The sequence below is a fragment of the Pseudomonas sp. F8002 genome (assembly GCF_013385495.1).
Lineage (GTDB): Bacteria > Pseudomonadota > Gammaproteobacteria > Pseudomonadales > Pseudomonadaceae > Aquipseudomonas.
In genome coordinates this window covers 1-57,671 of the sequence record NZ_JACAPW010000038.1, presented here as the reverse complement: position 1 = coordinate 57,671, position 57,671 = coordinate 1, and the positions used below count along the sequence as shown (strand labels likewise).

The window sequence follows — 57,671 nt, the reverse complement described above, 5'->3', positions numbered from 1 at the left end:
CCGGCACCAGCTCAATTGCTGGTAGACATCCCGCGACTGGTAACGGCCTATTACACCGGCCAGCCTGATGCAGCGATCTCCACCCAGCGCGTCGCCTTTGGTACCTCCGGGCACCGCGGCAGCTCGTTCGACCTCAGCTTCAATGAATGGCACGTGCTTGCCATCAGCCAGGCCATTTGCCTGTACCGTGAAGCCCAGGGCATCAACGGCCCGCTGTTTGTCGGCCTCGACACCCACGCGTTGTCCACCCCGGCCGGCGCCAGTGCGCTGGAAGTGCTGGCCGCCAATGGCGTGCACGTGATGCTCGCCGAAGGCGATGAGTACACCCCGACACCGGCGATTTCCCACGCCATCATTTGCTACAACCGCGGCCGCACCAGTGGTTTGGCCGACGGCATCGTGATCACGCCGTCCCACAACCCGCCACAAAGCGGCGGCTACAAGTACAACCCGCCCAACGGCGGCCCGGCCGACACCCACATCACCAAGTGGATCGAAGCCAAGGCTAACGAACTGCTGGCCAATAAGCTGGCCGGGGTCAAGCGCATCACCCATGCCCAGGCGCTGAAGGCCGACACCACTCATCGCCACGACTACCTCAACACCTACGTGGCCGATCTGGTCAACGTCATCGACTTCGATGCCATCCGCAACGCTGGCTTGCGCCTGGGCGTCGATCCGCTGGGCGGAGCAGGGGTGCGCTACTGGTCGGCCATCGCCGAGCATCACCGCCTGAACCTCGACGTGGTGAACACCGAAGTGGATTCGACCTTCCGCTTCATGAGCGTCGACTGGGACGGCCAGATCCGCATGGACCCGTCCTCCAGCTACGCCATGCAGGGGTTGATCGGCCTCAAGGACCGTTATGACGTGGCCTTCGCCTGCGACCCGGACCACGACCGCCATGGCATCGTGACGCCGTCCGGTGGCTTGCTGGCGCCGAACAACTACCTGGCCGTGTCCATCGACTACCTGTTCCAGAACCGCCCCGAATGGCGCGCTGATGCTGCGGTGGGCAAGACCGTGGTCAGCAGCGGCTTGATTGATCGCGTGGCCAAGCGCATTGGCCGTCGCCTGTACGAAGTGCCGGTGGGCTTCAAGTGGTTTGCCGATGGCCTGTTTGACGGTTCGCTGGGTTTTGGTGGCGAAGAAAGTGCCGGCGCCTCGTTCCTGCGCAAGGACGGCAGCGTGTGGAGCACTGACAAGGACGGTTTGATCCCGGCGCTGCTGGCGGCGGAAATGACCTCGCGCAAACGCCAGGACCCAAGCCAGATTTATCGCGGGCTGACCGATGCACTGGGTGAGCCGTTCGCCATTCGGGTGGATGCCAAGGCGACTCCGGCGCAGAAGGCCTTGTTGGGCAAGCTGTCGCCAGACCAGGTGACGTCCACGCAGTTGGCGGGGGAAAGCATCCAGCAGATCCTCAGCCACGCGCCGGGCAATGACCAGGCGATCGGCGGGCTGAAAGTCATGACTGAAAACGGCTGGTTCGCCGCACGGCCATCGGGCACCGAGGACATCTACAAGATCTACGCCGAGAGCTTTATCGGCGAAGATCATCTCAAGCAACTGGTGGAAGAGGCGCAGGTGTTGGTGGACGGAGCGATCTCGGCTAACTGATACCAAAGTGACTGATTAACCTGTGGCGAGGGAGCTTGCTCCCGCCGGACTGCGCAGCAGTCCCATTTTTGGGCGCGCTTCGCACCCCAGCGGGAGCAAGCTCCCTCGCCACATTCAACCTCGGTCAGGCGAGGTCGACCAACACGATCTCGCTGTCCTCAACCGCTGTCACCCGCAATACCTGCTCATCCTCAACCGCCACACCGTCTCGAGCTTGTGCACGCAAGCCATTGACTTCAATCACCCCGGTGGCCGGTACCAGGTACGCCCGGCGTCCGTTGTCCAGCCGATACTCGGCACTTTCACCGGCCTTCAGATTCGCTGCTACCAAGCGTGCATCGGCCCGAATCCGCAGGCTTTCGCTGTCTCCGGCCTTGCCACTGGCCAGGGTCACAAACCCTTCGCGGTCACCCTTCGGAAACGGCTTAGCGCCCCACGACGGCGGCAAACCGGCCTCATTGGGAATGATCCAGATCTGGAAAATCTTGGTCGGCGTAGCTTCCAGGTTGTACTCGCTGTGGGCAATCCCGGTGCCGGCGCTCATTACCTGGACGTCACCGGCCTCGGTGCGGCCCTGGTTGCCCAGGTTGTCGGCATGGCTGATGGCGCCTTCACGCACATAGGTGATGATTTCCATGTCCCGGTGCGGGTGCTGCGGGAAGCCGGTGCCCGGTGCGATGAGGTCATCGTTCCACACCCGCAGGTTGCCCCAGTGCATGCGCTTGGGGTCATGGTATTCGGCAAACGAGAAGTGGTGGTGAGCGTCCAGCCAACCGTGATTGGCGCCGCCCAGGGTGTTGAAAGATCGAAGTTCAAGCATGATCGTCTCCTGTGGATGGGAGCCATCATCCAGCAGCGCCAGATCGATAAAAAGCGTAAAAAATGCTGGATTCCTATCGAATGCTTCGATGCCGATGCTCAGGACTTGTCTTCACTTCATCGCCTAACTGCATGAGCGCAAAGCAATTGGCTGGAACTGTGGGGCATTTGCGGCGACCATAGGGCTCTTGTCCGAGTTAAAGCATCGCAGGAGTCCGCGTGCCGCAACACACCCCCGATCTGCCTCCCGAACTGCGGCCACTGGCCGAAATGCCCTTGTTGAAACGGCTCGCCGCCCGATTATTTGGTCACGGCCTGACGCGCCTGCGGGCACAGCACCGTTTCTCATGGCTGCATGGCCAGGCCGACGGCTTTCGCAGTGGCCACACGGCCGGCGTGGAGTATGGCTATAAGGAAGGCAAGGCGGATGGTATCGAAGAAGGCCGCCAGGTCCTGCTGATTCGTGACTTCCGGCCGGATGAGCACACTGCGCCGGGTGTTGACGACAATCTGTTCGATGATTGGCGCCTGCCGCTGACCGCCGAGTTGAAAAAACGCATCAAGGCTGATGTGGCGCGCCTGCTGCCGGCCCATGCCCAGCCGAGTGCGGCGCAATGGAAGATGATTTTCAGCGATACGCCGTCCACCTCGGTGATCGCCGGCGCCGGCGCGGGTAAATCCACCTCGCTGGTGCTGCGTATCCTGCTGCTGACCCATTACCTGGGCTTCGAGCTGAGCTCGATGACGGTGGTGACCTTCACCCGTGAGTCGCGCAAGGACTTCATCAATAAGCTCATGGAAATTCTCGCCTTGTGGGGCCAACCCCTTGGTATGAAAGACGCGCAAGCGGTGGTGCGGACCTTTCACTCACGCATCCTGCCAATGGTGCGCAGCCTGCCGGGCCTTGAGCGGCTGCAGGCGTTCGAGAACCTCAATGCGCGGACTGAAGCGGACTTTGATGAGGCCGACAGCAACCCCTTCGAATTGCGGATCAACGACGCCCAGCGCCAGCAACTGAATGCCTGCTATCACCGGCTGCATGGCCGCCATGAACGCTTCCGCGAACTGATCGCCCCGCTGGCGCGCCATGCCCTGCAACTCAAGGAGCTGGAGCGCGATCACCCGGACGTGCAAAAACGCGTGGCGGTGACCGAACTGGCGGCCAAGCGCGATGAAGAACTCTGCGATGTGATCGAAGACCTGTGGTTTCGTGCCGGCGCCTGGCCGATCAAGGGCATCGAGCCCAATCGCCAGACGTTCGATATCAACGGCGCGAAGTTTCACTGCCATGGTTACATTGCCGAACTGGATGCTTGGGTCGTACTGGGCTTCGACCCGCGGGAAAATGCCCAGGTCAGTCGACCCGGGTCCAAGCTGTCGGTACGTGCCGAATGGGCGGTAAAGCGAACCCTGTTTCAAGCTTTCTGCCGTAAACCATTGATATGGCTAGAAAGCTACGAGTCTTCCAAGCGGCTTTTAAGCAGCCTGGCAGGTGACGCAACAGCGGGCCCGGGCTTCGATTACAAGGTCAAGGGCGAGCTGGGTTCGGCACCGTTGCTGGACAGCTTTGTTGCCGCCGCCGGGTTCATCGAGAACCTCGGGCTGGATGTGCCCACCGCCGTGGGCAAGATGGGTTTTGCCAAGGATGATCCAGACCGTTTTTACTTCGAGGCACTGAGCATTTTCTGGAAGGCCCTCGAAGATCACTTGCTGGACCAGTCGCCACCGGTCATGACCTACAACCGGATGTTCTCGCTGTTTGGCGAAAACACCCCGGAGAACCTGAAGTTGCTCAGCGACCCGCTGCTACGGCCGATGTCGCACCTGATGATCGACGAATTCCAGGACGTATCGCCGCAGATCGTCTCGTGGATCCGGGCCAGCTTGCGGGAGATCCGCAGCCGCGGGCCGGCCATGCACGTGGGGCGTGGGGCCCAGCGCTCTTCGCTGTTGTGCGTGGGCGATGACTGGCAGTCGATCTATGGCTGGCGTGGCAGTTCGCCCAAGTATTTCATGGAGTTCAACAAGGAGTTCCCGTCACCCACGACCACCCGGGTGATGCTGGGCGAGAACTACCGCAGCCATCAGCACGTGATCGATGCTGCCGAGCACATTGTGCGGGCGGCCCCGGCCATCAGCGGCAAGAAAGCCAAGGCCAGTGGAACCGCGAAGGAGTTGGTGCCGGTCACGGTGCGTGATCGTGACGATGCGGCGCTGGGCCAGCAACTGCTGGCGCACTATCAAAAGGGTGATTCGGTGTTAATGCTGTATCGAAAAAGCAGCGATAAGTCATTGATGCAAGAGCATATTCAGTCGGTAGTTAATGTGGATTCTAGTTTGCCGTACGGCAGCCGCCGGCTCAAGCAACTGACTTATCACAGCGCCAAGGGCTTGCAGGCGGATGCGGTTTTCCTGCTGGGTGACTGCCAGCACTTGACCAGTTCGCCGTACAAGAACCAGGTCTACCGCATGGCAGGACTGGGCAAGGACGGCGATACCGAAGCTTACGACAGCGCGCAGAAAGACGAAGTGCTGCGCCTGGCCTACGTGGGCATTACCCGGGCGGTGAGCCATTGCTATTGGTATGTCGACGGCCAGGATGGCCAAGGGGTGAATGTGCCAAAAGCTTCGGACCGGGTTGCCGGGGACAAACCGTTTTTTGACGACCAGCGCATCAGCAAATCATAAGGGGTGACGTTGAATCCTGTGGTGAGGGAGCTTGCTGTGGCGAGGGAGCTTGCTCCCGCTGGAGTGCGCAGCGCTCCCAGGATTTTGGGGCTGCTACGCGACCCAGCGGGAGCAAGCTCCCTCGCCACAGGATACCTGCGTTGCCAGATCAAGCCCGTAGCGACAGCGGCGGCACAAACGACTCCAGTTCATCCTCAACCGCCTCGATGATCCGCTCCACGTCAGCAGCGTTCATCACCGTGGCGCAAGGGATACCGGCAATTGCAATCAGGGTTTCCCCGCTGGCGCGGTCGAACAGGCGCGCGATCATACTGCCGGGAGCATCCATGCTCGCCTCAAAGCCCATGGGATGAAAGTGCCAGCGCATCAACTGGCAGGCATTGGGGAATGTCACTTTGTTCATGTTGCCCACCTTGTTCATTGAGCGCTTCCTTTAGCTCGCTGCAGGGGCGCCATGACCGTCACTGGTCCTGGCCGTCGTGAGCATTAAAAATAGCATTCGTTCGCATCGGGCATGGGAGTTTTTTCGTCCCGTCCGGCAGTTGTTTTCAATAACGTTGATATGGGTCACGTGCTGCGTGGTATTAAGCGAAAGGCCATTAGTCGGAAATATCAAATGGCCGTTGAGCGGGTACGGGCAGTTGGGCAAGCTGCCTCTTTTTTCACCGGCGTAGAGCGCTCAATGCAAGACATCATTCCGGATGACTCCCAGAAAACCCAAGCTACGGCCAAGCTGGTACTGCGTCACCATCTGTGCTGGCGGGATCGGGACCTGGATGGAGTGATGTCGTACTACCATCCGGACATCCAGTACCACGATTTCTTCCAGAACCGCGTGGTGGGTGCCGGCGAGCTGCGCGAATACCTGCAAGCCAGCATGCCCCGTGGCGCCGACGAAGCGATCGAACACACCGACCGCATCCGCGCCGACGGCGACACCGCGTTCATCCAATACCGCATCACCTTGCGTGGCGGCCAGGGCCTGGTGTCGTTTCGCACCAGCGAAGCGATTACCGTGCGCGATGGCTTGATCTGGCGGGTCAACGAGTACGCCTCCCTGGTCCACGAGCAGTCTGCCAGCCGCCGCGAGACCACACGCCCGACCGTCAGCCGCCTGGGCCTGTCGCCGCAGCAACTGAGCTACATGGCCAACGACCTGCAACAGTACTTCGAGCGCCAGCAACCCTATCTGGACCCCGAGCTGGACCTGCAACGGGTGGCGAAGGAGTGCGGGTACAGCCGCAACCAGATTTCCTACCTGTTGAACCAGGTGCTGGGGCAAAGTTTTTATCGCTACGTCAACCAGGCACGCCTCCAGCATCTGCTGGCTGCACTGGAATTGGCCGCGCCGCCGATCCGCATCGACGAACTGGCGTTTGCCGCCGGCTTCAATTCGACGTCGGCGTTCTACAGCAGCTTTCGCCAGCACACCGGCCAGTCGCCAAAGGCCTACGTCAAACAAATTTCCCTGCGTGCACGCGCGCAAGACAGCCCCTGAGGCCAGGCTCTAGGATCACTGCCATCGAAGTGTGGTGGTGGAGCTTGGCATGCCTGCATGGCGCAATATCAGTTTATGGATGGACCAGCTGGACGAGCCGCTGCTGGCACGCGCGTCCCTGGAGCAGGACCTGGACGTCAACGTGGCCATCATCGGCGCCGGCTACACCGGGCTCTGGACCGCGTATTACCTGAAGCGCCAGGCGCCCGAGCTGAAAATCGCAATCATCGAGGCGCAAACCGCCGGGTTCGGTGCCTCGGGCCGTAACGGCGGCTGGCTGATGGGCAACCTGCTGGGAGAGGACCGCCTGTTGGCCGGCCTGACCCCGGAACAGCGCCGGGCCTCGTTCGACCTGCTGCACGCCATCCCCGACGAAGTCGCGCAAGTGATCGAGCGCGAAGGCATCGACTGCGACTACCGCAAGGGTGGTGTGCTGTATTGCGCCGCGCGCTACCCCGAACAGGAAGCCACCCTGCGTGCATACCTGGCCAAACTTCACAGCCAGGGCCTGACCGACGACGACTACCGTTGGCTTGGCCCGCAACAACTGGCCGAGCAGATCCGTATCGCCAAGCCTTATGGCGGCATCTATGCACCCCACGTTGCCACGATTCACCCGGCCAAGCTGGTGCGCGGCCTGGCGCGGTTGGTGGAGCGGATGGGCGTCAAGATCTACGAAAACAGTCCCGTCACCCATTGGCAGTCCGGCGGCCTGCGCACGGACAAAGCCTCGGTGCGCGCCTCCTGGGTGGTGCCGGCGGTGGAAGGGTATGCCACCACGCTGGCTCCGCTGGGGCGCTATCAGTTGCCGGTGCAAAGCCTGATCGTTGCCACCGAGCCGTTGCCGGCCAGCACTTGGGACGAGATCGGCCTGAATCGTGGCCAGGCGTTTGGCGAGAGCAGCCGGCAAGTGACTTACGGCCAGCGTTCGGCGGACAACCGCCTGGTGTTCGGCGCTCGCGGGGGTTATCAGTTTGCCGGCAAGTTGCGGCACAACTTCGAGCTCACCGACAGCGAAGTCGAGCTGCGTCGCTACCTGTTCGGCGAACTGTTCCCGCAGCTCAAGAAAGTCCGGATCACCCACGCCTGGGGCGGCAACCTGGGCATGTCCCGGCGCTTCAAGCCGCACATGCTCTGCGATCACACGGCAGGCATCGCCCTGGCCGGTGGTTACGGCGGCGAGGGCGTAGGCGCCAGCAACCTCGGTGGCCGCACCCTGGCGGACTTGATCCTGGGGCTCGATACGCCGTTGGTTCGCCAGCCATGGGTGATTCAGCCGGGCCGGCTGGACGGGCTCAAGGCCTGGGAACCGGAACCCTGCCGCTGGCTGGGCTACAACGCGATCATCCGCAGTTTTGTGCATGAGGACCAAGTGTTGGCCAACCCCAATACCGCCCCGTGGCGCCGCAAACTGGCCAGCGGGGTTGCCGGGTTCATGGAAGGTTTCATGCACTAAGTCGTTTCAATCACCACAGGTATGAACATGAGCATTACCCAGTTCAAAGACACACTCAGCGCCCATTTGCCGGATTCCTCGCCCGTCGCCGTGCCGCTGGGCACACCGGTCGCGGTGGCCTCGACCTTGAGCGTGGAACGTAGCGACGGCGTCGAAACCGGCATCTGGGAGTGCACGCCCGGGCGCTGGCGCCGGCAGATCAAAGCCCAGGAGTTTTGCCACTTTATCCAGGGACGCTGCACCTTCACCCCCGACAACGGGGAAATACTCCACATAGAAGCCGGTGATGCACTGATGTTGCCGGCCAACAGCACCGGTATCTGGGACATCCAGGAAACCGTGCGCAAGACCTATGTACTGATCCTCTGATTCTTTGATCTTTGATCGCCTGCCATAAAAACAGCCCTAAAACCGCCAGGAAATCGAACCATGAGACCCATTGCCCTGTTGCCGCTGGTATTCGTCGCCACCCTCAGCCAAGCCGCCGAGACGGTGAAGATCTACAACTGGTCGGACTATATCGCCCCCGACACCACCAAGAACTTCCAGAAAGAAACCGGGATCGGCTTCACCTACGACGTGTACGACAGCAACGAAACCCTCGACGGCAAGTTAATGACCGGCAAATCCGGCTATGACGTGGTGTTCCCCTCCAACCACTTCATGGCCCGGCAGATCCAGGGCGGGGCGCTGAAGAAACTCGACAAGAGCCAGTTGCCCAACTGGAAAAACCTCAACCCGGTGCTGCTCAAGGCCCTGGAAAACAACGACCCGGGCAACGCCCACGGCTTCCCGTACCTGTGGGGCAGCACCGGTATCGGCTACAACATCGACAAGGTCAAGGCGGTACTCGGCGACAACGCCCCAGTGGATTCCTGGGACCTGATCTTCAAGCCCGAGAACATGCAAAAACTGCAGAAGTGTGGCGTCGCCATCCTCGACAACGGCCCGGAACTGCTGCCGGCGGCGCTCAACTACCTGGGCCTGCCGCACCACAGCAAAAAGGCGGAAGACTACAAAAAGGCCGAGGACCTGCTGATGAAAGTGCGGCCGTACGTGGCGTATTTCCACTCCTCGAAATACACCGCCGACCTGGCCAATGGTGACATCTGCGTGGCCGTCGGCTTCTCCGGCGATATCCTCCAGGCCGAAAGCCGCGCCAAGGAAGCCAAGAATGGCGTGAACATCGGCTACAACATTCCCAAGGAAGGCGCCGCGATCTGGTTCGACATGGTCGCCATGCCCGCCGATGCCCCGGATGAAAAAGCCGGCTATGCGTTCATGAACTACCTGCTGCGCCCGGAAGTGATGGCCAGCATCACCAACTACGTGCACTACGCCAACGGCAATGCCGCGGCGGATAGCCTGGTGGACCCGGCAATCAAGAGCGACACCAAGGTGTACCCAAGTCCGGAAATGATGGGCAAGTTGTTCGCACTGGAAGCGATGCCACTGAACATCGACCGGATTCGCACGCGGGTATGGAACACCATTCGTACCGGCCGTTGATGCTCGTTCCCACGCTCCGCGTGGGAATGCATCCTGTGACGCTCCGCGTCACGACTTCAAAAGCGCATGCGGAGCGTCCAGGGCGGCGTTCCCACGCCGCGGAATCAAGGATTCTCCAAGTCATGCCCCAACGACTGGATAAACAACGAAAACAGCTCCGGCTGCGACGAGATATCCAGCTTGGCATACAGGTGCCGGCGGTGAACCTTGACCGTATCCGGCGAGATATTCAGCCGTTCGGCCATGGCTTTTGACGAAAACCCGCGCAACACCAATCGCGCTATTTCCAGCTCCCGTTCCGACAACACACCACAGCCGAAATGACTCAACGCGTCCCGTATCTGGCTGGCCATTTCCGCCGGCGCGGCCACTCGCTGGGTGCTTTGCTGCCAATGCTGCTGCATCAACGGCAACACCCAGGCCGCGAGCGTGGTCATCAACCCCGTTTCCTCGCCGGTAAACAACCGCTGCATCCCCAACGACAGCGATAACGTCCCCGCACCTGGCAATTGCAGGATGAATTGCACCTCGTCTTCCAGCACGTTGTCGTGGAAGTAATTGAGGAAGTATTCACTCTGGCGAAAATGATCCGGCGCCACTTCCTCAAGGCGGTACACACCACTGGCATACCCCTCGCGACACGCCTGGAAAAACGGGTCCAACAGGTACAAGCCATTCAGATAAACCAGCATCGACGCCGGTTTGCTGCTCGGTTGTGCGTCGTATTCTTCCAGCGCTTCGGGCGGGCCATCGGCGGGGTAGAAGATCGCCAGGGCATTGTCGAAGGGCAGGCATTGGTGCAGCAACAGCACCAGTTGCTTCCAGAAACGCCCGGTGCCGATCTGTGCGACGGTACGCCCCAGGCCTGCGTGCATGCCGACTTCCCTGAACAGGCTCATGTGCAGCTCCACGCTAAGGATTCAGGCCGCAAGGGTTCGACTTTTGCCCGGCGGCGTCAAGGGGAGTACTCCAATAGGGGAATTGGCCGATCTACACAGAGTGTTTAAGTTGGCCGTCAGTCAGCGGGGAACATACCCTGCGCCGCTTCACCTTTTCGTTTCTGCCTCAAACCAAGAACAATCAAGAGGATAACGATATGAGTGCTCCTTCCACGCCCGACGGCGTGCTGAAACCCACCCTGAGCGTATTCGATGTAGTGGCCATCACCGTCTCGGCGGTCACCCCGGCCAGTTCAGTGTTCGTGATTGCGCCGTTTGCCATCCAGCAGGCCGGCAGCGGGGTGTTCCTGGCCTTTGTGATGGCCGCCTTGCTCGCGCTGATGTTCGCCTTTTGCTACGCCGAACTCGGGCGTGCCCACAACAGCGCCGGCGGCGAATACGTATATGCCAAGCGGGTGTTCGGCGGCATGGCCGGCTACGCGACGTTCCTCACGGTACTGGTGATGCTGCTGTTTATCCCGCCGGTACTGGCCACCGGGGCGGCGACTTACCTGAATAACGCCCTCGGCACCCAATTCGATTCGCAAACCGTGGCCCTGGTGATTGTGGTGTGCAGCTACGCCCTGGGTATCCTCAATATCAAGCTGAATGCCTGGATCACCGGCACCTGCCTGCTGCTGGAAGTGGCGGCGTTGCTGGTGATCGTGTTTATCGGCTTCGGCAACCCGGTGCAGCCGGTCAGCGTGCTGTTGCAACCGCAAATCGTCGAGAACGGCGTGCTGCACCTGGCGCCCTGGGCGCTGGTCATCGGCGCGGTGGGCATCGGCCTGTTCTCGTTCAATGGCTACGGTCCCGCCGTATTGCTGGCCGAAGACATGAAATGCGGCGGCAAGGGCGTGCACAAGGCAGTGTTGTGGTCCCTGGGCCTGGTGGTGGTCATCGAGCTGGTGCCGATCACCGCCTTGCTGATCGGTGCGCCATCCCTCAGCGCGATGATCAGCAGCCCCGACCCGATCGGCTACCTGCTGACCAGCCACGGTAACGAAACCCTGTCGCGGCTGGTCAGCGCCGGGATCTTCCTGTCGGTATTCAACGCCATCGTCGCCATCGTCATCCAGATTGGCCGGGTGGTGTTCAGCAGCGGCCGCGATGCGCTGTGGACACCCACCATCAACAAACTCTTCACCCGGATTCATCCACGCTGGGATTCCCCGTGGTTGGCTACGCTGTTCCTGGCGGTCCCTTCGGCATTGCTCAGCTTCAGCTCCAACCTGGCGGACCTGACGTCTTTCAGCGTACTGCTGATCATGCTGGTGTACCTGATCGTGGCGTTGAGCGCGTTGATGAGCCGGGTGTTGCTGCGTGACCGCGAGCACCCGTATCGCATGCCGTTGTGGCCGGTGCCGGCCTTGCTGGCGGTGCTGGGCGCCGGCTACCTGTTGGTGACCCTGGCGATTGCCGCCTCGGTTCGCGACATCATGATTATCATCGGCCTGTTGGCACTGTCGGTGATCCTGTATTGCATCAGTGGCCGGTTGAGTCCGGCGTTTCAGAAACTGTAAGGAGTGGTTATGCGTGCACGTCAATTGGGCATCACCTTGGGACTGGGCACACCCGGTGAGTTGAATGCCATCACCGACGTTCCAGGGGTTCGGGTCGGCCACAGTACGATCAAGACCCGCATCGACGGCAAACAGGTACGTACCGGCGTGACGGCGATCCAGCCCCGGGCCGGTGCCGCGCGGTATCAGCCGTGTTTTGCCGGCTACCACGTGCTCAACGGCAATGGCGACGCCACGGGGCTTGAGTGGATCAGCGAATCGGGGTTGCTGACCACGCCGCTGGCGATCACCAACACCCACAGCATCGGGATTGTGCGCGACACGCTGATCGCCCTGGAGCGCGAAAGCCTCGAAGACCCCGCCGTGTACTGGTGCATGCCGGTGGTGATGGAAACCTACGACGGCTTGCTGAACGATATCTGGGGCCAGCACGTCGGCCCGGAGCATGTGCGCGAGGCGCTGGCCAACGCCGAATCCGGGCCGGTGGCGGAGGGCGCCGTGGGCGGCGGCACGGGGATGATCTGCCATGAGTTCAAGGGGGGCATCGGTACCGCGTCACGGCGCTTGCCGGCGGAGCAGGGTGGCTGGACCGTCGGTGTGCTGGTGCAGGCCAACCATGGCAAGCGCCAGGAACTGCGGGTCGACGGTTACCCGGTAGGCCGGCAATTGATGGACATCCCGTCCCCCTTTGCCGATCGCGGCACACCCGGCATGGGCTCCATCGTGGTGATCATCGCCACCGATGCGCCGTTGCTGCCCCATCAATGCCAGCGCCTGGCACAACGCGCGTCCATCGGGATTGCGCGCACGGGTGGCGGTACCGAGGACTCCAGCGGGGACCTGTTCCTGGCGTTCGCCACCGGCAATCAGGATTTGCCGGTGGCCGACTACGGGCGCAAGGGCTCGCCCCTCAGCACAGCCCTGCAAATGGTCAATAACGACCACATTTCACCGCTGTTCAGCGCGGCGGCGGAGGCCGTGGAAGAGGCGATCATTAATGCCATAGTGGCCGGCGAAGACATGACCACCGACCAGGGTGTGCGGGTGCCCGCGCTGGATGCCCACACGCTCCTGCAGGCATTGCGCCAAACCGGCTGGCGCGGCCAGTAAGTAAACTAAGTCTTGTCCCGGTAATACGGGACAAACACTTAAATAGTGGCCAATCAATACTAACAATGACACGGTGACACTTTCTTAGTGCACCTCAGTCAATACTTTGGATCCATTCGTGGCTAAATGTCTTTAGGAGTATTTAATATTTAAATAGCTGGATTTAAATAAGGCGCTATTTACCAGTGTTTGCAGGTTTTGTTCACCGGCCCAACTTTATCCTTGGATAAAAACCGCTGGACGAATGATTTCAGGTTGTGTCAGTTTTCTTTCGCCTTCAAAAGGGGCGAGTGATCGGACTTACTCGCCAGAGTGGGTCCGGTCGGACAAAAACTGTTCCACTTGCAAACAAGGAAGTACGTTTATGTCAAAAGTAAAAGACAAAGCTATTGTGTCGGCGGCTCAAGCAAGTACCGCTTACACCCAGATCGATAGCTTTAGCCATCAATACGACCGCGGTGGCAACCTCACGGTCAATGGCAAACCGTCGTTCACCGTTGACCAGGCCGCCGACCACCTGCTGCGTGAGAACGCCGCGTACCGGGACGTGGATGGCAACGGCAAGATCGATCTCACCTACACCTTCCTGACTTCGGCTTCGAACGCGACCATGAACAAGCATGGGATCACCGGGTTCAGCCAGTTCAACACCCAGCAGAAAGCACAGGCCGTACTGGCCATGCAATCCTGGGCCGATGTGGCCAATGTCACCTTCACCGAGAAAGCCTCGGGCGGTGACTTCCACATGACCTTCGGCAACTACAGCGGCGGCCAGGACGGCGCAGCGGCCTTTGCCTACCTGCCAGGCACCAACGCCAAGTACAACGAAAGCGGCCTTGACGGCACTTCCTGGTACCTGACGAACAACAGCTACACGCCGAACAAGACCCCGGACCTGAACAACTATGGCCGGCAGACCCTGACCCACGAAATCGGCCACACCCTGGGCCTGGACCACCCTGGCGACTACAACGCCGGGACCGGCAACCCTTCGTACAAAGACGCGGACTATGGACAGGACACGCGTGGCTACAGCGTCATGAGTTACTGGAGCGAGAGCAACACCAACCAGAACTTCAGCAAAGGCGGGGTAGAAGCCTACTCGTCCGGCCCGCTGATCGACGACATCGCCGCGATCCAGAAGCTCTACGGCGCCAACTACAACACCCGTGCCGGTGACACCACCTACGGCTTCAACTCCAACACCGGGCGTGATTTCCTCAGCGCCACTTCATCGGCCGACAAGCTGGTGTTCTCGGTGTGGGACGGTGGCGGCAACGACACCCTGGACTTCTCCGGTTTTACCCAGAACCAGAAGATCAACCTCAATGAAACCTCGTTCTCCGACGTTGGCGGCCTGGTGGGCAACGTTTCCATCGCCAAGGGTGTGACCGTGGAGAACGCCATCGGCGGTTCGGGCAACGACCTGCTGATCGGTAACGCAGCCGCCAACGTCCTCAAGGGCGGTGCCGGCAACGACATCATCTTCGGCGGCGGCGGTGCAGACCAGCTGTGGGGCGGCTCAGGCAACGACACCTTCGTGTTCGGTGCCAGCTCCGACTCCAAGCCGGGTGCGGCCGACAAGATCTTCGACTTCACCTCGGGTTCCGACAAGATCGACCTCACCGGCATCACCAAAGGTGCAGGCCTGACCTTCGTCAACGCGTTTACCGGTCATGCCGGCGACGCGGTGCTGTCCTACGCTTCGGGTACCAACCTGGGCACATTGGCCGTGGACTTCTCCGGGCACGGCGTGGCGGATTTCCTCGTCACCACCGTTGGCCAGGCAGCCGTCAGCGACATCGTGGCCTGATACACGCGTAAAGGAGGGTGGCGCACACGCGCCGCCCTCTGCCCTTGCATCCACCCCATGAACGGGCGAAGGTGATGACGCTATTTCGCAGTACCGTGGCCTGGAGTTTCCAGGTGTTGCTTATGTCGGCAGGAGCCACAGCAATGGCAAGCAGTCTGGTTTTACCTACTTCCGCGCAGTTGGCCGGGCACTGGGCGCTGCACCAGCAAGAGCAGGTGTGCGCACTGGACTTGATTGAGCAGGCTAACGCGTTAGGGGGCGATGTGGAGTGCGCCGGACAATGGCTGGGGGAAGCCCCCGTTAGTTGGACGCCTACTCCCGATGGTATTTGGCTGATGAATGCCGAAGGCACCGGCATAACCCATTTGAATCGCCAGAAAGAAGGCGAATATGAAGGTCGCGCAAAAACCGGCGCGGTATTGATATTGCAACGTGCACCGTAATAGTTCGTTATAACGATATAACCCGATTTAATGTTTGCCCGCCCCTTAATGGGGCGCTCGGTAAACTATTGCGCGTCATTCGGCTCAGGGAAGATCAGGCAACATGGCGAAGACCACTCCCGTTGCACCACTGTTCAAGGCACTCGGCGATTACAAAAGTATTCTGATCAGTATTGGCTGTTTCACGGCATTGATTAACGTATTGATGTTGGTGCCGTCGATTTATATGTTGCAAGTCTACGACCGCGTGCTGTCTTCACAGAACGAAACCACCCTGGTGATGTTGACGCTGATGGTGGTGGGGTTCTTCGCCTTTATCGGTGTGCTGGAGGTGATCCGCAGCTTTATCGTGATTCGCATCGGCAGCCAGCTGGAGCGGCGTTTCAACCTGCGGGTCTACAAGGCCGCTTTCGAGCGCAACCTGCAACGGGGCGAAGGCCATGGCGGGCAATCCCTGGGGGACCTGACCCACATCCGCCAATTCATCACCGGGCCTGCGCTGTTCGCGTTTTTCGACGCGCCGTGGTTTCCGATCTATCTGTTCGTGATTTTCCTGTTCAACGTGTGGCTGGGTGTCTTGGCCAGTGCCGGTGCCGTGCTGCTGATTGCCCTGGCGTGCCTTAACGAATACCTGACCAAAAAGCCTCTGGGTGAAGCCAGCGGGTATTCCCAGCAATCCACCCAATTGGCCACCAGCCACCTGCACAACGCCGAAACCATCCAGGCCATGGGCATGCTCGGTGCATTGCGCAAGCGCTGGTTCAAGGTGCATTCGCAGTTCCTGGGCCTGCAGAACAAGGCCAGCGACACCGGCTCGATCATCAGTTCCCTGAGTAAATCCCTGCGCCTGTGCCTGCAATCGTTGGTGCTGGGCCTGGGTGCGCTCCTGGTGATCAAGGGCGACATGACCGCCGGGATGATGATCGCAGGCTCCATTTTGATGGGTCGGGTGTTGAGCCCCATCGACCAGTTGATCGCCGTGTGGAAGCAATGGAGTTCGGCCAAGCTGGCCTACCAGCGCCTGGACAACCTGATGCGCGAGTTTCCGCCTCAGGGCGAGCAGATGGCCTTGCCGGCGCCCAAGGGCAATGTGAGTTTCGAGCAAGTCAGCGCAGGCCCGCCGGGGCGACGTGTGCCGACCTTGCATCAAGTCAGCTTCAACCTGACTGCGGGCGAAGTGCTCGGCGTGCTGGGTGCTTCCGGCTCCGGCAAATCGACGTTGGCCCGCGTACTGGTAGGCGTGTGGCCAACCCTGGCAGGCACCGTGCGCCTGGACGGAGCCGACATTCATCGCTGGGACCGCGACGACCTCGGGCCGCATATCGGTTATCTGCCCCAGGACATCGAACTGTTCAGCGGCAGCATCGCCGACAACATCGCACGCTTTCGCGAAGCCGACCCGGAGCGGGTGGTGCAGGCCGCCCAACAGGCAGGTGTGCACGAATTGATCCTGCGCTTGCCCCACGGCTACGACACCGTGCTCGGTGACGAGGGCAGCGGCCTATCCGGTGGGCAGAAACAACGGGTCGCCCTGGCCCGCGCGCTGTACGGCGGGCCACGCCTGATCGTGCTCGACGAGCCCAACTCCAACCTCGACACCGTGGGTGAAGCCGCCCTGGCCAGCGCGATCATGCAGATGAAAGCCCAGGGCAGCACGGTGGTACTGGTGACTCACCGTTCCTCGGCGTTGGCCCAGGCCGACAAGCTGCTGGTGCTGAACGAAGGTCGTTTGCAGGCATTTGGTCCGAGCCAGGACGTGCTGCGCGCACTGTCCGGCCAGCAGGAAGCACCACGAGAAAAGGCCGGGGTCAGCCTCAGCCGTCAGTATCAAGCCGGAAGGAATCCAGGCGCATGAGCAGCGACAGCAGCATTCAAATCAACCGCGATTACGAACAGACCCATCCCGAGCACGACGCGCGTTTCTTCGCCCGCATGGGCTGGCTGCTGACGGTGGTCGGCGCCGGCGGGTTTTTCCTCTGGGCCAGTCTGGCGCCGCTGGACCAGGGGATCCCGGTACAAGGCACGGTGGTGGTATCGGGCAAGCGCAAGGCGGTACAAACCCTCAGCCCCGGCGTGGTCAGTCGGATCCTGGTGCGTGAAGGCGAGGCGGTGAAGCAGGGTCAACCCCTGTTCCGCCTCGACCAGACGCAGAACCAGGCCGACGTGCACTCCCTGCAAGCCCAATACCGCATGGCCTGGGCCAGCGTGGCACGGTGGCAGAGCGAGCGGGATAACCAGTCGACGATCACCTTTCCGGCGCAATTGAGCGGCAACCCGGATCAAGCCCTGGCACTGGTCCTCGAAGGCCAGCGTCAACTGTTCAGCAGCCGCCGCGAAGCCTTTGCCCGGGAACAGGCCGGGATTCGCGCCAGTATCGAAGGCGCTACGGCGCAACTGAACGGCATGCGTCGCGCCCGTAGTGACCTGACGGCCCAGGCGCAATCCCTGCGTGACCAGTTGAACAACCTGCAACCCCTGGCCGACAACGGCTACATCCCGCGCAACCGGCTGATGGAATACCAGCGGCAACTGTCCCAGGTGCAACAGGACCTGGCGCAGAACACCGGCGAAAGCGGGCGGGTGGAGCAGGGCATCCTCGAGTCGCGCCTCAAGTTGCAGCAGCACAGCGAGGAGTACCAGAAGGAAGTGCGCAGCCAACTGGCCGACGCGCAGCTGCGCAGCCTGACCCTGGAACAACAACTGACCTCCGCCGGTTTCGACCTGCAGCACAGCGAGATCAACGCGCCCGCCGATGGCATCGCGGTCAACCTGGGCGTGCACACCGAAGGCGCCGTGGTGCGTGCCGGTGAAACCCTGCTGGAAATCGTGCCCCAGGACACCCGCCTGGAAGTCGAAGGGCGCCTGCCGGTGCACCTGGTGGACAAGGTCGGTGCGCACTTGCCGGTGGACATTCTCTTCACCGCCTTCAATCAGAGCCGCACGCCGCGGGTGCCGGGGGAGGTGAGCCTGATCTCCGCCGACCAGATGCTCGACGAAAAAACCGGCATGCCTTACTACGTGCTGCGCACCACCGTCAGCAGCAGCGCCCTGGAGAAACTCCATGGCCTGGTGATCAAGCCGGGGATGCCCGCCGAGATGTTCATCCGCACCGGCGAGCGCTCCTTGCTCAATTACCTGTTCAAGCCGCTGCTGGACCGCGCTGGCTCGGCGTTGACCGAGGAATGAGCATGAAGCCGATGTTCATCGCCTTGCTGATCGCCTGCGGCAGCGCCCAGGCCGCCATGGGCCCGTTCGATGTCTACGAACAGGCCCTGCGCAACGATCCGGTATTCCTTGGTGCCATCAAGGAGCGCGACGCCGGCCTGGAAAACCGCACCATCGGCCGCGCCGGCCTGCTGCCCAAGCTCTCGTACAACTACAACAAGGGCCGCAACAACTCCAAGGCCACCTTGCCCGACGGGCGCGGCGGCAATTATCACGATGACCGCAACTACAACAGCTATGGCTCCACGTTCACCCTGCAACAGCCGCTGTTCGACTACGAAGCCTATGCCAACTACCGCAAGGGCGTGGCCCAGGCACTGTTTGCCGACGAGAGCTTCCGCGACAAGAGCCAGGCGCTGCTGGTGCGGGTGCTGACCTATTACACCCAGGCGTTGTTTGCCCAGGACCAGATCGACATTGCACGCGCCAAGAAAAAGGCCTACGAGCAGCAGTTCCAGCAGAACCAGCATCTGTTCCAGCAGGGCGAGGGCACCCGCACCGACATCCTGGAAGCCGAATCGCGCTATGAGCTGGCGACTGCCGAGGAAATCCAGGCGCTGGATGAACAGGACGCCTCGCTGCGCGAACTCGGGGCGCTGATTGGCGTGCAGAGCGTCAACATCAACGACCTGGCGCCGCTGAACCCGGGGTTTGCCGCCTTCACCCTGACCCCGGCCAATTACGACACCTGGCACGAACTGGCGCTGACCAACAACCCCAACCTGGCCTCGCAACGCCAGTCCGTGGAAGTGGCGCGTTATGAAGTGGAGCGCAACCGTTCGGGGCACCTGCCACGCATCACGGCGTATGCCAGCTCGCGCCAGCAGGAATCCGACAGCGGCAACACCTACAACCAGCGCTACGACACCAACACCATCGGCATCGAAGTCAGCATGCCGTTGTATGCCGGTGGCGGCGTCTCGGCTTCCACCCGCCAGGCCAGCCGCGCCATGGAGCAGGCCGAGTACGAGCTGGAAGGCAAGACCCGCGAAACCCTGATCGAACTGCGGCGCCAGTTCAGTGCTTGCCTGTCGGGAGTGAGCAAGTTGCGGGCGTATCAAAAGGCGCTGACTTCGGCTGAAGCGCTGGTGGTCTCGACCAAGCAAAGCATCCTCGGCGGCGAGCGGGTCAACCTCGATGCGCTGAACGCCGAGCAGCAGCTGTACAGCACCCGTCGCGACCTGGCCCAGGCACGGTACGACTACCTGATGGCCTGGACCAAATTGCATTACTACGCGGGCAACTTGCGTGACACCGACCTGGCCAAGGTGGACGAGGCGTTTGGTCCTGAGAGCCGCTGATGCCTGGACGAGTGGTACTTGGTGCAAGGGAGCTTTGGTGGCATGGGCGCTTGTTTTGGCAAGGGAGCTTTCTGTGGCAAGGGCGCTTGTTGTGGCGAGGGAGCTTGCTCCCGCTGGGCTGCGTAGCGGCCCCAAAATCTTGGGAGCGCTGCGCACTCCAGCGGGAGCAAGCTCCCTCGCCACAGGTATTTCAACAATAAGAAAAGGGACTCTTCATGATCACTGGTTCACCTCGCTTCAAACCCTTCACCGCAGGCTCCTTGCTGCTGCTGTCAGTGGCGGCCCACGGGCAGTACATCGAAGCCGGCAAAGTCGGCGACCCCGGCAGTTGGCGTTCCGCCGAGTTCCAGAGCGACTGGGGCCTGGACCGGATGAAAGCCAACGAGGCCTATGCGAGCGGCATCACCGGCAGTGGCGTGAAGATCGGCGCCCTGGACTCGGGTTTCGACCCCAACCATCCCGAAGCCTCAAAAGACCGCTATCACGCGGTCACCGCCAGTGGCACCTATGTCGATGGCAGCCCCTTCACGACCACCGGCGCGCTCAACCCAAACAATGACTCCCACGGCACCCACGTCACCGGCACCATGGGCGCGGCCCGCGATGGCGTGGGCATGCACGGCGTGGCGTACAACGCGCAGATCTACGTCGGCAACACCAACGCCAGCGACAGCTTCCTGTTCGGCCCCACGCCAGACCCCAAGTACTTCAAGGCGGTGTACAGCGCGCTGGTGGATTCCGGCGTGCGCGCGATCAATAACAGTTGGGGCAGCCAACCCAAGGATGTCAGCTACCAGACCATTGGCGACCTGCACGCTGCCTATGCCCAGCACTACAACCAGAACACCTGGCTGGATGCCGCTGCGGAGGTGGCCAAGGCCGGGGTGATCAACGTGTTCAGTGCCGGCAACAGCGGCTACGCCAACGCCAGCGTGCGTTCGGCCTTGCCGTATTTCCAGCCGGAGCTGGAAGGCCACTGGCTGGCGGTATCGGGCCTGGACAAGGCGAACAACCAGAAATACAACCAGTGCGGCATCGCCAAGTACTGGTGCATTTCCACCCCCGGGGCGTTGATCAACAGCACCATTCCCGATGGCGGTTATGGGGTGAAATCCGGCACCTCGATGTCGGCGCCCCATGCCACCGGCGCACTGGCGCTGGTGATGGAACGCTATCCATACCTGAACAACGAACAGGCCTTGCAGGTGCTGTTGACCACGGCCACCCAGCTCAATGGCGCGGTCACCGATGCACCGACCACTCAGGTCGGCTGGGGCGTGCCGGACCTTGGCCGAGCAATGCACGGGCCCGGGCAATTGCTCGGGCCGATGAATGTCACGTTGGCGGCCGGGCAGGGCGATGTGTGGAGCAATGCGATCTCCGACAAGGCGCTGATCCAGCGTCAGGCCGAAGACAGCGCCGAAACCCTGGCCTGGCAGCAAACCCTGCGCGATAAGGGCTGGGAGAACGGCGTGGGCGCCGGCGCGAGTCAGCAGGACCAGACGGACTATGCCGTTGGCACTGCCCGTGCTGCAGCCGCGGCCCAGCGTATCTACGAAGGCAGCCTGACCAAATCCGGTGCGGGCGGCCTGATCCTGGCGGGCGACAACACCTACCGTGGCCCGACCACCGTGAATGGCGGCCGGTTGGCGGTGAATGGCTCGCTGACGTCCGCGGTGACGGTCAATGACAGCGGCACGTTGGGCGGCTCCGGTCGCATCGCGGCGTTACAGGTCAATAGCGGCGGCACCGTGGCGCCGGGCAATTCCGTGGGCACCTTGCAGGTGGCCGGGGATGTAAATCTCGCCGCCGGCTCCACCTATGCGGTCGAACTCACCCCCACCACCAGCGACCGGATTGTCGCCACGGGCAAGGCAATCCTCGGCGGCGGCACCGTGACCCTGGCCCTGGAAAACAGCCCGACCCTGCTCAGCCTGCAACAGGCGGAAAGCCTGGTGGGGCGCCAGTACAACATCCTCCAGGCGGCTGGCGGGATCCAGGGCCAGTTCGGTGCCGTGTTGCCCAACTACCTGTTCCTCGGCGGCACCCTCGACTATGCCGCCAACGGTGTGCAACTGGGCATTGCCCGCAGTGATGCGAGTTTCGCCAGTGTCGGTGCCACTCGTAACCAGCGTTCGGTGGCGGCGGCCGCCGAGCAGTTGGGCGCCGGTAATCCGGTGTACGAAAGCATCCTGCGGTCAGACTCGGCAGCCACGGCGCAGTCGGGTTTCCAGCAGCTGTCGGGAGAAATCTACCCGGCCATCGGCACAATGCTGATCAATGACAGCCGCCAGGTACGCGATGCCGTGGGCGAGCGCCTGCGCCATACGCCGGTTACCGGTGAGAGCAACGTGTGGGTCAAGGCGCTCGGCAGTTGGGGCAAGACCGACAGCCGCAGCGACACGGCAGGCTACACCAGCTCACTGGGCGGCATGCTGGCCGGTGTCGACGGCGCGCTGGACGAGCAGACCCGTGCCGGTCTCGTGGCCGGTTACAGCGACAGCTCGCTGAACATGGGCAGCGGCACGCATTCATCGGCGTCCATCGACAGCTACCACCTCGGCGCCTACGCCGGGCATGAGCTGGGCAATTGGCGCTTGAGCGTCGGCGGTGCCTACAGCTGGCATCGCGGCGACGTGAAACGCGACTTGCAGTACGGCGAAGTCAGCGGCACGCAGAAGACCAAGCTGGATGCGCGCAGTGCCCAGGTATTTACCGAAGCGGCCTACCGTTTGAACGTGTCCTCGGTGGCGCTGGAGCCGTTCGCCAACCTGGCTTACGTGCATCTGGACAACGAACGTTTTCACGAGAAGGGCGACGCCGCCGCGCTGGAGCGTGGCAGTGACAGCCGCGATGCGGTGCTGAGCACCCTGGGCCTGCGGGCGGCAAAAACCTTCCCCCTCAATGACCGCCAGCAACTGGACGTTTCCGGCTCGCTGGGCTGGCAGCACAGCCTGAGTGCTGTTGAATCCGAAGAGCACCTGGCGTTTGTCGCCGGAGGGCCGTCGTTTGCGGTGCAAAGCTCGCCGTTGATGCGCGACGCGGCAGCGGTGGGCGTGCAGGCGAGCCTGGCGTTGAGCAAAAGCACACGGGTCAACCTCGACTACACCGGCCAATTGGCTGGCCGGGAAAAAATCCAGGGCGTGGGGTTGAGCCTGAACTGGCAGTTCTGAGCAAGATCCTGAGGCCGAAAGAGGTCAACTGTGGGAGCGGGCTTGCTCGCGAATGCGGTGTGTCAGTCGACGCACCTGTAACTGAGCCACCGCATTCGCGAGCAAGCCCGCTCCCACATTGGGTCGGCGACGCTTGGGATAAACGTGATTTATACAAGTGCAATAAAAACTAAGGAAGGTCACCGTGAAAAAAACAAAACGAGGGTTTCAATCCGCCATCCCAACAGGCCCGGGCTACCCGCTCAAGGCCCTGAGCTGCGTGCCATACGGCGCGTTGCTGTGTTGCCTGGCCAGCCTGGGTACCGCCCAGGCCGCACCCTACGTGGAAACCGGAAAACTGGGAGATGCTGCCAGTTGGCGCAGTAATGAATTCAAGGCCGACTGGGGCCTGGGCGCCGTGCATGCAGACGCCGCCTACGCCGCCGGCTACACCGGCAAGGGCGTGAAGCTGGGGATCTTCGACCAGCCGGTGTATGCCCAGCATCCGGAATTCGCCAGCCCCGGCAAAGTGGTCACGATCGTGACCGAAGGCATTCGCCAATACACCGACCCGTACATCCCGGTGAAGGCCGGGGATGCGTTTCGCTACGACGGCACGCCTTCCCTGGGTTCCAACGGCAAGCTCGGCAATCACGGCACGCACGTAGGCGGCATCGCCGCGGGTAACCGCGACGGCGGGCCAATGCACGGCGTGGCGTTCGATGCGCAGATCATCAGCGCCGAAAACGGTGACCCGGGCCCCGAAGACGGGATCATCCTGGGCAACGACGGTGCGGTCTACAAAGCCGGTTGGGACGCGCTGGTGGCCAGCGGCGCACGCATTATCAACAACAGCTGGGGCATTGGCATCGGTGACCAGTACGCCAAGGGCGGCCGAGATCCGGCATTCCCCAACTTCACGGTCAATGAAGCCCAGGCGCAGTTCAATAACATTCGGCCGATCCTTGGGACGATCGCAGGTGGCGCTTATCAGGGCGCCATTGATGCGGCCCGCAGCGGCGTGCTGACGATCTTTGCCGCCGGCAACGATTACAACCGCAACAACCCGGATGCGATCTCGGGCCTGGCGTACTTCGTGCCGGAGATTGCACCCAACTGGCTGTCGGTGGCGGCCTTGCAACAGAATCCCGACACCGCCAGTTCCGATCCTTACGTGATCAGTACGTTTTCCTCGCGCTGCGGGTATGCCGCCAGCTTCTGCGTCGCGGCCCCCGGCACCAAGATCTACAGTTCGGTGATCAACGGCACCTCCCTGGAAAACCTGACCACCGACTACGCCAATTTCAACGGCACCTCCATGGCCGCGCCGCATGTGGCCGGCAGTGCAGCGGTGTTGATGGAGCGCTTCCCGTACATGAGCGGCGACCAGATCTCCACGCTGCTGAAAACCACCGCGACCGACCTCGGCGCACCGGGCATCGACTCGCTGTACGGTTGGGGCATGATCAACCTGGGCAAGGCCATCAACGGCCCTGGGATGTTTGTGACAGCTGAGGATATCCCGGCGGAGTTTCGTATCGACGGCGCCTACGGCTCCGGCCAGTTTGTCGCAGACCTGCCAGGGATTGGCGCCGTGGTGGATGCCGGCAAACCGACCCAGCGCACGTGCACCGATGTGCATTGCGGGCTGGATGTGTGGAGCAACGATATCTCCGGGCATGGCGGCCTGACCAAGCAGGGCATTGGCGCGCTGGTACTGACCGGCACCAACACCTACAGCGGCCCGACCCTGGTCAACCAAGGGTTGCTGGCGATCAATGGCTCGATCACCTCCGACGTTACCGTCAGCAGCAGCGGCGTAGTGGGCGGTTCAGGGCGCATTGGTTCGCTGACAGCGAACAGCGGCGGTACCGTGGCGCCGGGCAACTCCATCGGCACCCTGAACGTGGCCGGGGATGTGAGTTTCGCTGCAGGCTCAACCTATGCGGTGGAGTTGTCGGCCACCAACAGTGATCGCATCGTCGCCGGTGGCAAGGCCACCCTCAGCGGCGGTACGGTGACCCTGGCCCTGGAAAACAGCCCGACGCTGCTGACCCAGACCCAGGCCGAAAGCCTGATCGGTCGCCAGTACAACATCCTGCAGGCTGCGGGCGGGATTACCGGCAGCTTCGGTTCGGTGCTGCCCAACTATCTGTTTATCGGCGGTACCCTGAACTACGCCGCCAACGGCGTGCAGCTGGATGTGGGGCGCAATGCCAACACCTTTGCCAGTGTGGCCGCCACCCCGAACCAACGTTCGGTGGCCGCTGCTGCCGAGCAGTTGGGCGCGGGCAACGCCGTTTACGAAAGCCTGTTGCTGGCGCCGAATGCGGCCTCGGCCCAGGGTGCATTCCAGCAGCTGTCCGGGGAAATCTACCCGGCGCTGGAAACCGCATTGATCAATGACAACCGCTACCTGCGCGAAGCCGTGGGCGAGCGTTTGCAGCAAGGGCAAATGGGCGCATCGAGCCAGACCGTCGATAGCCGTGGCAACGTCTGGGTCAAGGCGTTGGGCGCCTGGGGCAAGACCAACAGCGGCAGCGATACGGCGGGCTACACCACCTCCATCGGCGGCATGCTGGCGGGTGTGGACGGCGCGCTGGATGAAGACACCCGTGTAGGGCTGGTGGCGGGGTACAGCGATACATCGCTGAACATGGGCAGCGACACCCATTCCCGGGCATCGGTGGACAGCTATCACCTGGGTGCGTATGCCGGGCATGAAATCGGTGCCTTGCGCTTGAGCGGTGGTGCGACCTACAGCTGGCACCGCGCCGATGTGAAGCGCGAGCTGCAATACGGTGAAGTCGCCGGAAAGCAGAAAGCCAAAATGGATGCCCGCAGTACCCAGGTGTTTACCGAGGCGGCGTATCGCCTGAACCTGCAACCCCTGGCCCTGGAACCGTTCGCCAACCTGGCGTACGTGCATCTGGATGCCGATGGGTTTACCGAGAAGGGTGATGCGGCGGCCTTGAAGGGCCGGGATGACAGCCGCGATGTGGTGTTGAGTACCCTGGGTGCTCGAGCGCTGAAAACCTTGAATATCAATGACCATCAGCAACTGGAGCTTTCCGGCACCCTGGGTTGGCAGCACAACCTGAGCAGCGTCGATTCCGAGCGGCACCTGGCGTTTGCCTCGGGCGGCCCTTCGTTCACTGTGGAGAGTTCGTCGATGGTGCGTGATGCGGCATTGGTGGGGGCGCGGGTCAGCCTGGCGCTGAGCAAGGATGCGAAGGTGAATCTGGATTACAACGGCCTGCTGGCCAGCAAGGAGAAAGTCCATGGGGTGGGTTTGAGCCTGGACTGGGCTTTCTAAACACTGCGGTTCGAAATGTGGGAGCGGGCTTGCTCGCGAAAGTGGTGGATCAGTCAACCCATCCACCGACTGGCACACCGCCTTCGCGAGCAAGCCCGCTCCCACATTGATCCGGTTCCAATCGTCCATTTGTGCAGATTCGGCTTTCTCGACAATTCCAACAAAAGAGAGGCAATACCATGGGTGTTTTCGACTATAAAAACCTCGGCACCGAGGGCTCCAAAGCGTTGTTCGCCGATGCCATGGCGATCACGCTGTACTCCTATCACAATCTGGACAACGGCTTTGCCGTGGGTTACCAGCACAACGGTTTTGGCCTGGGGCTGCCCGCCACTCTGGTGGGCGCGCTGCTGGGCAGCACCGATTCACAGGGGGTTATTCCAGGGATTCCCTGGAACCCCGACTCGGAAAAAGCTGCCCTCGAGGCGGTCAACAAGGCCGGCTGGACGCCCATCAGCGCCAGTACCCTGGGCTACGGCGGCAAGGTGGACGCCCGGGGCACGTTCTTCGGTGAAAAGCCCGGCTACACCACCGCGCAGGTGGAAGTGCTGGGCAAGTACGATGGCGACGGCAAGCTGCTGGAAATCGGCATTGGTTTTCGCGGGACTTCGGGGCCTCGGGAAACCTTGATCAGCGACTCCATCGGCGATTTGGTCAGTGACCTGCTGGCGGCGCTGGGGCCCAAGGACTACGCGAAAAACTACGCCGGCGAAGCCTTTGGCACCTTGCTCAAGGATGTCGCGGCGTATGCCGGCAGTCATGGCCTGACGGGCAAGGACGTGGTGGTCAGCGGTCATAGCCTGGGTGGCCTGGCGGTCAACAGCATGGCCGACCTGAGCGGCAATAAATGGTCGGGGTTCTACAAGGACTCCAACTATGTGGCTTATGCCTCGCCAACCCAGAGTGCCGGCGACAAGGTGCTGAACATCGGTTATGAAAACGACCCGGTGTTTCGCGCGCTGGACGGCTCGTCGTTCAACTTCTCGTCACTGGGCGTGCACGACAAGCCCCATGAGTCGACCACGGACAATATCGTCAGCTTCAACGATCACTACGCGTCGACGCTGTGGAATGTCCTGCCGTTTTCCATCGTCAATGTTCCCACCTGGCTTTCTCATTTGCCCACCGGGTATGGGGATGGCATGACGCGGGTCCTGGACTCGCAGTTCTACGACCTGACCAGCCGGGACTCGACGATTATCGTGGCCAACCTGTCGGACCCGGCCCGGGCCAATACCTGGGTGCAGGACCTCAACCGCAATGCCGAGCCGCACAAGGGCAACACGTTCATCATCGGCAGTGATGGCGATGACTTGATCCAGGGTGGCAAGGGCGTGGATTTCATCGAGGGCGGCAAGGGCAATGACACGATCCGCGACAACAGCGGGCATAACACCTTTCTGTTCGGCGGGCAGTTTGGGCAGGACCGGGTGATTGGTTATCAGCCGACCGACAAGCTGGTGTTCCGGGACGTGGAGGGCAGTGCGGACTGGCGTGACCACGCCAAGGTGGTGGGGGGCGATACCGTGCTGAGCTTTGGCGCGGACTCGGTGACGCTGGTTGGCGTTGGGCTCGCCGGGGTTTGGGGCGATGGGGTTTCCATCGGCTAAGTAGCGCCACGGATTGATCGTTCCCACGCTCTGCGTGGGAACGCCGCCCCGGACGCTCTGCGTCCAACGGCCAACCCACGGTTCATGTCTTGCGCAGTGGTGACGCGGAGCGTCACGGGATGCATTCCCACGTAGAACGTGGGAACGATCATGGCAAAGAAAAGTGGGAGCCGACGGGCTCCCACTTTTTATTTCTCCTTCATCACGGTCGCGACGTCATCGGCCTTGACGCGAATATGCTTGCCGGCGATGTCGGTGAATTCGTAGAAGCCATCGGCCGTTTTCGCGTTGGGCACGTCCTTGGTCAGGTATTGAGTGCCGTTCTGCAACGTCACCACCGTCTGCGTGGAGCAACCGGCCAATACCAGCAACGTGAACATACCCACCGCCAGACCCAAATTCTTCATGCTCATAACCCTTACCCTGATCCTTCGAAAACCCCGCACCTGAGCGGTCGGGGGAGACTCATTTAATGTGGCTGACAGCCATCTGATCATTATTACGCAAAAAGTTGCGTGTGCCTTTGATCTATTACTGATTGCAACAGTCGGTCAGGGACGGCACTCTGTATGCATAAACAGTGGTTGATCCAGTGCCTGAAATGTCCAATCCCCTAGAAGATCCGCTCTATTACCTGCATAACTTCCGCCAAGTGCTCGCCTGGCTGGGGCAGCGTTATGCCGATTTGCTCGCCCCGGACGAAGAGCATTTCATTCAGCAATTTGACAGCTTGCCGCAGGCTTCCCAGGCGTTACTGGTACGCATGGTGATGCGCAAGGGCGCGCATTTCCGGGCGGGCAAGCTTAACTATGTCGAGATCGGCGCGGTACACGAGGCGGTTGTGCCTTTGCTGGAACAGGGTTGGGTGACGGATCAATGCCTGTTGTCGTTCGGCGAGTTGTTCGGCCTGTTGCAGAAAGCGGAGATCCTGGCGGCGTTCAAACCCTGGATCGAGCAACCCAAGGCCAGGAAGGCTGACTGGCTGGAAACGCTGTCAATGCAGTTTTGTGAACTGCGTCACTTCCAGCACTGGTGCCCGGACCTGGCCGATCAGCTTTACAGCCTCACCGTGATGGAACTGTGCGACCGCCTGCGCCTGATGTTCTTCGGTAATCTCTATCAGGACTGGTCGGAATTTGTGCTGGCGGACCTGGGGATCTTTACCTACGAGAAAGTCGAATTCTGCGCCGAATCCCGCGGTTTGCGCAGCCGTGACGATGTGCACGGCTTTCTGTTCCTGCATCAGTGCCAGCAGGCCTTTGAAGCGGGCGAGGCACTCGATGGCGTGCTGGAACAAATCGCTACCTTGCACACCGACAACCCCTGGCTGGAGAAACGTCGGGCCAAGCTGTTGTTCCAGGTGGGCCAGTATTGTGAGCGCAGCGCCGAGTTGGCCCTGGCGGAAGCTATCTACCGGGGCTGCACCTATCCCGGCGCACGGGCGCGGCTGATCCGGGTGCTGGAGCGCCAGGAGGATTTTGCCCAGGCGATGGGGCTGGCCCGTGAGGCGCAACAGGCCCCGGAAAGCGCTGCCGAACAGCAGCACTTGCTGCGCGTGATACCCAGGCTGCGACGCAAGCTCGGCGAGCCGGCGCTGCCCAGGGCAAAACCCCGCGAGATCGTGCGCCTGGACCTCGAACTGCCGGCCCCGGAACCGATGATGTCGGTGGAGTATTGCGTACAGGCGCACCTCAGCGACCATGGTGCACCCGTGCATTACGTCGAGAACAGCCTGATCAATTCGCTGTTTGGCCTGCTGTGCTGGCCGGCGATTTTCGCGCCGTTGCCGGGGTCGTTTTTCCACCCGTTCCAGCGCGGGCCGGTAGACCTGCACAGCGAGGATTTTCATCTGCGGCGCGCCGAGCTGTTCGCCGAGTGCCTGGGCCAACTGGACGATGGGCGCTACAAGCACACCATTCGCCAGCGTTATGTAGACAAATGGGGCATCCAGTCACCCTTCGTGTTCTGGAACGTGCTCAGCGAAGAACTGCTCGACCAGGCCCTCGACTGCCTGCCAGCGGCGCACCTGCGCCACTGGTTCGAACGCCTGCTGCTGGATATCCGCGCCAACCGCGCCGGCATGCCCGACCTGATCCAGTTCTGGCCCGAAGAAAAAACCTACCGCATGATCGAAGTCAAAGGCCCCGGTGATCGCCTGCAGGACAACCAGTTGCGCTGGCTGGAGTTCTGCGGCGAACACCAGATGCCCGTCACTGTGTGTTATGTGCGCTGGGCGGGGCAGGCCGCTTGAGCTACAGCGTCGCGGTGCGTGCATTATGTGAATTCACCGCCAAGGTCGGCGACCTCGACCTGCGTTTTACCCCGTCTCCCAGTGCCCAGGAAGGGATTGTCGGCCACCGCACGGTGGCCTCTCGGCGCAGCGCCCATTACCAGAATGAAGTCGCGCTGGAGGGCGAATACCAGCAGTTGAAAGTCCGGGGCAGGGCGGATGGCTACGACCCGGACCGCAACCAGCTGGAAGAGGTGAAAACCTATCGCGGCGACCTGGACAAACAACCGGCCAACCACCGGCAACTGCACTGGGCCCAAGTCAAGGTCTACGGCTGGTTGATGTGCCAGAAGCTCGGGTTGTCGGAGATTGTCCTGGCGCTGGTGTACTTCGACATTGTCGGCGAGCACGAGACGCTGCTCAGCCAACGGTTTCAGGCTGATGACCTGCAGGCATTCTTCGTGCAGCAATGCACCCTGTTCCTCGGCTGGGCCGAACAGGAAATGCACCAGCGCGAAGCCCGCAATGCCGCAGCGGTTGCCCTGGGCTTTCCCCATGCGGCGTTTCGCCCGGGCCAGCGCGCCCTGGCGGAAACGGTCTACAAGGCGGTCAGCACCGGCCGCTGCCTGATGGCCCAGGCGCCTACCGGAATTGGCAAGACCGTCGGCACGATTTTCCCGATGCTCAAGGCCATGGCGCCACAACAGCTGGACAAGGTGTTCTTCCTGACCGCCAAGACCCCGGGCCGCAAACTCGCGCTGGATGCGGCGCAGGTGCTGTATGACAGCAGCCCCGATCTGCCATTGCGGGTGCTGGAGCTGGTGGCGCGGGACAAGGCCTGCGAACACCTGGACAAAGCCTGCCACGGCGACTCCTGCCCACTGGCGAAGGGTTTTTATGACCGCTTGCCGGCGGCCTGCGAAGCTGCTTCCCGCGTGCGCCTGCTGGACCAGCGCAACCTGCGGGAAGTCGCCTTGGCCCATGACGTCTGCCCCTATTACCTGAGCCAGGAAATGGCACGCTGGGCCGACGTGGTGGTCGCCGACTACAACTATTACTTCGACTTCGGCGCCATGTTGTTCGGCCTGGCCCAGCTCAACCAGTGGCGCGTCGCGGTGCTGGTGGACGAAGCCCACAACCTGGTGGAGCGTGGCCGCTCGATGTACAGCGCGGCCCTCGACCAGTACACGCTCAAGACCCTGCGCGAGATCGCACCCGAGCCGCTGAAAAAGCCGCTCCAGCGCCTGAACCGTGAGTGGAATGCCCTGCACAAGGAGCAAGTGGCACCTTATCAGGCCTACGCCCAGAAACCCGACAAACTGCTGCAGGCGCTGAGCCTGTGCACCAGCGCCATGGGTGAATATTTCAACGACCATCCCGAAGCACTCAATGGCGAACTGCAAGCCTTCTACTTCGAGGCCTTGCAGTTTGCCAAGGTCGCCGAGCTGTTCAACGAACACTTCATTTTCGACATCAGCAAACGCGAACTCAGCGGCAAGCGCAGTTCATCAAACCTGTGCCTGCGCAACGTGGTGCCCGCCGAATTCATTCGGCCCCGGCTGACAGCGGCCCGCAGCAGCGTGCTGTTTTCCGCAACCCTGAGCCCACGGCACTACTACGCGGACTTGCTGGGGATGCCGCCTGACACCGCCTGGGTGGATGTGGAATCGCCGTTCAAGGCCGAGCAGCTGCGGGTGCATATCGTCGACCGGATCTCCACCCGGTTTGTGCATCGCCAGGCGTCCCTGGAGCCCATCGTCGAGCTGATTGCAGCGCAGTTTGCCCAGGCTCCGGGCAACTACCTGGCGTTTTTCAGCAGCTTCGATTATCTGCAGCAAGTGGCGCATTTGCTTGCCGAGCGGCACCCGCGCATCCCGCTGTGGCAGCAGTCACGGGGCATGGCCGAGGCTGAACGCCAGGCATTTCTCGACCAGTTCACCCAGCACAGTCAGGGCATCGGGTTTGCCGTGCTTGGCGGCGCATTCGGCGAAGGCATCGACCTGCCGGGCACCCGGCTGATCGGCGCGTTTATCGCCACCCTGGGTCTGGCGCAACTCAACCCGGTGAACGAGCAGCTCAAGCTGCGGATGGGCGCGATTTTCGGCGCCGGTTATGACTACACCTACCTTTATCCGGGCATCCAGAAGGTGGTGCAAGCCGCGGGCCGGGTGATCCGCAGCCAGCAGGACCGAGGGGTGGTAATGCTGATTGATGACCGGTTTGGCGAAGCGCGGGTGCGGCAGTTATTGCCGCGCTGGTGGTCGATCACTGCGGCGGATACACCGCATCCCGCAACTGGTGGGTGAACTGGCCGGACATGCCTTCGTAAGCCGTATTGGTCAGTGCCACCACCGTAAGCTTCTGCTGCGGGTCGACAAACCAGCTGTGACCGTAGGCGCCGCCCCATTCAAAGGTGCCCCGGGATTGCGGTGTGCCTGTCAACGCCGGGTCATCCAGCACCGCCCAGCCATAACCGAACCCCCAGCCCGGGTCCTGGGTTTGCGCCTTGGCGCCAACCGAATCGGTGACCATCAACTGCACGCTGTGTGCCGACAGGATCGGAGCGCCGCCCCGGCGAATGGTTTCCAGGAACCGCGCAATATCACCTGCCGTCCCGGCCATGCCTGCGCCGCCGGAAGGGTAGGCCTGGGGATCGAGAATCCGCCGCACATCAAACAGCGCGGTGCTGTTGCCCGAGGTGATCGTGGCCTTGTCGACCATGCGCAACGGCTGTGGCGAGCCATCCTGATAGGCGGCGGACAGGCGTTTTATATCCGTCACGGAAAACCCGGTATCGCTTAGCCCCAGTGGTTCGGTCACCGAGTCGCGGAGCAATGCCGGCAGGCTCTGGCCGGACGCCTTTTCCAGCACCGCACCCAGCACATCGGTGGCCATCGAATACTGCCAGCCGGTGCCCGGCGGGTAACTCAGGGGCACGCTCGCGATACGCTTGAGATTCTCGGCAAAGCTGATCTCGGGCTCACCCAAACCATCGGAAACCCCGGCGGTGCGGTAAGGGCCATGGGTACTTTCCAGGAATCCATAGCTCAGGCCGGCTGTGTGGTTAAGCAACTGGCTGACGGTGATCACCGGGATGGTGCCATCCGCCAGCTTGGGATTGAAGTCGGGCAGCCAGCGGCTGACCGGATCGTCCAGGCCCAAGCGACCTTGTTCCACCAGGTGCATCGCGGCGGCGGATACCAGCGGTTTGGTCACCGATGCCAGGCGAAAGATCGTGTCCTCTGTCATCGGGCGCCCGTCTTCGCGGTCCGCCAAGCCGGCAGCACGGTGATAAACCAGCTGCCCGTCCCGCAGCACCAGCACCACGGTGCCCACCAGGCGATTGTCGGCAATGGCGCTGTCGACCACCGCATCCACGCGCTTGGCGAGCAGTGGGTCGTGGCTGTCGGCGCAGGCGAGGGTGGCGCAAAGGGAGGCGGCAAGGGGCACGAGGTATCTGGCAGGAGGCTGCATGGTTCAGGTCGCTCATTGGCAGTGCATGACTGCCAAATATGAACGCTGGGGTCCCGGACTACAACGTGACATTGCACAACTGCTGACTCACTGCCCATAAGCGTTCGGCCTGCTCCGGGTCGACAGCCCAGGGCCATACGCCGTTACGGCTGGTGTCATCCTGCGACGAAGCGGCCACATCGCAATCTTCGCAGTAGAGTCCGCCCATGCCCTCCAGTTGCGGGCTGACAGCGCACCACACCGAGGTCGCGGCGCCTTGCTCGGGGCTCTTGTAGTGACTGGCGCGGCGGATATTGCCGTGCTCATCCAGTGCGCCGACGAATGCCAGGTCGTCCTTGTCCAGGTAGCGGATCAGGTCGGTGAGGATTTCCCCCGGGTGCACGGAAAATGCGCGCACACCCTCCGCTTTACCTCGTCGGTCCAGTGCTACCGCGAACAGTGCGTTGGCGGTTTTTGATTGGCCGTAGGCGAGCCACTTGTCATAGGGGCGGTGTTCAAATTGCGGGTCATCGAAATGCACAGGGCTGAGACGATGGCCGAGGGATGATACCGAAACCACTCGTGCGCCATTAGCCTCACGCAGCGCCGGCCACAACCGCGCGGTTAGCTGGAAGTGGCCCAGGTGGTTGGTGGCGAACTGCGCTTCGAAACCTCGCGTATCCCGTTGCAGTGGTGTGGCCATGATTCCGGCGCTATTGATCAGAAGGTTCAATGCCCGGTCGCTGGCGAGGAAGTTTTCGGCAAAACGGTCGATGGAAATCGGGTCGAGTAAATCCAGGCTGGCGTGTTCAACACCGATGATGCCCGAGAGGTTGCGTTCGGCCTTTTCAGGATCCCGCGCGGGAACGATCACCTGCGCACCCGCGTCGACCAACACGCGAACCGTTTCCAGGCCAATGCCGGAGTAGCCACCGGTGACAATCACCGTCTTGCCTTGCAAATCGCTGCCCGCCAAGGCTTGCTGGGCGGTAGTGCCGGCATCGAAGCCGCTGCCAATTGGGGTTTGTTTGTCAGCCATGAAAGATCTCCTTATGGGAGGCCTAGAGTCTCTCGCTGGAGCCCGGACGCGGAATGCCCTAGAGTCCGTGTTTCTGTCGCGATCGTCCGGAGCTTTTATGGATACCCTTTCCGATGTGCTGGCACTGTTAAAAAGCCATCGCTCGACCTTCGCCGGCCTGAAGGCTGGGGGCACCTGGGCCATTGACTTTGCGGCGCCGGATGGCATCAAGTTCAACGCGGTGGTGGAGGGTAGTTGCTGGCTGGAAGTGGAAGGGCTGGCAGTACCGATACGCTTGTATGAGGGAGATTGTTTCCTGTTGACCCAGGCACGCCCGTGGAGGCTGTCCAGCAATCTGTGCCCTGAAGGACTCGATGCACGTGAGGTGTATGCCGACGCGGTGGGCGGCATCGCCACGTTGGGGGACACGGTGGATCTGTTTTTGATCGCCGGGCGCTTTATCTACGGGGACGACGCCCGACTGTTGCTGGACAGCCTGCCGCCGGTGTTGCGGGTGAGTGCCAACTCCGAACAGGCCGCCGTGTTGCGTTGGTGCCTGGATCGCCTGGCCCGGGAATACGCCAGCCCGTTACAAGGCGCGGCGCTGATGACCGAGCATTTGGCGCAAATGATGCTGGTGCAAATCCTGCGGCTCTATCAATCTTCCATGGGCACCCATACCACCGGCTGGCTGGGAGCCTTGACGGATCCAAGGCTGGCCCCGGTGCTGCGGGAAATTCACGCAGCACCCGCCCGGCGCTGGACATTGAGTGAAATGGCCGGCGTGGCGAGTCAATCCCGCTCCACCTTCGCCTTGCACTTCAAGCAACGGGTAGGGCTGGCACCGCAGGAATACCTGACCCGCTGGCGTATGCACCTGGCGGTACAGGCCTTGAAAGCCAGCGACAACAGCGTGTCCACGATCGGCCAGTCCCTGGGTTATCAGTCAGACAGCGCTTTCAGCAATGCTTTCAAGCGCGTGATGGCTTGTTCTCCCCGGGAATACCGCGAGCGAACCCCACACAAGGAACCCAGTGATGAGTGAAACCCAGCAGCAGAAGGTCAAGGTCAACGGCATTGAGTTGAACGTGCACATCGCCGGCCCCGAGAGCGGCCCGCCGGTGTGGTTGCTGCATGGGTTTCCCGAGTGCTGGCACTCCTGGCGCGAGCAGATTCCGGCGCTGGTGGCCCAGGGTTATCGGGTGTTTGTCCCGGAAATGCGCGGCTATGGACAATCCAGCGCGCCGCCGGAAGTGGCCGACTATGACCTGCTGACCCTGTGCGCCGATATCCAGGGCGCCATGGACCTGTTCGGGCATCGCCGGGTCGTCATGATTGGCCATGACTGGGGCGCCGTGGTGGCCTGGCACCTGGCGTTGCTCGAGCCAGAGCGCGTCAGCCAGTTGGTGACGATGTCGGTACCGTTCGCCGGACGCTCCCGCAGGCCGGTGATCGAGATCATGCGCGAGCTGTACGCCGATCGCTTCAATTACATCCTGTACTTCCAGGCCCCGGGCGTGGCTGAAAAGGAACTGGATGCCGATATCGAGCGGACATTACGGCTGTTCATGCAGGACCAGGACGTTTTCCTGCAGAAAAAACCCGCCAGCGCGAAGCTGCTGGAAGGTGTGCCGCTGCCCGGTAAGCTCCCGGCCTGGTGCAGCCAGCAGGACCTCGACGTGTATGTTCAGACCTTCGCCAATGGCGGCTTTCGCGGCCCGTTGAACTGGTACCGCAACTTCGAACGCAACTGGCAGCGCACCGAGTTCCTCGCCGGGAGGCAGGTGCTGCAACCGACGCTGTTCCTGATCGGCGACCGCGACCCGGTCGGCGTGTTCGAAGCCCACACCCTCAAGCGCATGCCCGACGTCGTGCCGAATCTGCAACAAAGCGTCCTGGCCAACTGCGGCCACTGGATTCAGAACGAGCAGGGGCCCAAGGTCAACGAACTGCTGCTCGGGTTTCTAGGGCGAACGTGAACGTCGCGCCGCGCCCTGGCACATCGATCAGGCGGATTTCCTGACCGTGCAGTTGCAGGATCCGGTGCACGATGCGCAAGCCCAGGCCGCCATCGCGTCGAGCCCCGCCAATGGTGAAGGCGCGCAGGAACAGACCTTCGCGCAGATCCGCCGAAATCCCGGGGCCGCTGTCGCTCACCGTGACTTCAACAAAACCGGGCTTGGGGGCCAGGGTCACTTCAACTTCGCCATTGGGCGGTGTATGGCGCAGGGCGTTATCCAGCAGGTTGGTGAGTACCCGTTCGATCAGGCCCAGGTCGGCCAATACGGTTGGCACCACCGGCGGCAGGCTGGCGGTGAGGGTGATCGCCCGGGCTTCCGCGGTCAGTTCGAACTTCTGGAAAATGTCCTGCACCAGGTCGGGTATTGAAAAGCCTTCGATGACCGGCTGCACAAACCCGTGTTCCAGGCGTACCAGTTCCAGCAGCGACTGGGCCAGCCCGCCGACCTTGCGGCTCTGGTCGAGGGCGATGCCCAGGTAACGCCGGCGTTCCTGCGGGGTCAGGCTGGCGTCTTTCAGGGACAGGGTTTCCAGGTAGCCATGCAAGGAGGCCAACGGTGTGCGCAGGTCATGGGAAATATTCGCGACCATCTCCCGGCGTTCCTGCTCTTGGTGGGTGATGGCGCGCCACTGTTCACCCAGGCGGTTCTCCATCTGCACGAAGGCGTGGTCGAGCACGGCGATTTCATCCTGGCTGGCAACCTCGGGCGCCACGGCCTGCGGGACTTTCGGTGCGCCGTTGATGTCGAACTGGCCGACCTTCTCGGTCAGTTGCCGCAAGGGCCGGGTGATCCAGGCGAACGCGGTCAAACCCGCGAGCAAGCACAACAATGCCACCAGGGCGATGGACCACAGGGCGATGTTCAGTGCCATGCCGGTGGCATCCCGGGCGTCGAACACATCATGGGCTTCGCCCAGCAGCACCACATACAGGTAGCCGGTCTGCTGGCCGTTGACCCGCAGCGGCGCGGCGCTGAACACCTTGAGGCCGTCGACGCTGCGTGGGTCGTCGCCGAGGATCGGCAGCATCGCGCCGCTGAGGAAGCGGCGCACCGGTTCCAGGTTGACCTGGTCGCGGCGCAGGTGGCCGCTGGGCGCAGCGTTGCCGACCACGCGCCCGTTAATGTCCAGCAGGTACACCTCGACACTCGGGTTTACCAGCATCAACTGGCTGAACAGGTTGCGCACCGCGTCCGGCTTGAGACCGTCGGCGTCCATCAACTGCGTATCCCGGGCGATGTGCGCGGCGAGGTCGCGGGACAGGCCTTGCACCACTTCCAGTTCATGCATGTGGTTGGAGCGCACTTGCAGCCAGGCCGACGTGCCGCTGCAAATCAGCAGCAACAGCGCGAACACCAGGGACAGGCGCTGGGTAAGGGTCAGCCTCATGCCGATTGCTCGGCAAACTTGTAGCCACGGCCCCACACCGTGAGGATGCGCGCCGGGTTGGCCGGATCGGCCTCGACCTTGGCCCGCAGGCGGTTTATATGGGTGTTGACGGTGTGTTCGTAACCTTCGTGGCTGTAGCCCCACACGGCGTTGAGCAGGTCCATGCGCGAGAATACCTTGCCCGGTTGGCGGGCGAAAAAGTACAGCAGGTCGAATTCCCGGGGCGTGAGGTCCAGCCGCTGGCCTTGCAGGGTGGCGTCACGGGTCAGCGGGTTGATGAACAACTGGCCGAGGTCGAGGCTGCCGGCGTCCATCTTCAAGTTGCGCGCCATGGCGTCGACCCGGCGCAGCAGCGCCTTGACCCGCGCCACCAGCTCCGGCATGGAAAACGGCTTGGCCAGGTAGTCATCCGCCCCCAGTTCCAGGCCGAGGATGCGATGCAACTCGCTGGAGCGGGCACTGGTGATAATGATCGGCGTGTAGCGCGTCATTGCCCGGGCCCGCCGGCAGATCTCCAGGCCGTCGACGCCGGGCAGCATCAGGTCCAGGATCAACGCATCCCAGCCGCCTTGCTCCAGCAGGCGCAGGCCTTCGTCACCATCGGCACTGTGAACCACCTCGAACTGCTCGTCCCGCAGGTGCAGGCAGATCAAATCGGCAATATGGGCATCGTCCTCGACCACCAGGACACGTTTGGGCTGATCCATTGATAAAAACCTGTCTTCTTGATTCGCGCATTGTGCGGCTTTTGCAACAGTGTAGTTATCACGAATTGTTTAACTCTGCGTGAGGATTCCGCGACCACCCCGGGCCTAACCTTACTCATCGCAACGGCAAAAGTACGCCCCCCTCATTGTGGCGAGGGAGCTTGCTCCCGCTGGGTCGCGCAGCGGCCCCAAAAAAGCCGGGAGCGCTGCGCACTCCAGCGGGAGCAAGCTCCCTCGCCACAGTTTGTTTATCAGCCATAGGGGCTTCACCAGCCATCCGCACTTGTGTGAGGAGCAACTCATGTATTCACGTCGACAGATCCTGCTCGCCGGCGGCGGCCTCGGCCTCGCGGTAATCGCCGGTGGCCTGCTGCAAAAAATCAACGCCGGCCCCGCCCTGATCGCCGAAGCCGAAGCCGCCGAACATTTCGAAGTCAGCCACACCGACGCCGAATGGCGCACCCTGTTGACCGCCGAGCAGTACGCGATCCTGCGGGAGGAGGGCACCGAACGCCCCTACAGCAGCGCCCTTAACAGTGAACACCGCAACGGCACCTTCGCCTGCGCCGGTTGCGCTTTGCCCCTGTACGCCTCAGCCACCAAATTCGAAAGCCACACCGGCTGGCCCAGCTTCTGGCAACCGCTGGAAAACGCCGTGGCCAGCCACGTCGACACCTCCTTCGGCGTGGTACGCAAGGAAATCCACTGCCGCCGCTGCGGCGGTCATCAGGGCCACGTGTTCGATGACGGCCCGGCACCCACCGGCCTGCGCTACTGCATGAACGGCGCAGCCATGACGTTCACCGCGACTTAATTCAATGTCTTCCTATAAGGGTCTACCCCATGTGGCTTTTGGTTCTCGCATATCTGGGCGGCGTGCTGACGATTGTCAGTCCCTGCATCCTGCCGGTTCTGCCTTTTGTCTTCGCTCGCACCGGGCAGCCGTTTTTGCGCAGTGGCTTGCCGCTGCTGCTGGGGATGGCGATGACCTTCGCCCTGGTCGCCTCGCTCGCGGCGGTGGGCGGCGGTTGGGTGGTGCAAGTCAATCAGTACGGTCGCTGGCTCGCGTTGCTGTTTGTTGCGCTATTCGGGCTGACGCTGCTGCTGCCAAGCCTGTCCGAGCGCCTGACCCGGCCGCTGGTGGCCGCGGGCAGTCGCCTGTCGGAAGCCGCCGGGGCCGATTCGCGGCCGCGTCCGGGCGCATCGTTCCTGATCGGCGTGGCCACCGGGCTGCTGTGGGCGCCGTGCGCCGGGCCCATCCTAGGGCTGGTGCTGACGGGCGCCGCGCTGCAGGGCGCCAGTATCGGCACTACCTTGCTCTTGCTGGCCTACGCGGCAGGGGCTGCCACCTCCCTGGCCTTGGCGCTGCTGGTCGGCGGTAAAGTCTTCGGTTTCATGAAGCGTTCGCTGGGCGCTGGTGAATGGCTGCGTCGTGGGCTCGGCGCCCTGATGTTGGCCGGTGTGGCGGCCATCGCCCTGGGCCTGGACACCGGGATCCTGGCGCGCCTGTCGACGGCGTCAACCGGTGGCCTGGAACAAAGCCTGGTGGAGAAACTCAGCGCCAAGCCTGAACAGAAGAGCGGGGCGATGATGGCCGGCGGCGCGATGATGGCCGCCAACCACAGTGACACGCTGCCAGTGGAAGGCCAGTTGCCGCCGCTGGACGGTGCCGTGCAATGGCTCAACTCCGAGCCACTGACTGCCGAGGCGTTGAAAGGCAAGGTGGTGCTGGTGGATTTCTGGACCTACTCCTGCATCAACTGCCTGCGCACCTTGCCGTACGTCAAGGCCTGGGCCGAGAAATACCGCGACCAGGGCCTGGTGGTGATCGGTGTGCACGCTCCGGAATTCGCCTTCGAACGCGACGTGAACAACGTCACCAAGGCCATGAAGGACCTGGGCATCACTTACCCGGTGGCCATCGACAACAACTACAAGATCTGGCGCGCCTTCAACAACCAGTACTGGCCGGCGCATTACTTTGCCGATGCCAAGGGCCAGATCCGCTATCACCATTTTGGCGAGGGTGACTACGCCGAGTCCGAGCGAGTGATCCAGCAACTGCTGCGTGAGGCGGGCGCTACCAAGGTGGCGGGCGGCTTGATCGAAGCCGATGCCAAGGGCATCCAGGCCGCACCGGACATGAACGAAGTGCAGTCGCCGGAAACCTACCTGGGCTTCCAGCGCGCCGAGAACTTCGTGACCACCGGCACCCTGGGCACCGACAAGGTGGTGAACTACCCGGCAGCCGGCAACCTGGCCTTGAACAACTGGACCCTGGAAGGCCCATGGAACGTCGGCGGCCAGCAAGCCACCCTCGCAGCGGCCAACGGCAAGATCGTCTACCGCTTCCACGCCCGTGACCTGCACCTGGTGCTGGGCCCGGGCGCCGACGGCAAGCCGGTGCGCTTCAAGGTCAGCATCGACGGCCAGGCGCCGGGGGATGCCCACGGCACCGACGTCGCGCCGGATGGCAGCGGCACCGTGACCGAACAACGCTTGTACCAGTTAGTGCGCCAGCCGGATGCCATCAAGGACCGTACGTTCAGCATCGAGTTTCTTGACCCACACGTGGCGGCTTACGCCTTCACCTTCGGCTAACCCGGCGACGTAACGCTTGAACTGAAAACCCAATCAATGTGGGAGCTGGCTTGCCTGCGATAGCGATGTTGAATTCACCACCGCCATCGCAGGCAAGCCAGCTCCCACAGTTGACCGCATTTATCCTGACGTTTCGGAGTGACTGAGATGAAACTGCTTAAGTACTTACCGGCCCTGGCGTTCGCCGCCTTTGTCGGCCACAGCTCGGCGTTCTCCTTCGGCCCGTCCGACGACGCCGTGGCCATCGCGCCACCGGCCATGGACCTGCCGGCAGACGCGAACAACCTGCAAACCGCGGTCTTCGCCGGCGGCTGCTTCTGGGGCGTGCAGGGTGTGTTCCAGCATGTGCAAGGGGTGAAAAACGCCGTCTCCGGCTATGACGGCGGCGCGGCGAGCACCGCGCAGTACGAAAGCGTCAGCGGCGGCGACACCGGCCACGCCGAATCCGTCGCCGTGACCTACGACCCGAGCAAGGTCAGCTACGGCAAGCTGCTGCAGATCTACTTCTCGGTCGCCCACAACCCCACGGAACTCAACCGCCAGGGCCCGGACAGCGGCACCCAGTACCGCTCGGCGATCTTTGCCCAGAACGCCGAACAGCAAAAAGTCGCCCAGGCCTACATCGCCCAGCTCGACGCCGCGAAAGCCTTCGACAAGCCGATCGTGACCAAGATCGAGATGGGCAAAGCCTTCTACCCGGCGGAGTCCTATCACCAGGACTTCCTGACCGAAAACCCGTCGTACCCCTACATCGTGATCAACGACCTGCCAAAGGTGGCCCAGCTGAAAAAATTGTTCCCTGAGCAGTACCGCGCAGAACCGGTACTGGTGAAAAACCAGTAGACCTATGATCGTTCCCACTCTCGACGCTCGACGATCGTTCCCACGCTCTGCGTGGGAATGCCGCCAGGGCGCTCTGCGTCCGCTTTTGAAGTCGTGACGCGGAGCGTCACCGGATTCATTCCCACGCGGAGCGTGGGAACGATCAGCGTGGGAACGATCATCAGACGACTTCAAGGTAGGAGCTATGAATCGCCCGCGCCAACTCCCGCACGGTGTCGATAAAATCCGTCAACCGGCTATGCAGCCCATCCTCCAGAATCTCATCAATCCCTGTATACCTCAGCCGCGCCTCAAACTCCGCCGCCAAACGCTGGGCCGTACGCCCATAACTCCCCGGCAGGTCCGCCAGGATATGGCTCAACTCCTCGATACACGCATGCAACGAGCGCGGCACATCACTGCGCAACAGCAACAACTCCGACACCGACCGCGCATTCAGCGCATTCGGGTACAGCTCGGTATACGCCTCAAACGACGACAGCGCCCGCAACAACGCGCTCCACTGGTAATACCCGCGTGCCGAAAGGTCGCTGACTTCCTCGGACTCTTCCCCAAACATTTCATACCGCGCGTCCAGCAACCGCAACGTGTTATCCGCCCGCTCGACAAACGTCCCCAGCCGAATAAACCGATACGCATCGTTACGCATGATCGTCCCGGACGTCGCCCCACGAAACAGGTGCGAGCGCTGCTTCACCCAGTCACAAAAGTGGCTGATGCCATGCCGCGCCAACCCGCCGGCCGCAATACTGCGCATCTCCAGCCAGGTGGCGTTGAGGTTTTCCCACATATCAGCCGTGATCCGTCCCCGCACCGCATGGGCATTACCCCGTGCAGCCCGCAGGCAGTTGTAGATACTGGCGGGGTTTTCCTCGTCGAGGGCGAAGAAGTGCAGCATGCGCTCGGCGTCCAGTTGCTGATGGCGCTCAAGGTAACTGTCCAGGGTGCCGCTGCTGAGCAGCGACATGGCCAACTCGTCCAGCCCGTCACTGCGCCCGGCCTGGGGCATCAACGACAGCGAATAACTGACTTCCAGCATGCGCGCCAGGTTCTCGGCACGCTCCAGGTAACGGGACATCCAATACAGATCTGCGGCGGTTCTACTCAGCATACTCAGCCCTCCACCACCCAGGTGTCCTTGGTTCCGCCGCCTTGCGACGAGTTGACGATCAATGAGCCTTCGCGCAGCGCCACGCGGGTCAAGCCACCGGGTACCAGGCGGGTTTCCTTGCCCGAGAGCACGAACGGTCGCAGGTCGATATGCCGCGGCGCGATGCCGTTTTCGACAAATGTCGGGCAAGTGGACAGGCTCAAGGTCGGTTGGGCGATGTAGGCGTGAGGGCGGGCCTTGATACGCTGGCGGAAGTCCTCGATCTCGGCCGCGCTGGACGCCGGGCCCACCAGCATGCCGTAGCCGCCGGAACCCTGGGTTTCCTTGACCACCAGTTCCGGCAGGTGCGCCAGTACGTGGGACAGCTCATCCGGCTTGCGGCACTGGAACGTCGGCACGTTTTGCAGGACCGGCTCTTCATCCAGGTAGAACCGGATCATTTCCGGCACGTACGGATAGATCGACTTGTCGTCCGCCACGCCGGTGCCTATCGCATTCGCCAGCACTACGTTGCCCCCGCAGTACGCCGCGACCAGGCCGGGCACGCCGAGCATCGAATCGGGGTTGAAAGCCTGCGGATCGAGGAAGGCATCGTCGATGCGGCGGTAGATCACATCCACGGCCTTGGGGCCGTCGGTGGTACGCATGAACACCTTGAGGTCGTGCACGAACAGGTCGGCGCCTTCCACCAGCTCCACGCCCATTTCCCGGGCCAGGAATGCATGCTCGAAGAACGCGCTGTTAAACCGGCCCGGCGTCAGCACCACCACATTCGGGTTGTCCAGGCGGCTGGAGCTTTTCAGGGTCTTGAGCAGCAGGTTGGGGTAGTGGTCCACCGGGGCGATGCGTTGCTTGGCGAACACCTCGGGGAACAGGCGCATCATCATCTTGCGGTCTTCGAGCATGTAGCTCACGCCGCTGGGGGTACGCAGGTTGTCTTCGAGCACGTAGTAGGTGCCGTCGCCATCGCGCACCAGGTCGACCCCGGAGATGTGCGAGTAGATATCGCGGTGCAGGTCCAGGCCAACCATGGCCTTCTGGTAGCCCTCGTTGCCCAGCACCTGATCGGCGGGAATGATCCCGGCCTTGATGATGCGTTGGTCGTGGTAGATGTCGGCAAGGAACATGTTCAGCGCATTCACCCGCTGGATACAGCCACGTTCGATGACACTCCACTCACTGGCGGGGATGCTGCGGGGGATGATATCGAAGGGAATCAGGCGCTCGGTGTCTTGCTCGTCGCCATACAGGGTGAAGGTGATCCCGGCGCGGTGAAACAGCAGGTCGGCTTCACGGCGGCGCTGGGCCAGCAGTTCTGGCGGCGTGTTGGCCAGCCAGCGGGAGAATTCCTGATAATGCGCACGGCAAACGCCTTGTGCGTCATTCATTTCATCAAAGAAAGATCGAGCCATTCCAATTACCTTGTCAGTGCCGGGACTAACTGCGCTTTGGCACTGCCGCTTTAGAAAACGCATTTTTTATGAGCCCGTGGCTGATGGTGCCAGCAGGCCTGGTCCTTACTTTCTTTTGGGGTGGGCTCTGGGTCGGGGGGTAACGATTGCTCCTGTATCCGGGCAGATAAAGGACTAAAGCAATGCCTGTGCCATCCACCTGGTGGCGAGGGAGCTTGCTCCCGCTGGGCTGCGCAGCGGCCCCAAAAAGGAATCAGACCGCTGCGCACTGGAGCGCTGTCCCGGTCCAGCGGGCCCAAGCTCCCGCGCCACCGATGCGGCCCTATCGCCTCAAAACGGTGCACTGATTACTTGAACTTTGCACCAGCCCGGTTCTTCTAAACTGCTTCAAATGCCAGCACGGAGCACGGATGTGCCCAGAATCATCTCCCCCGACACCCCGGAATCGAGCCTGACCGACCACAGCGAACACAACGCGAAGATTTTCGGTTCGCCCAAGGACCGTCTCGACTTTTACCGGCGTGAAATCCAGTACGAAACCAGCATCCTGGCCAACCGCACCGACGCCTACCTCACGGCCCAGTCATTCCTGGTGATCGCCTTCGTGTCCGGCATGGGCAACCTGAACCCCGAATGGGGCAAGCTGTTCACCCTGGTGGTGCCCGTGTTCCTGGCGACCCTGGGCATTCTCAGTTCCCTCAACGCCTGGCCGGGGATTCGGGCGGCCTACGAAATCATCGACCACTGGCATTACAAGCAGAGCGAACTGCTGCGCAGCGAGCCGGTGATGGGCCTGGCCTACGATGAGTCGCCACTGTTCAGTGAGATGGAGTCGTCCCACAAGGGCTATCGCAAGTCGCTGTTGTTCTCGATGCGCGCGCCCTGGCTGTTCATGGTGTTCTGGGTGATGCTGGGGGCCTACGCGTTTTACATCCAGGTGGACAATCCCGGCTCATAAGCAATTGGAACTTCACCGACCCGCGCAGGACCTTACCTTTACGCAGTCTGCGTTTTCCAACAGAGGTGAGCCATGAGCACAGACAACGACCCGCAAACCAGCAACCGTAACGATCCCGCCATCGACCGCGGCGAACCGGCCCCCGGCACCGCGGCCGACGCGCCGAAAGACCCCAAGCCTGCCAGCGACCCCAAGGCCAAGGAAAACGACTACAGTCCAGACTTCAAGCCCGAGCGCGAGCCCAAGCCTGAAACCGATGCCGATATCGATACCCAAGGCGGTTAGAGGAGACGGTGATGTCAGTTGAAATAGACGAAGACGATGAACTCAATGACCCGGGCAATGAAGACCCGGGTTCATTGATGGATGATGCCGAAGTACCGCTTAACGACCTGGATGATGCCGCTGACGTCGGCAACACTGAAAACCAGGAGTAGACGTCATTGTTGTGCCTGGGCACGTCGTTCATACCACGCCAGCATCGGCTGCGTGCTGAGACCATGAACGACGATGCTCAGGGCAATGACTGACAGCGTCAGGTTCACCGCGACCGCGCTGCTGGTGCCCACCAGCCCGTGGTTGATGGCATAGAACAGGTAGTAGATGCTGCCGATCCCGCGAATCCCGAACCAGCCCACCAGCCCGCGCTGATGGCGGTTCAGCAAGCTGCCCCAGGGTATCGACAGCACGCTGAGGGGGCGAATCACGCAAAACAGCACCGCCCCCACCGCCAGCGCCCGCCAGTCCCAATGGCTGACCAGCACCACGCCCAGCAGGGTCACCAGGAACACTTCCATCGAACGCTCCACCAGGCCACCAAAGGCGAGCATGTCGCCCATCATCACCCCGGCGGCGATTTGCGTGTCCTGCAGTTGCCCCACATCGCCATGCAACGCATGCTCCGGCTCAACTTCCATGTGGCCAACTACCGGCTGTGCCAGATGTTCCGCCGGGGTTTGTGAATTGCCGGTGGACTTGAACTCGGCCTGGCGCAGCCCGAGGCCGGCGGCAAATACCGACAGGAAGCCGTAGCCGCCGATGGCTTCGGCCACCACATAGGCGAGGGCGATCAGGGCCAGCGTCAGGTAATCATTCGGCGACAGGGTGCTGTCGGCATTGGTGATACGCATCTTCAGGGTGACGCGACCGATGCCACGCCCCATCCAGTAGCCCACGAGCAACCCGGCAGGTACGGCCCAGAGCAGGTTTTTCAGCACCCAGCCGCCCAGCCAGTCACCGTCGAACCCGCCGTGCTGCATGAACATCAGCGCAAAGATCACGAACGGGAAGGCCGTGCCGTCGTTCAAGCCTGCCTCACCGGAAAGACCGAAGCGCAGCGCGTCATAATCCTGTGCGTTATTGACCTGCACCAGGCCCGCGAGCACCGGGTCGGTGGGGGCAAGAATCGCCCCCACCAGCAGTGAAACACCCCACGACAACCCCAACAGCCAATGCAGCACCAGGCACGTCCCGAGAATGGTCAAGAGCATCACCGGCCCGGCCATGCCAAACGCAATGCGCCAGGTTCGGTGCTTGAGGGGCAGGCGCAGTTTCAGCCCGCTGACGAACAGCGAAAACAGCACCGCGACTTCCGTCAGGTGTTCCATCCAACTGGCCGAGGCCTTGATGTCCAGATGCAGCAGGTCCATGCCCAGCGGGCCGATACCCACGCCGAGCAACAGGCACACCGCCGAGGTGGTGACCGGCATCCAGCGCAGGTAGGAGGAGGTGAGGGCGAGGGTGAGCAACACTGCGCCGAGTACGGCCATCCACAGAATAAAAGTCATCAAGCGTGCACCGGGCCGTGGTCTATCCAGGTTTGAGGAGCACGGCCCGGTGCAGGTTCAATGTGATTCCAGCCACGGTGAGCCAGTGGTTTTCAGACGGATCATGTCGATCAGCTGCCGCAACCCCGGCTGCGACTGCCGGCGGCTCGGGTAGTACATGCACAACGGCGCGCCAATGCAGGTCCAGTCAGGCAGCACCTGCACCAGACGACCGTCGGCCAGTTCCGCCAGCACGCGATTCTCCAGGCAGTAGGCAATACCCACGCCTTGCAGGGCCGCATCGACGATGGTCTGGGTGTCGGCCGCGCTGAAGTGGCCGGGCACATCGAGCCGCTGCTGGCGTGCGCCATTGCCCAGTTCCCATTTGTAGGTGGTCTTGTCGCCCAGGTACATGCGTACACAGGAGTGCGTGAGCAAGTCCCTGGGCACTGCAGGTGTCCCTGCCTGTGCGAGGTAGGCCGGGGAGGCGACCATGATCCAGCGCAGCTCGCCGGTCAGCGGCACGGCCACCATGTCCTGGGGCACCGTGGCGCCATAGCGGATCCCTGCGTCGTAGCCCTCTGCGACGATGTCGAGCATGCGGTCCTCGATCATCACGTCCAGGCGCAGTTGCGGGTAGGTGCGGGTGAACTCGCCGAGCACCGGCGAAATCAGCAGCACCGCGGCATCCCGGGGTACGTTCAGGCGCAGGCGGCCAATCGGCGCCTCGCGGTACAGTTCGAGGGTGTCGAGCCCGTCCTGGATCGTCGCAAAGCCGGCACTGAGTTTTTCCGCCAGTACCACGCCGGCATCGGTAGGCTCTACGGCGCGGCTGGTGCGATACAGCAACTTGACCCCCAGGCGCGTTTCCAGGTTGCGCATGGTGTGGCTCAGGGCCGAGGTGGTGACGCCAAGTTCATTGGCAGCATGCCGGAAACTGCGGCGACGGATGATCGCCATGAACACATTCAGGTCGGCCAACTCGGAGCGATTGAACGCAGCCATATCAAGCACCTTTTATGGGGTTTGGGTTGCACGCGGCGTTGAGCCCGATTCAACCACGGATGATCTAGAGTAATCGTTTTTTTACTGATTGTTTCTGGCGGAGGCTTTTTCATGAGTATCGAAACCATCAAGATCCCGGGCATCGACAAGGCCGTCTCGCGGATTGCCCTGGGCACCTGGTCCATGGGTGGCTCGATGTGGGGCGGCGCCGATAATGAGGTCTCGGTCAAGACCATTCGCCATGCGCTGGCCAGCGGCATCAACTTTATCGACAGTGCGCCGGTCTACGGCCTTGGGCTGTCGGAAGAACTGATCGGCCGGGCCCTGCGCGGCGTACGCCACACGGCGGTGATCGCCACCAAGGCCGGGTTGCAATGGGACGACGGCACGGTGCGCCGCAATGCCACGGCCCGGCGTATCCGCAAGGAAATCGAAGACTCACTGCTGCGCCTCGAAACCGACTACATCGACCTCTACCAGATTCACTGGCCCGACCCGTTGGTAGCCCAGGAGGAAACCGCCGGCGAGCTGGAAAAACTACGCCGTGAAGGCAAGATCCTGGCCGTGGGGGTGAGCAATTATTCGCCTGCGCAAATGGACGATTTCCGCCAGTACACGCACCTGGACACCGTGCAGCCGCCCTACAACCTGTTTGAGCGGGGGATCGACAGCGATATCCTGCCGTACGCCAAGCAAAATTCACTGGTGGTTTTGGCTTACGGTTCGCTGTGCCGGGGTTTGTTGAGCGGCAGCATGCACGCGGCCACGGGTTTTACCGGGGATGACGTGCGCAAGCTCGACCCGAAATTCAAGGCGCCACGCTTTGAGCAGTACCTGGCGGCGGTCGCGGCATTGGACGTGTACGCTCGCGAATGCCACGGCAAGTCTGTGCTGGCCCTGGCGTTGCGCTGGGTGCTGGACCAGGGCCCCACGGTTGCACTGTGGGGCGCCCGCCGGCCGGAGCAGCTAAAAGGCGTTGAAGATGCGTTCGGCTGGCAGCTCACGGCCGATGACCTGCAACATATCGACCGTATTCTGGCCAGCACGATAAAAGACCCGGTAGGTCCGGAGTTCATGGCCCCGGCCCAGCGTTAACCTTTGCGACAGGGATGTCTTGCAGCTGCAAAACACAAAAGACATTCCTTTGGCGTTGAGGTTTTTGGCATGAAGCGCGGTCCCTTGTTCAAGATCATGGGTGGTTTGCTGTGTGTGGTGGCAGTGGCAGCCGCCTGGAAATGGCGCGGCAATCCCGATGTGCTGTGGCAGATCGTCAGCCGTCAATGCGTGCCCGACCAGAACCAGCACCAGAATCCGCGCCCCTGCCTCGAGGTTGATCCGGACAAGGGGTTCGCGCTGCTCAAGGACCTCAACGGCCCGTACCAGGACTTACTGATCCCCACCGATAAAGTCACCGGAATCGAAGACGTCGCGCTGGCCCGGGACTTGTTGCCGCATTACTTTGCCCAGGCCTGGAAACACCACGATGTACTCTCGGCCGGCCTGCAAACACCGATTGCCGACCGTTATGTGTCCCTGGCGATCAACTCGCGGTATGGCCGCACGCAAAACCAGTTGCACATTCATATCGCCTGCCTGCGCCCCGACATTTTCAACACCCTCAATGAACGTGCGGCAACCCTCGACGAGCACTGGCAAACCCTGCCGGTAAAACTGCAGGGGCATACCTACAGTGCCCGTACGTTGTCGGCGGTGGAATTCGACCTGCGCGACCCATTGGCCATCCTGAATGACTACGTGCAGGCCCAGGGCGACGCCATGGCCAGTTACAGCTTGCTGTTGGCACCGGCGGCGAACGGCAACTTCGTCCTGTTGACCACGCGGTTGACGCTCAAGGAATGGAACCTGGCCTCCGCCGAAGAACTGCAGGACCGCCAGTGCAACCTGATGGGCAAACCACCACAACGACCTGTTTTAGCTGTTAACGACATCCGGTGAAGTTTGCCGTTGAACGAGTGTTCAGTTTCAATTATGTTGGCTGCACCCCCTGCCTGGTAACAGGCGGGCTTGCGCTTTTTCTGATTGAACGAGAGGCACTGGCATGCGGTTTTCACCTTTTGTCGAGCGAATTGCAGGGCAGGGCGTAGCCGCCTGGGACATCCACCACGCCGCCTTCCAGGCCAGCAGCAAAGGCGAAGACATCATCATCCTGAGTGTGGGCGATCCGGATTTCGCCACACCCTCGTTCATCACCGACGCCGCCGTCGAGGCCCTGCGCCAGGGCGACACCCACTACACCGAAATCCCCGGCCGCCCGGCACTGCGCGATGCCATCGCCGCACGCTACAGCCAGTCCCTGGCTCGCCCGCTCGACGCTGAAAACGTCATCACCGTGGCCGGTGCGCAGAACGCCTTGTTCGTCACCTCGCTGTGCCTGTTGCAGGCCGGTGATGAAGTGATCGTGCTCGACCCGATGTACGTCACCTACGAAGCGACCCTCAAGGCCAGCGGCGCAACGCTGGTGCGGGTGCCGTGTTCCGCCGACTCGGGCTTTCGCCTCGACCCGGCACTGCTGGCTGCCGCCATTACGCCTCGCACCCGGGCAATCTTCTTCTCCAACCCCAACAATCCCACCGGCGTTGTCCTCAACCCCCAGGAATTGCAGGTGATCGCCGACCTGGCGATCGAGCATGAACTGTGGGTAGTGGTGGACGAGGTCTACGAAAGCCTGGTGTTCGATGGCGAATACCATAGCCTGGCCGCGTTGCCGGGCATGGCCGATCGCTGCATCGTGATCGGCAGCCTGTCCAAGTCCCATGCCATGACCGGCTGGCGCATCGGCTGGATCGTCGCCGCGCCTGCGATGGTGGCCCACGCGGAAACCCTGGTATTGAGCATGCTCTACGGCTTGCCGGGGTTCGTGATGGAAGCCGCGACCGCCGCCGTGCTGGCCCACGATGAAGTCACCCAGGGCATGCGCGAAACCTACCGCCGCCGCCGCGACCTGGTGGTAGCAGGCCTCGGCGGTTGCCCGGGCATTCACGTGCGGGCCCCGCAGGCAGGCATGTTCGTGTTGGTGGATGTGCGGGACACCGGCCTCGGCTCCCTGGATTTCGCCTGGCGGCTGTTCCGCGAAGCAGGGGTTTCCGTGCTGGATGCCGCGGCCTTCGGCGAGCCGGCCCAGGGTTTTGTGCGGCTGTCGTTTACCCTGGGTGAAGCGCGACTGGCCGAAGCCTGTGAACGTATCAGCCGCTTCGTCGCCAAGCTCGCCGGAGAACCGCGAATCGAGCCTGCGGCGAAAATCATCAGCGTACAGCCGGTGGCTGCGAAGAAGATGATCGAGGTGCTCGACCTGCATAAACGCTTTGGCAATATCGAGGTGCTCAAGGGCATCTCCCTGACCGCCCACGAAGGCGAGGTGATCTCGCTGATCGGCGCCAGCGGCTCGGGCAAAAGTACCTTGCTGCGCTGCATCAACATGCTCGAAGTGCCGGACCAGGGCAGCATCCACGTCGACGGTGAAAGCATCAAGCTCAACTACGGCCGGCCCGGCGCACCGCTGGTGGCCGACGCCAGGCAACTGGTGCGGATTCGCTCGACACTCGGCATGGTGTTCCAGAACTTCAACCTGTGGCCCCATCGCACCGTGCTGGAGAACCTGATCGAAGCGCCGATCCAGGTGCTGCGCGAAAGCCGGGCCGAAGCCATCGAGCGCGCCGAAGCCTTGCTCGACCGGGTTGGCCTGGCCGCCAAGCGCAATGAATACCCGGCGTTCCTCTCCGGCGGCCAGCAGCAGCGGGTGGCCATCGCCCGAGCCCTGGCCATGCGCCCCAAAGTCATGCTGTTCGACGAACCCACCTCGGCCCTCGACCCGGAGCTGGTGGGCGAAGTGCTGCGGGTGATTCGCTCCCTGGCCGAAGAAGGCCGCACCATGATCCTGGTGACCCATGAAATGGCGTTCGCCCGGGATGTGTCATCCAAAGTCGCGTTTTTGCATCAAGGCCTGATCGAGGAAACCGGCTCGCCGGACTCGGTGTTTATCGACCCACGCAGTGAACGTTGCCGGCAGTTCGTCAACGCGCATCAAACTCGCTAACTCCAAAAAAAGACGGGGCAAGATCATGAAATCCAAACGATTGGCAAAGTGGTTGAGCAGTGCTGTGTTGATGCTGGCGGCAGGTACTGCGTTAGCGGCGGAGAAACCCATTGTGTTCGCGGTGGCGGCAGAACCTTACCCACCGTTCACGGTGAAGGGCGGCAACGGGGAGTGGTCCGGCTTTGAGGTGGACCTGATTCACAAGCTCTGCGGCTTGATGAAGGCTGAGTGCCAGATCAAGGAAGTGGCCTGGGACGGGATTATTCCGTCACTGCTGGCGAAGAAAATCGACGTGATTTTCTCCTCGATGTCGGTCACCGAAGAGCGCGAAAAACAGATCGCCTTCAGCCGCGCCTACTACGATTCGCTGCTGGGCATTGCCGGCCCCAAGGGCACCACCGTCGAGGTCACGCCGGCGGGGTTGAAGGGCAAGATCATCGGCGTGCAGATCTCCACCGTCAGCGCCAACTACCTGAAGAAGTACTACGAGAACATTGCTGACCTGAAGTACTACGACACCCAGGAATCGGCCAACGCCGACCTGATTGCCGGGCGCACCGATCTGATGATGGCCGACGGCGTCGCCATCGCCATGATGGTCAAGACCCCTGAGGCCCAGGGTCTGGCCGAAATCGCCGAAGTGCCTTACGACCCGATCATCGGTCGCGGCGTGGGGGCCGGCCTGCGCAAGGAAGATACTGAACTCAAGGCACGCCTGGACAAGGCCATCGGTGAGTTGCTGGTGAGCAAGGACTACGCCGACCTCTCGCAGAGCGTGTTTGGTGTGTCCGTCAGCCCGTGCAAAAGAGCCGATACCCCGGCGTACGTCAGCAAGGTATGTGACAGCCCCTACACCAACTAACCCGGTAGAAAGGGAGTGCTTGTGGCGAGGGAGCTTGCTCCCGCTGGGGTGCGAAGCGCCCCCAAACAATGGGCCTGCTACGCAGTCCAGCGGGAGCAAGCTCCCTCGCCACAGCAAGCTCCCTCGCCACAGGGTCACTGCGTGTCATCGAAATAGGGAGCAGCGATGTTCGATCTACTCAGCTTCAGCGAACAAGGTTGGGGCAACGCATTGCTCAAGGGGTTATGGATGACCCTGCAGATCTCCGCCGGCTCGTTTGCGGTGGGGCTGCTGATCGGCCTGGTGGTGGCCTGCGCCAAGCTCAGTGCACCGCGCCCGATAGCCATGCTGATGCGCGGCTACACCACGGTGTTTCGCGCGGTACCCGAGTTGCTGCTGATCCTGCTGCTGTATTACGCAGGCTCGATGGGCCTCAACGCATTGATGCTGTGGCTGGGGTTTGCGCAGTTCAACATCAGCGGCCCGCTGGTAGCAGTCCTGGTACTGGGGCTGGTGCAAGGCGCGTACGCCTCGGAGATTTTCCGCGCGGCGATCCTCGCGATTCCCCATGGCCAGATCGAAGCGGCGCGGGCGTTTGGCTTGAGCGGCTTTGGCCTGTTCCGTCGGGTGACCCTGCCGATCATGGCGCCATACGCCCTGGCGGGGATGTCCAACCTGTGGATCAACCTGATCAAGGACAGCGCGCTGATCAGCGTAGTGGGCACCAACGAACTGCTGTACACCGCCAAACAGGCGGCGGGCTCGACCCGGCATTACCTGTTGTTCTACCTCACGGCCGCCGCCTTGTATTACCTGGTGACACTGGCCTCCAACTACCTGTCCGGGCGCCTGGAGCGACGTATTCGTCGCTGGATGCCGGTTGTCGAGTGAGCCGCACATGCCTGAGTGGATAAGTTATTACGCAGGACTGATCGCCAAGGGCTTGCAGACGACGCTGTCGCTGCTGGTGATCTCGGCAGTGCTCGGCTTCGCCCTGGCGGTGCTGGTAGCGCTGGCGCGGCTGTCCCGGCGCAAGTGGCTGGCCCGTTGCGCACTGGGCTACACCAGTGTGCTGCGGGGCACGCCGTTGCTGATCCAGATCTACATCTTCTATTACGGCCTGGGCAGCCTGTTTGCCCAGTTCCCGATGATTCGCGGGAGTTTCCTCTGGCCGTTCCTGCGGGACGGTTACTGGTACATCGTGTTCGCCCTGGTGTTGTCGGTGGGCGCGTACGTCGGTGAAGTGATTCGCGGCGGGCTGCTGGCCGTGCCCAAGGGTGAAATGGAAGCCGCCTCGGCGTTCGGCATGACGCCACGCCAGGCACTGTTGCGGGTGCGCCTGCCACGGGCCATGCGCCTGCTGCTGCCGACCCTGGCGGGGGAGACGGTGATGCTGCTCAAGTCCACGGCGCTGGCCTCGACCATTGCCGTGGTCGACCTGCTTGGCGCCGCCAACGTGGTACGCGCCCAGACCTTGCAGATCTACCAGCCGCTGCTGCTGGTGGCCGGGGTCTACCTGTGCCTGACCTTTTTGATTGAAGCCCTGTACGCGATTGCCGAGCGACGCGGCACACCGTTGCGCAGGTCTGCCGGATGAAAACCGATCGCTCGTTGCAAGGGATTGCCCTGTGCTCGCTGGCCTATGCGTTCCTGGCGCTGCAGGACGCCGGGATCAAATGGCTGGTGGCCGACTACTCAGTGTTCACCATCCTGTTCTGGCGCAGCGTGGTGGTGGTCGCCGCGTGCGTGATCGCCGGGCGAATGGGTTTGCTCAAGCGTGCCTGGCACTCGGTCAGCCGCAAGCTGTTGATCATCCGCGGCCTGCTGTCGCTGCTGGCCTGGCTGCTGTACTACACCGCCGCCAAAGACCTGACCCTGGCGGAAATGACCACGCTGTATTTTTCCGCACCGATCATGGTCACGTTGCTCGCGGCATTGATCCTCAAGGAGCGCGCCAGTCGCGGCCAGTGGATTTCGCTGATCATCGGCTTTGTCGGCGTGGTGATCGCTTGTCGCCCCAGCAACATGCTCGATCCGTTGCCAATCGCCCTGACATTGGCGGCAGCACTGTGCTGGGCGTTTACCTATATCCAGTTGCGCCAGGTGGACGACAACACCTCGGTGCTGGAGCAGATGCTGATCACCAATGTGGTGTTTGTAATCTGCATGGCGCTGACGCTGCCCTGGACCCACACGCCATCGCCGACCCCGGCATGGCTGGGCATGCTCGGCGCGGGGCTGGTGGGCGGGATTGGCCAGTTCCTGCTGTTTGCGAGCTTCCGCCGGGCCACGGCGACGCTGCTGGCGCCGTTTGAATACACTGGTTTGATCTGGGCGTTCCTGCTGTCGAGCCTGGTCTGGGGCACGGTGATGGACGTGTCGCTGATTTTCGGCGCCGTGCTGATCGCCATCAGCGGCACCCTGGCCATGCTCAGCGCCCGGCACCCGGTGTCACAGGATGTGGTCGGCGCCGAATGCTCCGTGACGCAGCCCCTGTATCCAGCAACGGCAGATGTGCAGCCCGTTGGCGGGGCTGAAGGTGCCGGGGTTGAGGCACCACTCGAGCCAGAGTCCGTCGAGCATCGCCGATAAGCCGATGGCGGCCAGGCGCGTGTCGTGGATCACGAAGCCTTCGCTCTCGGCCAGGTCGTCGAGCAACTGGCGGATCAGGTCGAGGTAGGCGCGGTAGCTTTTTTCATGGGAGTCATTCACGTGGTTCGAGTGGCGGATCAGGCTCCAGAACACCACCCAGACGCCCAACAGTTTCGGGTCCATGACCCGCGAGGAAAACGAGCCGGCGAGGAATGCATCGAGCCGCGCGGCAGGGCCCACGGCCTGGTCGACTTCCTGCCACAGGGCGGTGGTCAGTTCGCTGGCGAGTTTGTGGTAGGTCTCGGCGATCAGCGCATCGATGCTGCCGAAATGGTGATTGAGCAACCCCACCGAAACCCCGGCTTCAGCGGCGATGCGCCGCACGGAAATGCCGGCATGCCCGTCACGGGCGAGGCTGGTGAGGGTGGCGGCAATCAACAGGTCGCGACGGTCTTCGGCCACAGGCACACCCTCGGTGAAGATACATGGTTGAACGTGTGTTCAATATATACCTGCAGAACCAACAAGAGGAGGGCAACGGCATGGCAAAAGACCTTTCGTGGCAAGTCCCCGGGGATTCCGGGAACACCCTGCACATTGGCGCCTGGCGCTTCGAGGGTGACGGCGACGGCCCTCGGGTGCACCTGCAGGCCGGTGTGCATGCCGATGAAATCGCCGGAATGCTGGTGTTGCATCAACTGCTGCCGCGTTTGCAGGCCTGCCAGGATCAGGGCCGGCTCAAGGGCACGGTGACGGTGGTGCCCCAGGCCAACCCGTTTGGCATTGGCCAGTTTCGCCAGGGGCGGTTGTTGGGGCGGTTTCACGAAGCCACCGGGCAGAATTTCAACCGGGCGTTTGATCATTCATTGGCCATGGAGCGGCCGGCCAGCAACCTGGCGCAATGGCAGAAAAGCCTGGTGCAACTGGCCGCCGATGCTGACCTGGTGCTCGACCTGCACACCGATGATGAAGCCCTGCCATATCTCTACATCCACCGCAGCTTTTGGCCCGCGGGCCAGGTATTGGCGGCGGCGTTGCAGGTGGATGTGGTGATTGTCTGGGACGAGGGCGGTGATGGGTCGTTTGAGGAGACCGTCATTGATCATGGGCAGCCGCGGTTGGCGGCGACGATTGAATTGCGTGGGCAGGCGGATGTGAGTGATGCCCTGGCCGGGCAGGATGGTGATGGGATCTGGGCTTGGCTCTGCGCTGGCGGGGTGATTGATGAAGCGCCAGTGATTGCGCAATGGCACGGGCAGGTGGTGGATATGGGCTGTATGGAGACCATCCTGGCGCCGTGTGCCGGGGTGTTGGTGTTTGAAAAAGGTTTGGGTGAACAGGTGGAAGAGGGTGAGCGGTTTGCGCGGATTATTCGGCGGCCTGGGGATCCGGCTTCTGAGGTTGTGCTGCATGCGGCGCAAACCGGGCGGATGGTGACGGGGCATCGGGAGCGGCTGGTTTCACAGGGTTCGGTGGTGGCCAAGTTTACCGGGACGCGGTTGTCTGAGGGGTACAGCGGGGGGGTGTTGGATCCTTAGGCGGGAGTACATATCCGTTTCTTCGGTTATGGCTGGTATTGGTTCCGCTCTTACAGCGGCTCACTTTTGAAGAGCGCAAAAGTAAGCAAAACGCTCTTGCCCCACCACTCGGC

46 protein-coding genes and 1 pseudogene (1 of these 47 running past the window's edge) are annotated in these 57,671 nt (G+C 62.1%); 34 read left to right on the top strand and 13 right to left on the bottom strand.

Annotated features, from left to right (window positions below; translation table 11 throughout):
- Window positions 1-1,620 carry the 3' portion of a phosphoglucomutase (alpha-D-glucose-1,6-bisphosphate-dependent) gene (gene pgm / locus HX811_RS25745; protein ID WP_177047969.1) on the top strand. Its footprint begins 27 nt before the window's first position, so only the last 1,620 of its 1,647 coding nucleotides appear in the window; its start codon lies off the left edge, out of view; its stop codon occupies window positions 1,618-1,620.
- Between the two features lie 124 nt (window positions 1,621-1,744).
- Here the strand turns inward: pgm and HX811_RS25740 are convergent, their stop codons facing one another.
- Window positions 1,745-2,440 carry a pirin family protein gene (locus HX811_RS25740; RefSeq protein WP_177047968.1) on the bottom strand — a complete coding sequence of 232 codons (696 nt, stop codon included), beginning with the start codon at window positions 2,438-2,440 and terminating at the stop codon, window positions 1,745-1,747.
- A gap of 218 nt (window positions 2,441-2,658) precedes the next feature.
- Between HX811_RS25740 and HX811_RS25735 the strand changes: the two genes are divergently transcribed.
- Window positions 2,659-5,127: a UvrD-helicase domain-containing protein gene (locus HX811_RS25735; RefSeq protein ID WP_177047967.1), complete on the top strand. Its 2,469-nt coding sequence runs from the start codon at window positions 2,659-2,661 to the stop codon at window positions 5,125-5,127.
- A 148-nt stretch (window positions 5,128-5,275) separates the two neighbouring features.
- On the opposite strand, the gene HX811_RS25730 is transcribed toward HX811_RS25735, so the two are convergent.
- A complete protein-coding gene (locus HX811_RS25730; protein ID WP_003217129.1) occupies window positions 5,276-5,548 on the bottom strand; it encodes a DUF1652 domain-containing protein in 273 nt (90 codons plus the stop codon).
- 261 nt (window positions 5,549-5,809) lie between these two features.
- Between HX811_RS25730 and HX811_RS25725 the strand changes: the two genes are divergently transcribed.
- From HX811_RS25725 to HX811_RS25710, 4 genes are read left to right on the top strand one after another with little or no spacing between them, the layout of a single operon-like run.
- Complete coding sequence (locus HX811_RS25725; RefSeq protein WP_087694415.1) at window positions 5,810-6,625, top strand: AraC family transcriptional regulator; 816 nt, start codon at window positions 5,810-5,812, stop codon at window positions 6,623-6,625.
- Window positions 6,626-6,674: 49 nt separating this feature from the next.
- Complete coding sequence (locus HX811_RS25720; protein ID WP_177047966.1) at window positions 6,675-8,081, top strand: FAD-binding oxidoreductase; 1,407 nt, start codon at window positions 6,675-6,677, stop codon at window positions 8,079-8,081.
- Between the two features lie 27 nt (window positions 8,082-8,108).
- Complete coding sequence (locus tag HX811_RS25715) at window positions 8,109-8,450, top strand: cupin domain-containing protein (protein WP_087694413.1); 342 nt, start codon at window positions 8,109-8,111, stop codon at window positions 8,448-8,450.
- Between the two features lie 60 nt (window positions 8,451-8,510).
- Complete coding sequence (locus HX811_RS25710; protein WP_010169417.1) at window positions 8,511-9,590, top strand: polyamine ABC transporter substrate-binding protein; 1,080 nt, start codon at window positions 8,511-8,513, stop codon at window positions 9,588-9,590.
- Window positions 9,591-9,694: 104 nt separating this feature from the next.
- On the opposite strand, the gene HX811_RS25705 is transcribed toward HX811_RS25710, so the two are convergent.
- Entirely contained in the window at window positions 9,695-10,489 is a 795-nt protein-coding gene (locus tag HX811_RS25705) for a response regulator transcription factor (RefSeq protein ID WP_371132459.1), read from the bottom strand.
- 197 nt (window positions 10,490-10,686) lie between these two features.
- On the opposite strand from HX811_RS25705, the gene HX811_RS25700 reads away from it, so the two are divergent.
- The 10 genes from HX811_RS25700 (at window position 10,687) to HX811_RS25655 (ending at window position 28,021) form a co-directional block, all read left to right on the top strand.
- Window positions 10,687-12,051, top strand: coding sequence for an APC family permease (locus HX811_RS25700; RefSeq protein WP_177021716.1), 1,365 nt, complete (start codon window positions 10,687-10,689; stop codon window positions 12,049-12,051).
- A 9-nt stretch (window positions 12,052-12,060) separates the two neighbouring features.
- Window positions 12,061-13,161, top strand: a complete 1,101-nt coding sequence (locus HX811_RS25695) for a P1 family peptidase (protein WP_003217115.1) — start codon at window positions 12,061-12,063, stop codon at window positions 13,159-13,161.
- Between the two features lie 364 nt (window positions 13,162-13,525).
- Window positions 13,526-14,974 carry a serralysin family metalloprotease gene (locus tag HX811_RS25690; RefSeq protein WP_003217113.1) on the top strand — a complete coding sequence of 483 codons (1,449 nt, stop codon included), beginning with the start codon at window positions 13,526-13,528 and terminating at the stop codon, window positions 14,972-14,974.
- Window positions 14,975-15,048: 74 nt separating this feature from the next.
- Entirely contained in the window at window positions 15,049-15,417 is a 369-nt protein-coding gene (locus HX811_RS25685) for an AprI/Inh family metalloprotease inhibitor (RefSeq protein ID WP_158213549.1), read from the top strand.
- Window positions 15,418-15,520: 103 nt separating this feature from the next.
- Entirely contained in the window at window positions 15,521-17,272 is a 1,752-nt protein-coding gene (locus tag HX811_RS25680) for a type I secretion system permease/ATPase (RefSeq protein WP_134326662.1), read from the top strand.
- Complete coding sequence (locus tag HX811_RS25675; RefSeq protein ID WP_008433775.1) at window positions 17,269-18,603, top strand: HlyD family type I secretion periplasmic adaptor subunit; 1,335 nt, start codon at window positions 17,269-17,271, stop codon at window positions 18,601-18,603. Before HX811_RS25680 ends, HX811_RS25675 begins: the two co-directional genes overlap by 4 nt.
- Before the next feature lie 2 nt (window positions 18,604-18,605).
- Entirely contained in the window at window positions 18,606-19,943 is a 1,338-nt protein-coding gene (locus HX811_RS25670) for a TolC family outer membrane protein (RefSeq protein ID WP_177047964.1), read from the top strand.
- Between the two features lie 215 nt (window positions 19,944-20,158).
- Window positions 20,159-23,116 (top strand): autotransporter serine protease, encoded by a 2,958-nt coding sequence (locus HX811_RS25665; protein WP_177047963.1) that lies wholly within the window; start codon window positions 20,159-20,161, stop codon window positions 23,114-23,116.
- Window positions 23,117-23,300: 184 nt separating this feature from the next.
- Window positions 23,301-26,411 carry an autotransporter serine protease gene (locus HX811_RS25660; protein WP_177047962.1) on the top strand — a complete coding sequence of 1,037 codons (3,111 nt, stop codon included), beginning with the start codon at window positions 23,301-23,303 and terminating at the stop codon, window positions 26,409-26,411.
- 179 nt (window positions 26,412-26,590) lie between these two features.
- Window positions 26,591-28,021 carry a lipase gene (locus HX811_RS25655; protein WP_008433771.1) on the top strand — a complete coding sequence of 477 codons (1,431 nt, stop codon included), beginning with the start codon at window positions 26,591-26,593 and terminating at the stop codon, window positions 28,019-28,021.
- 188 nt (window positions 28,022-28,209) lie between these two features.
- On the opposite strand, the gene HX811_RS25650 is transcribed toward HX811_RS25655, so the two are convergent.
- A complete protein-coding gene (locus HX811_RS25650) occupies window positions 28,210-28,434 on the bottom strand; it encodes a YgdI/YgdR family lipoprotein (RefSeq protein ID WP_102369114.1) in 225 nt (74 codons plus the stop codon).
- A gap of 188 nt (window positions 28,435-28,622) precedes the next feature.
- Between HX811_RS25650 and HX811_RS25645 the strand changes: the two genes are divergently transcribed.
- Window positions 28,623-30,272, top strand: a complete 1,650-nt coding sequence (locus HX811_RS25645; RefSeq protein ID WP_177047961.1) for a VRR-NUC domain-containing protein — start codon at window positions 28,623-28,625, stop codon at window positions 30,270-30,272.
- Entirely contained in the window at window positions 30,269-32,557 is a 2,289-nt protein-coding gene (locus HX811_RS25640; RefSeq protein WP_177047960.1) for an ATP-dependent DNA helicase, read from the top strand. The genes HX811_RS25645 and HX811_RS25640 overlap by 4 nt, the downstream gene beginning before the upstream one ends.
- Here HX811_RS25640 and HX811_RS25635 read toward each other — a convergent pair.
- Entirely contained in the window at window positions 32,517-33,725 is a 1,209-nt protein-coding gene (locus tag HX811_RS25635; protein ID WP_177047959.1) for a serine hydrolase, read from the bottom strand. The genes HX811_RS25640 and HX811_RS25635 overlap by 41 nt on opposite strands.
- A 58-nt stretch (window positions 33,726-33,783) precedes the next feature.
- A complete protein-coding gene (locus HX811_RS25630) occupies window positions 33,784-34,743 on the bottom strand; it encodes an oxidoreductase (RefSeq protein ID WP_177047958.1) in 960 nt (319 codons plus the stop codon).
- A gap of 97 nt (window positions 34,744-34,840) precedes the next feature.
- On the opposite strand from HX811_RS25630, the gene HX811_RS25625 reads away from it, so the two are divergent.
- Window positions 34,841-35,767, top strand: coding sequence for an AraC family transcriptional regulator (locus HX811_RS25625; RefSeq protein ID WP_177047957.1), 927 nt, complete (start codon window positions 34,841-34,843; stop codon window positions 35,765-35,767).
- Complete coding sequence (locus HX811_RS25620) at window positions 35,760-36,701, top strand: alpha/beta fold hydrolase (protein ID WP_177047955.1); 942 nt, start codon at window positions 35,760-35,762, stop codon at window positions 36,699-36,701. Before HX811_RS25625 ends, HX811_RS25620 begins: the two co-directional genes overlap by 8 nt.
- Here the strand turns inward: HX811_RS25620 and HX811_RS25615 are convergent.
- Window positions 36,664-38,130, bottom strand: a complete 1,467-nt coding sequence (locus HX811_RS25615; protein ID WP_177047953.1) for a HAMP domain-containing sensor histidine kinase — start codon at window positions 38,128-38,130, stop codon at window positions 36,664-36,666. The two genes, HX811_RS25620 and HX811_RS25615, sit on opposite strands and share 38 nt — an antisense overlap.
- Complete coding sequence (locus tag HX811_RS25610) at window positions 38,127-38,837, bottom strand: response regulator transcription factor (RefSeq protein WP_003217086.1); 711 nt, start codon at window positions 38,835-38,837, stop codon at window positions 38,127-38,129. The genes HX811_RS25615 and HX811_RS25610 overlap by 4 nt, the downstream gene beginning before the upstream one ends.
- Before the next feature lie 301 nt (window positions 38,838-39,138).
- On the opposite strand from HX811_RS25610, the gene msrB reads away from it, so the two are divergent.
- The 3 genes from msrB (at window position 39,139) to msrA (ending at window position 42,281) form a co-directional block, all read left to right on the top strand.
- A complete protein-coding gene (gene msrB, locus HX811_RS25605; protein WP_003217084.1) occupies window positions 39,139-39,651 on the top strand; it encodes a peptide-methionine (R)-S-oxide reductase MsrB in 513 nt (170 codons plus the stop codon).
- A gap of 29 nt (window positions 39,652-39,680) precedes the next feature.
- The gene (locus tag HX811_RS25600) at window positions 39,681-41,438 is read left to right on the top strand and encodes a cytochrome c biogenesis protein DipZ (protein ID WP_177029236.1); all 1,758 of its coding nucleotides are present in this window, start codon (window positions 39,681-39,683) and stop codon (window positions 41,436-41,438) included.
- Between the two features lie 147 nt (window positions 41,439-41,585).
- Complete coding sequence (gene msrA, locus HX811_RS25595) at window positions 41,586-42,281, top strand: peptide-methionine (S)-S-oxide reductase MsrA (RefSeq protein ID WP_008433754.1); 696 nt, start codon at window positions 41,586-41,588, stop codon at window positions 42,279-42,281.
- A 160-nt stretch (window positions 42,282-42,441) separates the two neighbouring features.
- Here the strand turns inward: msrA and HX811_RS25590 are convergent, their stop codons facing one another.
- Together HX811_RS25590 and HX811_RS25585 are read right to left on the bottom strand one after the other, a co-directional pair.
- Window positions 42,442-43,392 (bottom strand): alpha-E domain-containing protein, encoded by a 951-nt coding sequence (locus HX811_RS25590; RefSeq protein WP_003217078.1) that lies wholly within the window; start codon window positions 43,390-43,392, stop codon window positions 42,442-42,444.
- A gap of 2 nt (window positions 43,393-43,394) precedes the next feature.
- The gene (locus tag HX811_RS25585; RefSeq protein WP_177047951.1) at window positions 43,395-44,804 is read right to left on the bottom strand and encodes a circularly permuted type 2 ATP-grasp protein; all 1,410 of its coding nucleotides are present in this window, start codon (window positions 44,802-44,804) and stop codon (window positions 43,395-43,397) included.
- A 412-nt stretch (window positions 44,805-45,216) separates the two neighbouring features.
- Here HX811_RS25585 and HX811_RS25580 point away from each other — a divergent pair, with 412 nt between their 5' ends.
- From HX811_RS25580 to HX811_RS25570, 3 genes are all read left to right on the top strand, one after another.
- Entirely contained in the window at window positions 45,217-45,762 is a 546-nt protein-coding gene (locus HX811_RS25580; RefSeq protein ID WP_003217074.1) for a hypothetical protein, read from the top strand.
- Window positions 45,763-45,834: 72 nt separating this feature from the next.
- Window positions 45,835-46,047 (top strand): hypothetical protein, encoded by a 213-nt coding sequence (locus tag HX811_RS25575; RefSeq protein ID WP_003217072.1) that lies wholly within the window; start codon window positions 45,835-45,837, stop codon window positions 46,045-46,047.
- Between the two features lie 11 nt (window positions 46,048-46,058).
- Window positions 46,059-46,199 (top strand): hypothetical protein, encoded by a 141-nt coding sequence (locus tag HX811_RS25570; RefSeq protein ID WP_003217070.1) that lies wholly within the window; start codon window positions 46,059-46,061, stop codon window positions 46,197-46,199.
- Window positions 46,200-46,202: 3 nt separating this feature from the next.
- On the opposite strand, the gene HX811_RS25565 is transcribed toward HX811_RS25570, so the two are convergent.
- Together HX811_RS25565 and HX811_RS25560 are read right to left on the bottom strand one after the other, a co-directional pair.
- Window positions 46,203-47,549, bottom strand: coding sequence for a sodium:proton antiporter (locus tag HX811_RS25565; RefSeq protein ID WP_177047949.1), 1,347 nt, complete (start codon window positions 47,547-47,549; stop codon window positions 46,203-46,205).
- 57 nt (window positions 47,550-47,606) lie between these two features.
- The gene (locus HX811_RS25560; RefSeq protein ID WP_177047947.1) at window positions 47,607-48,533 is read right to left on the bottom strand and encodes a LysR family transcriptional regulator; all 927 of its coding nucleotides are present in this window, start codon (window positions 48,531-48,533) and stop codon (window positions 47,607-47,609) included.
- A gap of 111 nt (window positions 48,534-48,644) precedes the next feature.
- Between HX811_RS25560 and HX811_RS25555 the strand changes: the two genes are divergently transcribed.
- From HX811_RS25555 to HX811_RS32075, 7 genes are all read left to right on the top strand, one after another.
- Window positions 48,645-49,628, top strand: a complete 984-nt coding sequence (locus HX811_RS25555; RefSeq protein WP_177047945.1) for an aldo/keto reductase — start codon at window positions 48,645-48,647, stop codon at window positions 49,626-49,628.
- 69 nt (window positions 49,629-49,697) lie between these two features.
- Window positions 49,698-50,489: a CDP-diacylglycerol diphosphatase gene (locus tag HX811_RS25550; RefSeq protein ID WP_102369106.1), complete on the top strand. Its 792-nt coding sequence runs from the start codon at window positions 49,698-49,700 to the stop codon at window positions 50,487-50,489.
- 103 nt (window positions 50,490-50,592) lie between these two features.
- A complete protein-coding gene (locus tag HX811_RS32140; protein WP_177047942.1) occupies window positions 50,593-52,587 on the top strand; it encodes an aminotransferase class I/II-fold pyridoxal phosphate-dependent enzyme in 1,995 nt (664 codons plus the stop codon).
- A gap of 25 nt (window positions 52,588-52,612) precedes the next feature.
- Window positions 52,613-53,449, top strand: coding sequence for a transporter substrate-binding domain-containing protein (locus tag HX811_RS25540; RefSeq protein WP_063030288.1), 837 nt, complete (start codon window positions 52,613-52,615; stop codon window positions 53,447-53,449).
- Between the two features lie 165 nt (window positions 53,450-53,614).
- Window positions 53,615-54,319 (top strand): ABC transporter permease, encoded by a 705-nt coding sequence (locus HX811_RS25535; RefSeq protein WP_003217052.1) that lies wholly within the window; start codon window positions 53,615-53,617, stop codon window positions 54,317-54,319.
- 7 nt (window positions 54,320-54,326) lie between these two features.
- Window positions 54,327-55,025, top strand: a complete 699-nt coding sequence (locus HX811_RS25530) for an ABC transporter permease (RefSeq protein ID WP_003217050.1) — start codon at window positions 54,327-54,329, stop codon at window positions 55,023-55,025.
- On the top strand, window positions 55,022-56,020 hold the full coding sequence (locus HX811_RS32075) for a DMT family transporter (RefSeq protein ID WP_256344464.1): 999 nt from the start codon (window positions 55,022-55,024) through the stop codon (window positions 56,018-56,020). Before HX811_RS25530 ends, HX811_RS32075 begins: the two co-directional genes overlap by 4 nt.
- Here HX811_RS32075 and HX811_RS25525 read toward each other — a convergent pair.
- Window positions 55,976-56,404: pseudogene (locus tag HX811_RS25525) on the bottom strand (TetR family transcriptional regulator C-terminal domain-containing protein); the annotation flags it as partial. The gene HX811_RS32075 and the pseudogene HX811_RS25525 sit on opposite strands and share 45 nt — an antisense overlap.
- Before the next feature lie 158 nt (window positions 56,405-56,562).
- Here HX811_RS25525 and HX811_RS25520 point away from each other — a divergent pair.
- Entirely contained in the window at window positions 56,563-57,558 is a 996-nt protein-coding gene (locus HX811_RS25520) for a succinylglutamate desuccinylase/aspartoacylase family protein (RefSeq protein WP_177047940.1), read from the top strand.
- Window positions 57,559-57,671 lie beyond the last annotated feature (113 nt).

What these genes read in the sequence shown, in the direction of transcription:
- HX811_RS25600 (WP_177029236.1), top strand. Translation starts at nt 39,681, where the DNA reads ATGTGGCTTTTGGTTCTCGCATATCTGGGCGGCGTGCTGACGATTGTC.
- msrB (WP_003217084.1), top strand. Translation starts at nt 39,139, where the DNA reads ATGTATTCACGTCGACAGATCCTGCTCGCCGGCGGCGGCCTCGGCCTC.
- HX811_RS25620 (WP_177047955.1), top strand. Translation starts at nt 35,760, where the DNA reads ATGAGTGAAACCCAGCAGCAGAAGGTCAAGGTCAACGGCATTGAGTTG.
- HX811_RS25685 (WP_158213549.1), top strand. Translation starts at nt 15,049, where the DNA reads ATGACGCTATTTCGCAGTACCGTGGCCTGGAGTTTCCAGGTGTTGCTT.
- HX811_RS25650 (WP_102369114.1), bottom strand. Translation starts at nt 28,434, where the DNA reads ATGAGCATGAAGAATTTGGGTCTGGCGGTGGGTATGTTCACGTTGCTG.
- HX811_RS25540 (WP_063030288.1), top strand. Translation starts at nt 52,613, where the DNA reads ATGAAATCCAAACGATTGGCAAAGTGGTTGAGCAGTGCTGTGTTGATG.
- HX811_RS25555 (WP_177047945.1), top strand. Translation starts at nt 48,645, where the DNA reads ATGAGTATCGAAACCATCAAGATCCCGGGCATCGACAAGGCCGTCTCG.
- HX811_RS25670 (WP_177047964.1), top strand. Translation starts at nt 18,606, where the DNA reads ATGAAGCCGATGTTCATCGCCTTGCTGATCGCCTGCGGCAGCGCCCAG.
- HX811_RS25585 (WP_177047951.1), bottom strand. Translation starts at nt 44,804, where the DNA reads ATGGCTCGATCTTTCTTTGATGAAATGAATGACGCACAAGGCGTTTGC.
- HX811_RS32075 (WP_256344464.1), top strand. Translation starts at nt 55,022, where the DNA reads ATGAAAACCGATCGCTCGTTGCAAGGGATTGCCCTGTGCTCGCTGGCC.
- HX811_RS25625 (WP_177047957.1), top strand. Translation starts at nt 34,841, where the DNA reads ATGGATACCCTTTCCGATGTGCTGGCACTGTTAAAAAGCCATCGCTCG.
- HX811_RS25645 (WP_177047961.1), top strand. Translation starts at nt 28,623, where the DNA reads ATGTCCAATCCCCTAGAAGATCCGCTCTATTACCTGCATAACTTCCGC.
- HX811_RS25740 (WP_177047968.1), bottom strand. Translation starts at nt 2,440, where the DNA reads ATGCTTGAACTTCGATCTTTCAACACCCTGGGCGGCGCCAATCACGGT.
- HX811_RS25530 (WP_003217050.1), top strand. Translation starts at nt 54,327, where the DNA reads ATGCCTGAGTGGATAAGTTATTACGCAGGACTGATCGCCAAGGGCTTG.
- HX811_RS25550 (WP_102369106.1), top strand. Translation starts at nt 49,698, where the DNA reads ATGAAGCGCGGTCCCTTGTTCAAGATCATGGGTGGTTTGCTGTGTGTG.
- HX811_RS25725 (WP_087694415.1), top strand. Translation starts at nt 5,810, where the DNA reads ATGCAAGACATCATTCCGGATGACTCCCAGAAAACCCAAGCTACGGCC.
- HX811_RS25675 (WP_008433775.1), top strand. Translation starts at nt 17,269, where the DNA reads ATGAGCAGCGACAGCAGCATTCAAATCAACCGCGATTACGAACAGACC.
- HX811_RS25665 (WP_177047963.1), top strand. Translation starts at nt 20,159, where the DNA reads ATGATCACTGGTTCACCTCGCTTCAAACCCTTCACCGCAGGCTCCTTG.
- msrA (WP_008433754.1), top strand. Translation starts at nt 41,586, where the DNA reads ATGAAACTGCTTAAGTACTTACCGGCCCTGGCGTTCGCCGCCTTTGTC.
- HX811_RS25615 (WP_177047953.1), bottom strand. Translation starts at nt 38,130, where the DNA reads ATGAGGCTGACCCTTACCCAGCGCCTGTCCCTGGTGTTCGCGCTGTTG.
- HX811_RS25520 (WP_177047940.1), top strand. Translation starts at nt 56,563, where the DNA reads ATGGCAAAAGACCTTTCGTGGCAAGTCCCCGGGGATTCCGGGAACACC.
- HX811_RS25700 (WP_177021716.1), top strand. Translation starts at nt 10,687, where the DNA reads ATGAGTGCTCCTTCCACGCCCGACGGCGTGCTGAAACCCACCCTGAGC.
- HX811_RS25655 (WP_008433771.1), top strand. Translation starts at nt 26,591, where the DNA reads ATGGGTGTTTTCGACTATAAAAACCTCGGCACCGAGGGCTCCAAAGCG.
- HX811_RS25715 (WP_087694413.1), top strand. Translation starts at nt 8,109, where the DNA reads ATGAGCATTACCCAGTTCAAAGACACACTCAGCGCCCATTTGCCGGAT.
- HX811_RS25705 (WP_371132459.1), bottom strand. Translation starts at nt 10,489, where the DNA reads ATGAGCCTGTTCAGGGAAGTCGGCATGCACGCAGGCCTGGGGCGTACC.
- HX811_RS25630 (WP_177047958.1), bottom strand. Translation starts at nt 34,743, where the DNA reads ATGGCTGACAAACAAACCCCAATTGGCAGCGGCTTCGATGCCGGCACT.
- HX811_RS25610 (WP_003217086.1), bottom strand. Translation starts at nt 38,837, where the DNA reads ATGGATCAGCCCAAACGTGTCCTGGTGGTCGAGGACGATGCCCATATT.
- HX811_RS25570 (WP_003217070.1), top strand. Translation starts at nt 46,059, where the DNA reads ATGTCAGTTGAAATAGACGAAGACGATGAACTCAATGACCCGGGCAAT.
- HX811_RS25695 (WP_003217115.1), top strand. Translation starts at nt 12,061, where the DNA reads ATGCGTGCACGTCAATTGGGCATCACCTTGGGACTGGGCACACCCGGT.
- HX811_RS25720 (WP_177047966.1), top strand. Translation starts at nt 6,675, where the DNA reads ATGCCTGCATGGCGCAATATCAGTTTATGGATGGACCAGCTGGACGAG.
- HX811_RS25690 (WP_003217113.1), top strand. Translation starts at nt 13,526, where the DNA reads ATGTCAAAAGTAAAAGACAAAGCTATTGTGTCGGCGGCTCAAGCAAGT.
- HX811_RS25730 (WP_003217129.1), bottom strand. Translation starts at nt 5,548, where the DNA reads ATGAACAAGGTGGGCAACATGAACAAAGTGACATTCCCCAATGCCTGC.
- HX811_RS25560 (WP_177047947.1), bottom strand. Translation starts at nt 48,533, where the DNA reads ATGGCTGCGTTCAATCGCTCCGAGTTGGCCGACCTGAATGTGTTCATG.
- HX811_RS25575 (WP_003217072.1), top strand. Translation starts at nt 45,835, where the DNA reads ATGAGCACAGACAACGACCCGCAAACCAGCAACCGTAACGATCCCGCC.
- HX811_RS25635 (WP_177047959.1), bottom strand. Translation starts at nt 33,725, where the DNA reads ATGCAGCCTCCTGCCAGATACCTCGTGCCCCTTGCCGCCTCCCTTTGC.
- HX811_RS25680 (WP_134326662.1), top strand. Translation starts at nt 15,521, where the DNA reads ATGGCGAAGACCACTCCCGTTGCACCACTGTTCAAGGCACTCGGCGAT.
- HX811_RS25565 (WP_177047949.1), bottom strand. Translation starts at nt 47,549, where the DNA reads ATGACTTTTATTCTGTGGATGGCCGTACTCGGCGCAGTGTTGCTCACC.
- HX811_RS25710 (WP_010169417.1), top strand. Translation starts at nt 8,511, where the DNA reads ATGAGACCCATTGCCCTGTTGCCGCTGGTATTCGTCGCCACCCTCAGC.
- HX811_RS32140 (WP_177047942.1), top strand. Translation starts at nt 50,593, where the DNA reads ATGCGGTTTTCACCTTTTGTCGAGCGAATTGCAGGGCAGGGCGTAGCC.
- HX811_RS25535 (WP_003217052.1), top strand. Translation starts at nt 53,615, where the DNA reads ATGTTCGATCTACTCAGCTTCAGCGAACAAGGTTGGGGCAACGCATTG.
- HX811_RS25590 (WP_003217078.1), bottom strand. Translation starts at nt 43,392, where the DNA reads ATGCTGAGTAGAACCGCCGCAGATCTGTATTGGATGTCCCGTTACCTG.